The organism is Pseudomonas sp. PS02303 (assembly GCF_029959925.1).
GTDB lineage: Bacteria > Pseudomonadota > Gammaproteobacteria > Pseudomonadales > Pseudomonadaceae > Aquipseudomonas > Aquipseudomonas mandelii.
Map to the genome: position 1 here is coordinate 1 of NZ_JASCOM010000033.1, position 45584 is coordinate 45584.

Annotated in this window: 46 protein-coding genes; 28 read left to right on the forward strand and 18 right to left on the reverse strand. The window is 59.8% G+C overall.

Annotation, left to right across the window (positions count from 1 at the left end; translation table 11 throughout):
• Positions 1-105: 105 nt before the first annotated feature.
• The 3 genes from gatB to gatC are packed head-to-tail and all read right to left on the reverse strand — an operon-like array spanning position 106 to position 3317.
• Complete coding sequence (gatB, locus tag QMX98_RS11060) at positions 106-1551, reverse strand: Asp-tRNA(Asn)/Glu-tRNA(Gln) amidotransferase subunit GatB (protein WP_010463367.1); 1446 nt, start codon at positions 1549-1551, stop codon at positions 106-108.
• Positions 1552-1561: 10 nt separating this feature from the next.
• Positions 1562-3013: an Asp-tRNA(Asn)/Glu-tRNA(Gln) amidotransferase subunit GatA gene (gene gatA / locus QMX98_RS11065; RefSeq protein WP_077747416.1), complete on the reverse strand. Its 1452-nt coding sequence runs from the start codon at positions 3011-3013 to the stop codon at positions 1562-1564.
• Positions 3014-3029: 16 nt separating this feature from the next.
• A complete protein-coding gene (gene gatC, locus QMX98_RS11070) occupies positions 3030-3317 on the reverse strand; it encodes an Asp-tRNA(Asn)/Glu-tRNA(Gln) amidotransferase subunit GatC (RefSeq protein WP_007901429.1) in 288 nt (95 codons plus the stop codon).
• Between the two features lie 210 nt (positions 3318-3527).
• Here gatC and mreB point away from each other — a divergent pair, with 210 nt between their 5' ends.
• The 8 genes from mreB (at position 3528) to tldD (ending at position 14865) form a co-directional block, all read left to right on the forward strand.
• On the forward strand, positions 3528-4565 hold the full coding sequence (gene mreB / locus QMX98_RS11075; protein ID WP_002555108.1) for a rod shape-determining protein MreB: 1038 nt from the start codon (positions 3528-3530) through the stop codon (positions 4563-4565).
• Positions 4566-4705: 140 nt separating this feature from the next.
• The gene (gene mreC, locus QMX98_RS11080; RefSeq protein WP_282410769.1) at positions 4706-5854 is read left to right on the forward strand and encodes a rod shape-determining protein MreC; all 1149 of its coding nucleotides are present in this window, start codon (positions 4706-4708) and stop codon (positions 5852-5854) included.
• Positions 5854-6345: a rod shape-determining protein MreD gene (mreD, locus tag QMX98_RS11085; RefSeq protein WP_010463359.1), complete on the forward strand. Its 492-nt coding sequence runs from the start codon at positions 5854-5856 to the stop codon at positions 6343-6345. Before mreC ends, mreD begins: the two co-directional genes overlap by 1 nt.
• A 43-nt stretch (positions 6346-6388) precedes the next feature.
• Positions 6389-6985 carry a Maf family protein gene (locus QMX98_RS11090; protein ID WP_077747418.1) on the forward strand — a complete coding sequence of 199 codons (597 nt, stop codon included), beginning with the start codon at positions 6389-6391 and terminating at the stop codon, positions 6983-6985.
• Positions 6986-7042: 57 nt separating this feature from the next.
• Positions 7043-8500 carry a ribonuclease G gene (rng, locus tag QMX98_RS11095; protein WP_102595727.1) on the forward strand — a complete coding sequence of 486 codons (1458 nt, stop codon included), beginning with the start codon at positions 7043-7045 and terminating at the stop codon, positions 8498-8500.
• A 75-nt stretch (positions 8501-8575) separates the two neighbouring features.
• Complete coding sequence (locus QMX98_RS11100) at positions 8576-12379, forward strand: YhdP family protein (RefSeq protein WP_282410761.1); 3804 nt, start codon at positions 8576-8578, stop codon at positions 12377-12379.
• 178 nt (positions 12380-12557) lie between these two features.
• The gene (locus QMX98_RS11105) at positions 12558-13418 is read left to right on the forward strand and encodes a carbon-nitrogen hydrolase family protein (RefSeq protein ID WP_154503111.1); all 861 of its coding nucleotides are present in this window, start codon (positions 12558-12560) and stop codon (positions 13416-13418) included.
• Positions 13419-13422: 4 nt separating this feature from the next.
• Complete coding sequence (gene tldD, locus QMX98_RS11110) at positions 13423-14865, forward strand: metalloprotease TldD (RefSeq protein ID WP_010463350.1); 1443 nt, start codon at positions 13423-13425, stop codon at positions 14863-14865.
• A gap of 49 nt (positions 14866-14914) precedes the next feature.
• Here the strand turns inward: tldD and yjgA are convergent, their stop codons facing one another.
• Positions 14915-15439, reverse strand: a complete 525-nt coding sequence (gene yjgA, locus QMX98_RS11115) for a ribosome biogenesis factor YjgA (protein WP_010463348.1) — start codon at positions 15437-15439, stop codon at positions 14915-14917.
• Positions 15440-15547: 108 nt separating this feature from the next.
• Between yjgA and pmbA the strand changes: the two genes are divergently transcribed.
• The 6 genes from pmbA to QMX98_RS11145 all read left to right on the forward strand — a co-directional run bounded on the left by pmbA (position 15548) and on the right by QMX98_RS11145 (position 20906).
• Complete coding sequence (gene pmbA, locus QMX98_RS11120) at positions 15548-16894, forward strand: metalloprotease PmbA (RefSeq protein WP_010463346.1); 1347 nt, start codon at positions 15548-15550, stop codon at positions 16892-16894.
• A 248-nt stretch (positions 16895-17142) separates the two neighbouring features.
• Positions 17143-17556, forward strand: a complete 414-nt coding sequence (locus QMX98_RS11125; RefSeq protein WP_077747419.1) for a FagA protein — start codon at positions 17143-17145, stop codon at positions 17554-17556.
• On the forward strand, positions 17531-18913 hold the full coding sequence (locus QMX98_RS11130) for a class II fumarate hydratase (RefSeq protein WP_077747420.1): 1383 nt from the start codon (positions 17531-17533) through the stop codon (positions 18911-18913). Before QMX98_RS11125 ends, QMX98_RS11130 begins: the two co-directional genes overlap by 26 nt.
• A gap of 27 nt (positions 18914-18940) precedes the next feature.
• Positions 18941-19369 carry a hypothetical protein gene (locus tag QMX98_RS11135; protein ID WP_221108288.1) on the forward strand — a complete coding sequence of 143 codons (429 nt, stop codon included), beginning with the start codon at positions 18941-18943 and terminating at the stop codon, positions 19367-19369.
• Between the two features lies 1 nt (position 19370).
• Positions 19371-19982: a superoxide dismutase gene (locus tag QMX98_RS11140; RefSeq protein WP_282410762.1), complete on the forward strand. Its 612-nt coding sequence runs from the start codon at positions 19371-19373 to the stop codon at positions 19980-19982.
• Positions 19983-20012: 30 nt separating this feature from the next.
• The gene (locus QMX98_RS11145) at positions 20013-20906 is read left to right on the forward strand and encodes a ZIP family metal transporter (protein ID WP_282410763.1); all 894 of its coding nucleotides are present in this window, start codon (positions 20013-20015) and stop codon (positions 20904-20906) included.
• A gap of 8 nt (positions 20907-20914) precedes the next feature.
• Here the strand turns inward: QMX98_RS11145 and QMX98_RS11150 are convergent, their stop codons facing one another.
• The 10 genes from QMX98_RS11150 to QMX98_RS11195 form a co-directional block, all read right to left on the reverse strand.
• A complete protein-coding gene (locus QMX98_RS11150; protein ID WP_221108290.1) occupies positions 20915-21190 on the reverse strand; it encodes an HPr family phosphocarrier protein in 276 nt (91 codons plus the stop codon).
• Between the two features lie 15 nt (positions 21191-21205).
• Positions 21206-22063 (reverse strand): RNase adapter RapZ, encoded by an 858-nt coding sequence (rapZ, locus tag QMX98_RS11155; protein WP_145306962.1) that lies wholly within the window; start codon positions 22061-22063, stop codon positions 21206-21208.
• 2 nt (positions 22064-22065) lie between these two features.
• On the reverse strand, positions 22066-22530 hold the full coding sequence (gene ptsN, locus QMX98_RS11160) for a PTS IIA-like nitrogen regulatory protein PtsN (RefSeq protein WP_056742951.1): 465 nt from the start codon (positions 22528-22530) through the stop codon (positions 22066-22068).
• Between the two features lie 12 nt (positions 22531-22542).
• Entirely contained in the window at positions 22543-22851 is a 309-nt protein-coding gene (gene raiA / locus QMX98_RS11165; protein WP_007941242.1) for a ribosome-associated translation inhibitor RaiA, read from the reverse strand.
• 74 nt (positions 22852-22925) lie between these two features.
• Positions 22926-24419: an RNA polymerase factor sigma-54 gene (locus QMX98_RS11170; protein WP_010463324.1), complete on the reverse strand. Its 1494-nt coding sequence runs from the start codon at positions 24417-24419 to the stop codon at positions 22926-22928.
• Between the two features lie 184 nt (positions 24420-24603).
• Complete coding sequence (gene lptB, locus QMX98_RS11175; protein WP_010463322.1) at positions 24604-25329, reverse strand: LPS export ABC transporter ATP-binding protein; 726 nt, start codon at positions 25327-25329, stop codon at positions 24604-24606.
• Positions 25329-25877 (reverse strand): lipopolysaccharide transport periplasmic protein LptA, encoded by a 549-nt coding sequence (gene lptA / locus QMX98_RS11180; RefSeq protein ID WP_042932376.1) that lies wholly within the window; start codon positions 25875-25877, stop codon positions 25329-25331. Before lptA ends, lptB begins: the two co-directional genes overlap by 1 nt.
• The gene (gene lptC / locus QMX98_RS11185; RefSeq protein WP_010463318.1) at positions 25864-26436 is read right to left on the reverse strand and encodes an LPS export ABC transporter periplasmic protein LptC; all 573 of its coding nucleotides are present in this window, start codon (positions 26434-26436) and stop codon (positions 25864-25866) included. The genes lptA and lptC overlap by 14 nt, the downstream gene beginning before the upstream one ends.
• A 7-nt stretch (positions 26437-26443) precedes the next feature.
• Positions 26444-26968, reverse strand: a complete 525-nt coding sequence (locus QMX98_RS11190) for an HAD family hydrolase (protein WP_007941249.1) — start codon at positions 26966-26968, stop codon at positions 26444-26446.
• Positions 26968-27942, reverse strand: coding sequence for a KpsF/GutQ family sugar-phosphate isomerase (locus QMX98_RS11195; RefSeq protein ID WP_010463314.1), 975 nt, complete (start codon positions 27940-27942; stop codon positions 26968-26970). Before QMX98_RS11195 ends, QMX98_RS11190 begins: the two co-directional genes overlap by 1 nt.
• Positions 27943-28219: 277 nt before the next feature.
• On the opposite strand from QMX98_RS11195, the gene QMX98_RS11200 reads away from it, so the two are divergent.
• From QMX98_RS11200 to hisC, 10 genes are all read left to right on the forward strand, one after another.
• A complete protein-coding gene (locus QMX98_RS11200) occupies positions 28220-29029 on the forward strand; it encodes an ATP-binding cassette domain-containing protein (protein WP_010463312.1) in 810 nt (269 codons plus the stop codon).
• Positions 29029-29826 (forward strand): lipid asymmetry maintenance ABC transporter permease subunit MlaE, encoded by a 798-nt coding sequence (gene mlaE / locus QMX98_RS11205; RefSeq protein WP_010463310.1) that lies wholly within the window; start codon positions 29029-29031, stop codon positions 29824-29826. The genes QMX98_RS11200 and mlaE overlap by 1 nt, the downstream gene beginning before the upstream one ends.
• Positions 29826-30293, forward strand: coding sequence for an outer membrane lipid asymmetry maintenance protein MlaD (mlaD, locus tag QMX98_RS11210; RefSeq protein ID WP_010463308.1), 468 nt, complete (start codon positions 29826-29828; stop codon positions 30291-30293). The genes mlaE and mlaD overlap by 1 nt, the downstream gene beginning before the upstream one ends.
• 11 nt (positions 30294-30304) lie before the next feature.
• Entirely contained in the window at positions 30305-30958 is a 654-nt protein-coding gene (locus QMX98_RS11215) for an ABC transporter substrate-binding protein (protein WP_010463306.1), read from the forward strand.
• Positions 30955-31260, forward strand: coding sequence for an STAS domain-containing protein (locus QMX98_RS11220; protein WP_010463303.1), 306 nt, complete (start codon positions 30955-30957; stop codon positions 31258-31260). The genes QMX98_RS11215 and QMX98_RS11220 overlap by 4 nt, the downstream gene beginning before the upstream one ends.
• A 114-nt stretch (positions 31261-31374) precedes the next feature.
• Positions 31375-31614: a BolA family protein gene (locus QMX98_RS11225; RefSeq protein WP_007912386.1), complete on the forward strand. Its 240-nt coding sequence runs from the start codon at positions 31375-31377 to the stop codon at positions 31612-31614.
• 22 nt (positions 31615-31636) lie between these two features.
• Positions 31637-32902 carry a UDP-N-acetylglucosamine 1-carboxyvinyltransferase gene (gene murA / locus QMX98_RS11230; protein ID WP_010463300.1) on the forward strand — a complete coding sequence of 422 codons (1266 nt, stop codon included), beginning with the start codon at positions 31637-31639 and terminating at the stop codon, positions 32900-32902.
• 128 nt (positions 32903-33030) lie between these two features.
• A complete protein-coding gene (hisG, locus tag QMX98_RS11235) occupies positions 33031-33666 on the forward strand; it encodes an ATP phosphoribosyltransferase (RefSeq protein WP_007901570.1) in 636 nt (211 codons plus the stop codon).
• Between the two features lie 126 nt (positions 33667-33792).
• On the forward strand, positions 33793-35118 hold the full coding sequence (gene hisD, locus QMX98_RS11240; RefSeq protein WP_010463296.1) for a histidinol dehydrogenase: 1326 nt from the start codon (positions 33793-33795) through the stop codon (positions 35116-35118).
• Between the two features lie 2 nt (positions 35119-35120).
• Positions 35121-36173, forward strand: a complete 1053-nt coding sequence (hisC, locus tag QMX98_RS11245; RefSeq protein WP_145306958.1) for a histidinol-phosphate transaminase — start codon at positions 35121-35123, stop codon at positions 36171-36173.
• A gap of 74 nt (positions 36174-36247) precedes the next feature.
• Here hisC and QMX98_RS11250 read toward each other — a convergent pair whose 3' ends face one another.
• The 4 genes from QMX98_RS11250 to algW form a co-directional block, all read right to left on the reverse strand.
• Positions 36248-36637 (reverse strand): hypothetical protein, encoded by a 390-nt coding sequence (locus QMX98_RS11250; protein ID WP_282410764.1) that lies wholly within the window; start codon positions 36635-36637, stop codon positions 36248-36250.
• A gap of 277 nt (positions 36638-36914) precedes the next feature.
• Positions 36915-37643, reverse strand: coding sequence for a DUF4198 domain-containing protein (locus QMX98_RS11255; protein ID WP_282410765.1), 729 nt, complete (start codon positions 37641-37643; stop codon positions 36915-36917).
• 12 nt (positions 37644-37655) lie between these two features.
• On the reverse strand, positions 37656-39761 hold the full coding sequence (locus QMX98_RS11260; protein WP_282410766.1) for a TonB-dependent siderophore receptor: 2106 nt from the start codon (positions 39759-39761) through the stop codon (positions 37656-37658).
• A gap of 86 nt (positions 39762-39847) precedes the next feature.
• The gene (gene algW, locus QMX98_RS11265) at positions 39848-41008 is read right to left on the reverse strand and encodes a Do family serine endopeptidase AlgW (protein ID WP_282410767.1); all 1161 of its coding nucleotides are present in this window, start codon (positions 41006-41008) and stop codon (positions 39848-39850) included.
• Positions 41009-41110: 102 nt separating this feature from the next.
• Here algW and QMX98_RS11270 point away from each other — a divergent pair, with 102 nt between their 5' ends.
• The 4 genes from QMX98_RS11270 (at position 41111) to cysN (ending at position 45432) form a co-directional block, all read left to right on the forward strand.
• Complete coding sequence (locus QMX98_RS11270; protein WP_010463283.1) at positions 41111-41869, forward strand: Nif3-like dinuclear metal center hexameric protein; 759 nt, start codon at positions 41111-41113, stop codon at positions 41867-41869.
• Positions 41870-42116: 247 nt separating this feature from the next.
• On the forward strand, positions 42117-43034 hold the full coding sequence (gene cysD, locus QMX98_RS11275; RefSeq protein ID WP_010463281.1) for a sulfate adenylyltransferase subunit CysD: 918 nt from the start codon (positions 42117-42119) through the stop codon (positions 43032-43034).
• A 104-nt stretch (positions 43035-43138) separates the two neighbouring features.
• A complete protein-coding gene (locus QMX98_RS11280; RefSeq protein ID WP_010463279.1) occupies positions 43139-43480 on the forward strand; it encodes a four helix bundle protein in 342 nt (113 codons plus the stop codon).
• Positions 43481-43533: 53 nt separating this feature from the next.
• Positions 43534-45432 (forward strand): sulfate adenylyltransferase subunit CysN, encoded by a 1899-nt coding sequence (gene cysN, locus QMX98_RS11285; RefSeq protein WP_282410768.1) that lies wholly within the window; start codon positions 43534-43536, stop codon positions 45430-45432.
• Positions 45433-45584 lie beyond the last annotated feature (152 nt).

The window sequence follows — 45584 nt, forward strand, 5'->3', positions numbered from 1 at the left end:
ATGGCGGGCTGTCTGACACATCAATGTTGGATGTGCTGCCGTCATCGCGAGCAGGCTCGCTCCCACAGGGATCGGAGCCAGGCTTTACATCTGGCTCCATGCTCATCAGCCTTCGAGCTTGCTTTTCAGCAGTTCGTTGACCTGTTGCGGGTTGGCCTTGCCTTTGGAGGCTTTCATGGCCTGGCCGACGAAGAAGCCGAACATCTTGCCGCGTTTGGCTTCGTCTGCCGCGCGGTATTGCTCGACCTGCTCGGCGTTGGCCGCGAGCATTTCGTCCAGCACCGCCGAGATCGCGCCGCTGTCGGTCACTTGCTTGAGGCCGCGCTTGTCGATGATCTCGTCCGCGCTGCCTTCGCCGTTGGCCATCGCTTCAAACACCACCTTGGCGATCTTGCCGGAGATGGTGTTGTCCTTGATGCGCAGCAGCATGCCGCCCAGTTGCTCGGCCGAGACCGGCGACTGGTCGATTTCAACGCCTTGCTTGTTCAGCAGGCTGCCCAGTTCAACCATCACCCAGTTGGCCGCCAGCTTGGCGTCGCCGCTGATGCTCACGACTTTCTCGAAGTAATCGGCTTGCTCGCGGCTGGTGGCCAGGACGCTGGCGTCATACACCGACAGGCCGAACTGCGCCTGGAAGCGCTCGCGTTTCTGTGGTGGCAATTCCGGCAGCGTGGCGCGTACTTCGTCGAGGAACGAGTCTTCGATGACCACCGGCAGCAGGTCCGGGTCGGGGAAGTAACGGTAGTCGTTGGCTTCCTCTTTGCTGCGCATCGGACGGGTTTCGTCCTTGTTCGGATCGTACAGGCGGGTCTGCTGGATCACTTTGCCGCCGTCTTCGATCAGCTCGATCTGACGACGCACTTCGCTGTTGATCGCCTTCTCGATGAAGCGGAACGAGTTGACGTTCTTGATCTCGCAGCGCGTGCCGAATTCAACCTGGCCTTTCGGGCGGATCGACACGTTGCAGTCACAACGCAGCGAGCCTTCGGCCATGTTTCCGTCGCAGATGCCCAGGTAACGTACCAGCGCGTGGATGGTCTTGACGTAGGCCACGGCTTCCTTGGCGCTGCGCATGTCCGGCTCGGAGACGATTTCCAGCAGCGGCGTGCCGGCACGGTTCAGGTCGATGCCGGTGGCGCCGTTGAACTCTTCGTGCAGGCTTTTACCGGCGTCTTCTTCCAGGTGCGCACGGGTGACACCGACACGTTTGATCGTGCCGTCTTCCATGGCGATGTCCAGGTGGCCCTTGCCGACGATCGGCAATTCCATCTGGCTGATCTGGTAGCCCTTCGGCAGATCCGGGTAGAAATAGTTTTTACGGGCGAACACGTTGTGCTGGCCGATCTCGGCATCGATCGCCAGGCCGAACATCACGGCCATGCGCACGGCTTCCTGGTTCAGCACCGGCAGTACGCCAGGCATGCCGAGGTCAACGAGGCTGGCCTGGGTGTTCGGCTCGGAACCGAACGTGGTGGAGCTACCGGAAAAGATTTTCGACCGGGTGGTGAGCTGGGTATGAATCTCCAGCCCGATCACGACTTCCCATTGCATGTGTTTCTCCTCAGAAGCCGGTTGGGGTGCGGGTGTGCCAGTCAGTGTTCAATTGATACTGATGGGCAACGTTCAACAGGCGACCTTCCTGGAAATACGGGGCGAGCAATTGCACGCCGACCGGCAGGCCATCGACGAAACCGGCAGGCATGGACAAGCCCGGCAGGCCCGCGAGGTTGGCGGTGATGGTGTAGACGTCTTCCAGGTACGCAGCCACCGGGTCGCTGTTTTTGGCACCGAGCTTCCAGGCCGGGTTCGGCGTGGTTGGGCCGAGAATGATGTCGACCTCATTAAAGGCTGCCATGAAGTCGTTCTTGATCAAGCGACGGATCTTCTGCGCCTTCAAGTAGTAGGCGTCGTAGTAACCGGCCGACAGCGCGTAGGCACCGACCATGATCCGGCGCTGCACTTCCGGGCCGAAACCTTCGCCACGGGAACGCTTGTACAGATCGATCAGGTCTTTCGGGTTCTCGCAGCGATGGCCAAAGCGCACGCCGTCGAAACGCGACAGGTTGGAAGACGCTTCCGCCGGGGCGATCACGTAGTACGCCGGGATCGCGTGCTGCATGTTCGGCAGGCTGATTTCCTTGATCACGGCACCGAGCTTTTCCAGCTCCTTGATGCTGTTGTGGATCAGATCGGCAATGCGCGGGTCGAGGCCGGCGCCAAAGTATTCCTTAGGCACGCCGATGCGCAGGCCTTGCAGCGAGCCGTTGAGGCTGGCGCTGTAATCCGGCACTGGCTCGTCGATGCTGGTGGAATCTTGCGGGTCGAAACCGGCCATGCCTTGCAGCAGGATCGCGCAGTCTTCGGCGGTGCGAGCCAGAGGGCCGCCCTGATCGAGGCTGGACGCGTAGGCAATCATGCCCCAGCGCGAAACACGACCGTACGTCGGTTTCAGGCCGGTCAGGTTGGTCAGTGCGGCAGGCTGGCGGATCGAGCCGCCGGTGTCGGTGCCGGTGGCTGCCGGCAACAGACGAGCGGCAACGGCTGCAGCCGAACCGCCGGACGAACCGCCCGGAACGTATTCCAGGTTCCACGGGTTTTTCACCGGGCCGTAGTAGCTCGACTCGTTGGCCGACCCCATGGCGAACTCGTCCATGTTGGTCTTGCCCAGGGTCACTGCGCCGGCAGCCGCCAGTTTGGCGACGACCGTGGCGTCGTACGGGGCTTTGAAGTTGTCGAGCATCTTCGAGCCACAGCTGGTGCGGATGCCCAGGGTGCAGAACAGGTCTTTGTGGGCGATCGGCGCGCCGAGCAGGGCGCCGCTCTCACCTTTGGCGCGGCGTGCGTCAGCGGCTTTCGCCTGCTGGAGCGCCAGGTCTTCGGTGAGGCTGATGAAGCTGTTGAGCTGCGGATCGAGCTGGGCGATACGCGCCAGCAGGGTTTTGGTCAGCTCTTCGGAAGAAAACTTTTTATCGGCGAGTCCGCGGGCGATCTCGGCCAGAGTCAATTGATGCATTGCAGGCTCTTTCCCTTTAGTCGATGACTTTCGGAACCAGGTACAGGCCGTTTTCGACCGCTGGTGCGATGGACTGGTAGGCCTCGCGATGATTGGTCTCGGTCACGACGTCTGCACGCAGGCGCTGGCTGGCTTCCAGTGGGTGGGCGAGCGGCTCGATACCGTCGGTATTGACCGCCTGCATTTCGTCGACCAGCCCGAGAATGCTGTTCAGGGCTGAAGTAATGTGTGGAAGATCGGCATCATTGAGGCCAAGGCAGGCCAGATGAGCGATTTTTTCCACGTCGGAGCGTTCAAGCGCCATGGGAATCTCCAGTGGAAAACAGAACGGACGGCGTCCGTGTGTTAGATTGTCGGAACACTACCGCATTTCTACGGTCATAAGGCCGCGATTGTGGGGGTTGGTGCACAGAAAAGCGGCCAATTTAACATATTGGCGCCTTGCCCAAAATCCCTGTCGTTGTTAGAGTTTGCCGCACTTTTTTACCCACGCGTTGCCTAGGGTCCCTTTCCCATGTTCAAGAAACTGCGTGGCATGTTTTCCAGCGATCTTTCCATTGACCTGGGCACTGCCAACACCCTTATTTACGTGCGCGAGCGCGGTATCGTCCTGAATGAGCCATCGGTTGTGGCTATTCGGACACACGGTAACCAGAAAAGTGTCGTTGCTGTCGGCACCGAGGCGAAGCGTATGCTTGGCCGTACGCCGGGCAACATTGCTGCCATTCGTCCGATGAAGGACGGCGTGATTGCCGACTTCAGCGTCTGCGAAAAGATGCTGCAATACTTTATCAACAAGGTTCACGAAAACAGCTTCCTGCAGCCAAGCCCGCGTGTGCTGATCTGCGTTCCGTGCAAATCCACCCAGGTTGAGCGTCGTGCCATCCGTGAATCGGCCCTTGGTGCCGGTGCACGTGAAGTATTCCTGATCGAAGAGCCGATGGCTGCCGCGATCGGTGCCGGCCTGCCGGTTGAAGAAGCACGCGGTTCGATGGTCGTCGATATCGGTGGCGGTACCACTGAAATCGCGCTGATCTCCCTGAACGGTGTGGTGTACGCCGAATCCGTTCGTGTTGGCGGCGACCGCTTCGACGAAGCGATTATCACCTATGTGCGTCGCAACTACGGCAGCCTGATCGGCGAATCCACCGCCGAGCGCATCAAGCAGGAAATCGGTACGGCCTACCCGGGCGGCGAAGTGCGTGAAGTCGACGTTCGTGGCCGTAACCTGGCCGAAGGCGTTCCACGTGCCTTCACCCTGAACTCCAACGAAGTGCTGGAAGCTCTGCAAGAGTCCCTGGCCACCATCGTTCAGGCTGTGAAAAGTGCGCTGGAGCAATCGCCTCCGGAACTGGCTTCCGACATCGCCGAGCGTGGCCTGGTACTGACCGGCGGTGGCGCCTTGTTGCGTGACCTCGACAAGTTGCTGGCCCAGGAAACAGGTCTGCCGGTGATCGTTGCCGAAGACCCGCTGACCTGCGTTGCTCGCGGCGGTGGCCGTGCATTGGAAATGATGGATAAACACACCATGGACCTGCTGTCGAGCGAGTGATCTCGCCCGATGCATCTATGCTGTTGAGCGCGCAGGCGGCACTTTGCAGTGCTGCCTGTTTGCGTTTACCTTCTGTCAGTCTGTATCCAGGCCGGTCTGCCGTATGAATAAACAAAACATTTGCCTGGGAGGAGCGGCTTATTAAACCGCTTTTCACCAAAGGGCCTTCACTGGGCGTGCGCTTGTTGGTGCTGGTCGTGCTATCGGTTGCGCTGATGGTGGTCGATGCCCGCTTCACACTGCTCAAGCCAGTGCGTAGCCAAATGTCGCTGGTACTGATGCAGTCTTACTGGATCACGGACCTGCCGCAGCGGTTATGGCAGGGGGTGGCCAGCCAGTTCGGCAGCCGTACCGAGCTCGTCGCCGAAAACGAAAAACTCAAGACCGAAAACCTGCTGTTGCAGGGTCGCATGCAAAAGCTTGCCGCCCTCACCGAGCAGAACGTTCGGCTGCGCGAGTTGCTCAATTCCTCTGCGCTGGTCAACGAGAAGGTCGAAGTGGCCGAGTTGATCGGCATGGACCCCAACCCCTTCACCCATCGCATCATCATCAATAAAGGTGAGCGTGACGGTGTGGTCCTCGGTCAGCCGGTGCTCGATGCCCGCGGCCTGATGGGCCAGGTGGTCGAATTGATGCCTTACACCTCCCGTGTGCTGTTGCTGACCGACACTACCCACAGCATTCCGGTGCAGGTGAACCGCAACGGTCTGCGGGCGATTGCCAGCGGCACCGGCAACCCGGAGCGCCTGGAACTGCGTCACGTCGCGGACACGGCTGATATCAAGGAAGGCGATCTGCTGGTCAGTTCCGGTCTCGGTCAGCGATTCCCTGCGGGTTACCCGGTTGCGACGGTCAAGGAAGTGATCCACGATTCCGGCCAGCCGTTTGCCATCGTGCGTGCCGTGCCGACCGCGGCGTTGAACCGCAGCCGTTACCTGCTGCTGGTGTTCACCGACGGTCGAACAGCCGAAGAGCGCGCCAACGACGCGGCCCAGGCGCAAGAAGCACTGGACCAGCACGGCGGTGGGCCGATCATTCCGGCGACCGTGCCTAAACCTGTGCCGGCGACCGTGGTGGTGCCCGCGCCTGCTGCTACGCCCGCCGCAACACCGGCAGCACCAGCACCGGCAGCACCAGCACCGGCGGCACCCCCGGCCAAACCTGCGGCCGCCAAGCCCCCCGCATCGCAACCTGCCGCAACCAAACCGCCGGCCACTCAACCGGCCGCGGTGAAGCCTGCCACCAAACCGCCTGTCTCCGCGCCGGCTTCCACAGGGGGACGAGAATAATGGTCGGTGCAACCGCATCCCGAAATGACTGGATGATCTGGCTGACGTTTGCCATTGGTATGCTGCTCAGCGTTTCACCGCTGCCGCAATTCATGGAAATCCTCCGTCCGCTCTGGCTGGCCTTGCTGCTGGCCTTCTGGGCGTTGTACTTGCCGCAGAAGGTCGGCATGGTCACCGCGTGGTGCCTGGGCCTGGCCGAAGACGTGCTGTACGGCACGTTGCTGGGCCAGAACGCGTTGATCCTGACCCTGATCACCTTCCTGGTGCTGTCGCTGCAACAGCGCCTGCGCATGTTCCCGATGTGGCAACAGAGCCTGGTGATCCTGGTCATCTTCGGCCTCGCGCAGCTTGTTCAACTATGGCTCAGCGCTTTGACCGGCAATCGACAGCCCACACTGGCGCTGGTCTTGCCAGCACTGGTCAGTGCATTACTCTGGCCGTGGATCAGCTACGGTTTGCGCGGTTTGCGTCGGCGCTACAAGATCAATTAATTCGGTCAGGCATCTGCCAGTACCTCGACAGGGAGATGTCTAGATGAAAGTGCTTTACCTCGCCTCAGGCTCGCCGCGTCGGCGTGAACTGCTCACGCAGATCGGCGTGCCGTTCTCCGCCATCAGCGCGGACATCGATGAAACCCCTTTAACTCAAGAATCCCCGTCGGACTATGTCGAGCGCCTGGCGCGCGGCAAAGCCGAGGCCGGGCGCGGCGCGGTCGTGTCCGACGCCGATTTTTGCGTGCTGGGCGCCGACACCGCCGTGGTGCTCAACGGGAAAATTCTCGGCAAACCGGTGGACGAAGCCGATGCGTGCGCCATGCTTATGATGTTGGCCGGTCAGGAACACGAAGTGTTGACCGCCATTGCGGTGCTCGACGGTGAGCGTTGTGAGTCCCGGGTCGTACGCAGTCTGGTGCGCTTTCGCAACATCGCTCACGATGAAGCGGCGGCCTACTGGGCCAGTGGCGAACCCCGGGACAAGGCCGGTGGCTATGGCATTCAAGGACTGGGCGCGGTGTTTGTCGCCGGGCTCAATGGCAGTTACTCGGCAGTGGTTGGACTGCCGCTGTGCGAAACCGCTGAGCTGCTCGGCCATTTCGGCATACCCTGTTGGCAAACCCTTAACGCGCGCTGAGCGTCGTACTGACAAGATGCGGCCATTATCGTGAACATGCCTGGACGAGACCCTGCCATGAGTGAAGAGATTCTGATCAACATCACGCCGATGGAATCGCGCGTGGCAGTGGTCGAAAACGGTGTCCTGCAAGAGGTCCATGTCGAGCGCACGCAAAAGCGCGGGATCGTCGGCAACATCTATAAAGGCAAGGTCGTGCGGGTATTGCCGGGCATGCAAGCCGCCTTCGTCGATATCGGCCTGGACCGCGCGGCGTTCATTCACGCCTCGGAAATATCCTTGCGCGAAGGCCCGGCGGTGGAGAGCATCAGCTCGCTGGTTCACGAAGGCCAGAGTCTGGTCGTCCAGGTCACCAAGGACCCGATCGGCTCCAAAGGCGCACGCCTGACCACTCAGCTGTCGATTCCGTCGCGTTATCTGGTGTACATGCCGCGCACGGCCCACGTCGGCATTTCGCTGAAGATCGAAGACGAAGCCGAGCGCGAACGCCTCAAGCAAGTCGTCACCGATTGCGTGGCCAAAGAAGGCATCAAGGAGGCGGGCGGTTTTATCCTGCGTACCGCCGCCGAAGGGGCCGGTGCCGATGAAATCCTCATGGACATCCGCTACCTGCGCCGTCTCTGGGATCAGATCAACGAGCAGATCAAAACCATCGGTGCGCCGAGTGTGATCTACGAGGACCTCGGCCTGGCGTTGCGTACGCTGCGAGACCTGGTGAGCCCGAAGATCGAGAAGATCCGCATCGACTCTCGGGAAACCTTTCAGAAAACCACGCAGTTCGTCGCCGAACTGATGCCGGAAATCGCCGATCGTCTTGAGCATTATCCGGGCGAGCGGCCGATTTTCGACCTGTACGGCGTCGAAGACGAAATCCAGAAAGCCCTCGAGCGCAAAGTGCCGCTCAAGTCTGGCGGTTATCTGGTGGTCGACCCGGCCGAAGCCATGAGCACCATCGACGTCAACACCGGGGCGTTCGTCGGCCATCGCAACCTCGAAGAAACCATCTTCAAGACCAACCTCGAAGCCGCGACCGCCATTGCCCGCCAGCTGCGCCTGCGCAATCTGGGCGGGATCATCATCATCGACTTCATCGACATGGAAGACGAAGAGCACCAGCGCCAGGTGCTGCGGACCCTCGAGAAGCAGCTCGAGCGCGATCACGCCAAGACCAACATCATCGGCATTACCGAGTTGGGCCTGGTGCAGATGACGCGCAAGCGCACCCGTGAAAGCCTCGAACAAGTGTTGTGCGAACCGTGCAGCAGCTGTCAGGGCCGCGGCAAGCTCAAGACGCCGGAAACGGTCTGCTATGAAATTTTCCGCGAAATCCTCCGCGAGGCGCGTGCCTATCAAGCGGAAGGCTATCGTGTATTGGCGAACCAGAAAGTCGTCGACCGTTTGCTTGATGAAGAGTCGGGTAATGTCGCTGAGCTTGAAGGATTTATCGGACGCACCATTCGCTTCCAGGTGGAAACCATGTATTCCCAGGAACAATACGACGTGGTGCTGCTCTGAATCGCTGTGTTTCACCCTTACTAGAACGGCTGGCCTCAGCTTTTTGCAGTATTTTTGCCATGGGAGCCAACTGACATGGAACGTCTGACACGCATTTTGGCCGCACTGACCCGCTGGGGTCTTGGCCTGTGCGCGTTGGTCCTGGTGTTGATGGCGTTGTACGTCAGCCTCGGCCGGGAGCTGACGCCTCTGGTGGCCGAATACCGCGCCGACGTCGAAACCAAAGCCAGCGCCGCCTTGGGCATGCCGCTGCAGATCGGCAAGCTGGAAGGTAACTGGAGCGGCTTCGCGCCGATTTTGCTGGCGCACGATGTGACGGTCGGCGAGGGCGCCAACGCCCTGCACCTGGATCAGGTGCGAGCGGTGCCAGACCTTTGGGAAAGCCTGTTGGCTCGCGAAGTGCGCATTGCCCACCTGGAACTCAACGGCCTGAAGATCAGCCTCAAGGAAGGCGCGGACGGTCAGTGGGCGCTGGAAGGGTTGCCCGTGCAACAGGACCAGCCGCTTGATCCGGAGCAACTGCTCAACCGCCTGCAAATGGTCCAGCAGCTATCGGTAATCGACAGTCAGGTGACGTTGCAACCTGTGGACCACTCGCCGCTGACCCTGACCTACGTTGGCCTGAATCTGAAAACCGGCGTCTCCCGCCAGCGCCTCGATGTCCGTCTTAATCTGCCAGATGGTCAACCGGTGGCCATGAGTGTGCACACGCGGATTCGCGCCAGCCAGTGGAAGGACGGCGAGGCCGAGGCCTACCTGAGCCTGCCGCAAAGCGACTGGTCGAAATGGCTGCCCGAGCGCCTGACTCGACAATGGAACTTCTCCGAGTTCAAGGCCGGTGGCGAGCTCTGGGTGAACTGGGGCAAGGGCGCGCTGCAAAGCGGCGCAATTCGTTTGAACGCGCCGCAACTCAAGGGCGCCTTCGGCGAACGCAAGCCGATCCAGATCAACAATTTGGCGCTCAACGGTTATTTTCAGCGCAGCACCGAAGGCATGCTGGTGACCCTTGATTCTCTGGCCATGAACTTCGGCGAGACCCGCTGGGAGTCGCGCTTGCAACTTCGACAAACCGTCGCCACCGACAAGGCTGAAGAACTTTGGCACTTGCAGGCCGACCGCCTCGACCTCACTCCGCTCACGCCACTGATTAACGCCTTGGGGCCGCTGCCCGAAGGCGTTGCCACCGCGGTCGAGCGACTCAAGGTGACCGGTGGGCTGCGCAACGTGCTGATCGATCTGCGTCCCAATGCCACCGATGACAGCAGGTTCAGCTTTGCTGCCAACCTCGATCAGGTCGGCTTCGACGCGTATCACGGCGCTCCGGCAGCACGAAATGTCAGCGGCAGCATTAGCGGTGACCTCGGTCAGGGCGAACTGCGGATGGACAGCAAGGATTTTGTCCTGCACCTGGATCCGATTTTCGCCAAGCCGTGGCAATACATTCAGGCCAACGCCCGGCTGACCTGGAAGCTCGACAAGGAAAGCTTCACCCTGATCGCGCCGTACCTGAAGGTGCTGGGGGAGGAGGGCAAGATTGCCGGTGACTTCCTGATCCGCCTGCATTTCGACCACACCCAGGAAGACTACATGGACCTGCGGGTCGGCCTGGTGGACGGCGACGGTCGCTACACCGCCAAGTACCTGCCGACCATGCTCAGCCCGGCGCTGGACGAATGGTTGCGCACGGCGATTCTCAAAGGCGCGGTGGACCAGGGCTTCTTCCAGTATCAGGGCTCGCTGAACCACGGCGCCGCCGACACCGCGCGCAGCATCAGCCTGTTCTTCAAGGTGCACGATGCCGAACTGGCCTTTCAGCCGGGTTGGCCGCATGTCAGCAAGGTCACCGGTGATGTGTTCGTGGAAGACAGTGGCGTGCGAGTTCTGGCCAGTAAGGGCCAATTGCTCGACACGCAGGTTCGCGACATTTACGTCAATATTCCCCATGCGCCGGAAGGGCAAAGCGTTCACCTGTTCCTCGACGGCGGGTTTTCCGGCGGGTTGGGTGATGGCCTGAAGATTCTCCAGGAAGCGCCAATCGGCACGGCTGAAACCTTTGCCGGATGGGAAGGCGAGGGCGATCTGCAAGGCAAGCTGAAGCTGGATATTCCACTGGTCAAAGGCGAGCAGCCGAAGATTCTTGTCGACTTCAAGACCGCCAAGGCGCGGTTGAAGCTGGCCGAGCCTTCCCTGGAGCTGACGCAGCTCAAGGGTGATTTCCGCTTCGACAGCGCCAAGGGCTTGAGCGGTCAGAACATCACTGCGCGTGCCTTCGATAAACCGGTCACCGCGCAGATTTTTGCCGATGGCAGCGCGGGCAATCTCAAGACTCGTGTGACGGCCTCCGGTCAGGTCGAGGTCAAGAAGCTCACTGACTGGTTGAGCGTCACCCAGCCATTGCCGGTGTCCGGCCTGATCCCGTATCAACTGCAACTGAGCCTGGATGGTCCTGACAGCCAGCTCTCGGTCAATTCCAGCCTCAAAGGCGTGGCGATCGACTTGCCGGCGCCGTTTGGCATGACTGCCGATGCTGGCCGCGACACCACGTTCCGCATGACCCTGCAAGGGCCGGAACGCCGCTACTGGGTCAATTATGGTGCGCTGGCAGACTTCACGTTTGCGGCGCCGCCCGGCAATTTTGCCGACGGTCGTGGCGAGTTGTTCCTGGGCGGCGGCAGTGCCGTGCTGCCCGGTGCCAAAGGGCTGCGAGTGCGCGGCGTGCTGTCGGAACTGGATGTCGGGCCATGGAAGGATCTGGCGGACAAGTACGCTGGCCAGGATCCGGGCGGCAGTGCCAAGCAGTTGCTCAGCAGTGCAGACTTCAAGGTTGGCAAGCTCAGCGGTGTCGGCACGACGCTCGATCAGGCCTCGGTGCAGTTGAACCGCAAACCGGCTGCGTGGGCCTTGCAACTCGACAGTCAGCAGGTCAAGGGCAGCGCGAGCATCCCTGATGCGAAAGGCGCGCCGATTGCGATCAATCTGCAAACCGTGCGGTTGCCGGCACCCGACCCGACGGTCCTCGCCGACGAAAACTCACCGGATCCACTGGCCTCGGTGGATCCGACCAAGATCCCGGCGCTGGACATCACCATCAATCAGCTGTTCCAGGGGAAGGACCTCGTCGGCGCCTGGTATCTGAAAGTCCGTCCGACTGCCAAAGGTATTGCGCTCAATACTCTGGACCTGGGCCTCAAAGGTATTTTGTTGCAGGGCAGTGGCGGCTGGGAGGGCATACCCGGCAGCTCCAGCAGTTGGTACAAAGGACGGATCAGCGGCAAGAATCTCGCTGACGTGCTCAAAGGCTGGGGTTTCGCGCCGAGCGTCACCAGTGAAGAGTTTCACATGGATGTCGACGGTCGCTGGCCGGGTTCACCGGCGTGGCTGGCCACCAAACGTTTCTCCGGCACCCTCGATGCTTCGTTGAATAAAGGCCAGTTCGTTGAGGTCGAAGGCAGCGCCCAGGCCCTGCGGGTGTTTGGCCTGCTCAACTTCAACTCGATCGGTCGTCGTCTGCGCCTGGACTTCTCCGACCTGTTCGGCAAAGGCTTGAGTTATGACCGGGTCAAAGGTCTGCTGGCCGCGACCAACGGGGTTTATGTGACGCAGGAACCGATCCTGCTGACTGGCCCGTCGAGCAACATCGAACTGAACGGTACCCTGAACCTGGTGGCCGATCAGGTTGACGCAAAACTGCTGGTGACTTTGCCGGTGACCAACAACCTGCCGATTGCCGCGTTGATTGTCGGCGCACCGGCCATCGGCGGTGCGCTGTTCCTGATCGACAAGCTGATCGGTGACCGCGTGGCACGTTTCGCCAGCGTCAAATACACCGTCAAAGGCCCATGGAAAGAGCCGAAAATCACCTTCGACAAGCCTTTTTGAAAAGCCACTCTCCAGATCTATGGAGTAGCATGGTCCTCGGTTCTGATGCTACGCCCCTGATCTTTGTAGGCGCGAGGCTTGTCCGCGAATCGACGCACCGCGGTGTGTCAGGCAAGATGCCTTCGCGGGCAAGCCTCGTTCTTACAGGGTTGTGTTGATTCCCGATAAGGAAAAGGCCATGTCTTTTGCGGTGATTCAAATGGTCAGCCAGAGCGACGTGCTGGCCAACCTGGCCCGGGCCCGGCATCTGCTCGAAGAGGCGGCGGCGGGTGGCGCGCAGCTGGCGGTGCTGCCGGAAAACTTCGCCGCCATGGGCCGTCGCGACATTGCTGACATCGGCCGCGCCGAGGCGTTGGGTGAAGGTCCGATCCTGCCGTGGTTGAAACAGACCGCCCGTGACCTCAAGTTATGGATAGTGGCCGGCACGTTGCCGTTGCCGCCGTTGGGCCATCCGACGTCCAAGGCGCATGCCTGTTCGTTGCTGGTCAATGATCAGGGCGAAACGGTGGCGCGCTACGACAAGCTGCACCTGTTCGACGTGGATGTGGCAGACAATCGCGGGCGTTATCGCGAATCCGATGACTATGCTTATGGCAGTGGGGTTGTGGTGGCGGACACGCCCGTCGGCCGGGTCGGCCTGACAGTGTGTTACGACCTGCGTTTCCCGGAGTTGTACAGTGAATTGCGGGCTGCGGGCGCGCAATTGATTACCGCACCGTCGGCATTTACCGCGGTGACCGGCGCAGCACATTGGGAGGTGCTGATTCGCGCGCGGGCCATCGAGACTCAATGTTATGTGCTCGCGGCCGCTCAGGGTGGGACGCATCCGGGACCGCGAGAAACCTGGGGGCACGCTGCAATCGTCGACCCTTGGGGACGCGTGCTGGCACAACAGGATCAAGGCGAGGCCGTGCTGCTGGCCGAACGCGATAGCAGCGAACAGGCGTCCATCAGGACGCGGATGCCGGTGTCCAGTCACCGGCGCTTTTTCTCGCAGGGCGCACAGCGACCTGCCCGGAACGACGAATTTAAGGCGTAAACATATGAGCGAGTTGTTGTCCTCCGTCAGTGAACACCTCCTGGCGCCCGGTGGCGTAACGATCGAGAGCCTGCAAGGTGTGCTCGGCGATCTGGCCGGTCCGGGCATCGATGCGGCGGATCTGTATTTCCAGGGGCAGATTTCCGAGTCCTGGGCGCTGGAAGACGGGATCGTCAAGGAGGGCAGCTTCAACCTCGACCAAGGCGTGGGCGTGCGTGCGCAATCGGGTGAAAAAACCGGTTTCGCCTACAGCAATGCCATCACCCTGGAAGCCCTCGGCGCTGCGGCCCGGGCGGCACGTTCGATCTCTCGCGCCGGGCAGAATGGCACGGTGCAGGCGTTCACCTCGGCGGACGTCACCCAGTTGTACGGGCCGGACAACCCGCTGGAAGTGATGAGCCGCGCGGAAAAAGTCGAACTGCTCAAGCGCATCGACGTCGCGACTCGCGCCCTCGACCCGCGTATCCAGCAAGTCACGGTGAGCATGGCCGGCGTCTGGGAGCGCATTCTTGTCGCTTCGACCGACGGTAGCCTGGCCGCCGATGTGCGGCCGCTGGTGCGCTTCAACGTCAGCGTGATCGTCGAGCAAAACGGTCGCCGCGAGCGCGGTGGTCATGGCGGTGGCGGTCGTACCGATTACCGCTATTTCCTCAGCGATGACCGTGCCATGGGCTACGCCCGTGAAGCGCTGCGTCAGGCGCTGGTCAACCTTGAAGCCATTCCTGCGCCGGCCGGTACGTTGCCGGTGGTGTTGGGTTCGGGCTGGTCCGGCGTGCTGCTGCACGAAGCGGTCGGCCACGGTCTGGAAGGTGATTTCAACCGCAAGGGCAGTTCGGCCTACAGCGGGCGCATGGGCGAGATGGTTGCGTCCAAGTTGTGCACCATCGTCGATGACGGCACGCTGGCCGGTCGTCGTGGCTCCCTGAGCGTCGACGACGAAGGCACCCCGACCGAGTGCACCACATTGATCGAAAACGGCGTGCTCAAGGGTTACATGCAAGACAAGCTCAACGCACGCCTGATGGGCGTGGCCCGCACCGGCAACGGTCGTCGTGAGTCCTATGCGCATCTGCCGATGCCGCGGATGACCAACACCTACATGCTGGCCGGCGAAAGCGACCCGGAAGAAATCATCAAGTCGGTCAAGCGCGGCATCTATTGCGCCAACCTCGGCGGCGGGCAGGTGGACATCACCAGCGGCAAGTTCGTGTTCTCCACCAGCGAGGCGTACCTGATCGAAGACGGCAAAATCACTGCCCCGGTCAAAGGCGCGACGTTGATCGGCAACGGCCCGGAAGCCATGAGCAAGGTGTCGATGGTCGGTAACGATCTGGCGCTGGACAGTGGCGTGGGGACGTGTGGCAAGGATGGGCAGTCGGTGCCGGTGGGTGTCGGCCAGCCAACGCTGAAAATCGATGCGATCACTGTGGGTGGCACAGGATCGTAAAAGGATGGAGCTTCGGGTGAGCCGCTTGGCGACTCACCCGATTCGAGATTTAACGCAGGCCGCGTTGAGTCTCGTCCAGCTCACGGATGTACTTGAAGATTTTACGGCTCGATGCCGGTGGCTTGTTGGTCGCCAGTTCGTGCTGGGCCTGACGGATCAGGGAGCGCAACTGCTGACGATCAGCCTCCGGGTAGTCGAGCACGAACTTCTCCAGGACCGCATCGTCGCCCGCGATCAAGCGATCGCGCCAGCGTTCCAGGCCATGGAAACGTTCGTTGTACTGCCGGGTGGAGGCATCGAGTTGATCGAGCAGCGCCAGAATGGCGTCAGTGTCCTGATCGCGCATCAGTTTGCCGATGAACATAAGGTGCCGTTTACGCGCGATATTCGCGGTGTGCTTGGGCGCATCAGCCAGTGCCCGGCGCATAGCGTCGGTCAACGGCAGTTTTGCCAGCAAGTCAGGCTTGAGCGTTGTAAGGCGCTCGCCGAGGTCAACCAGAGCATGAAGCTCGCGTTTAACCTGGGATTTGCTTTTTTCTCCCGTATCGAGGGAGTCGTCGTAAGAATCAACCATGGTGGCCGTCCGCAAAGAAACGCCGCCATGATAACCAGTCGGGGGCCGCTTGTCCGGCCCGGTCGCTCGAAGGCCCCAGCCGAAAGCAGAATTTGAGTGGAGAACAGCATGAGTGCAGTTGAAAGCGTCGGCCCACAAGCGTTGCCGGCACTGCAAGAACAAGTCGAGCAGATCATCGCTGAAGCCAAGCGTCAGGGGGCCAGTGCCTGTGAAGTGGCCGTGTCCCTGGAGCAGGGCCTGTCCACCTCGGTGCGCCAGCGTGAAGTCGAAACCGTCGAATTCAACCGCGACCAGGGCTTTGGCATCACCTTGTACGTCGGTCAGCGCAAAGGCTCGGCCAGCACCTCGGCCAGTGGTCCTGAGGCGATTCGTGAAACCGTCGCGGCGGCGTTGGCCATCGCCAAGCACACCTCCGAAGACGAAGCTTCCGGCCTGGCAGATGCCGCGCTGATGGCCAGGGATCTGCAGGATTTCGACCTGTTCCATGAATGGGACATCACCCCGGAGCAGGCCATCGAGCAGGCGCTGACCTGCGAAGCCGCGGCATTTGCCGCCGACAGTCGGATCAAGAACGCCGACGGCACGACCCTCAGCACCCATCAAGGCTGTCGCGTTTACGGCAACAGCCACGGTTTTATTGGCGGTTATGCGTCGACCCGGCACAGCCTGAGCTGCGTGATGATCGCCGAGGCTGACGGCCAGATGCAGCGCGATTACTGGTACGACGTGAACCGTCAGGGTAACTTGTTGGCCGACCCGGTGAGCATCGGCCAGCGTGCCGCGCAACGGGCCGCGAGCCGATTGGGCGCGCGTCCGGTGCCGACCTGTGAAGTGCCGGTGCTGTTTTCCGCGGAACTGGCCGGTGGCTTGTTCGGCAGCTTCCTCTCGGCGATTTCCGGCGGCAGCCTGTATCGCAAATCGTCGTTCCTTGAAGGCACGCTGGGTCAGAAACTGTTCCCGGAATGGCTGACCATCGATGAGCGTCCACACTTGATGCGCGCCATGGGCAGTTCGGCGTTCGACGGTGATGGTCTGGCGACTTACGCCAAACCGTTCGTCGAGAAAGGCGAGTTGGTGTCCTACATCCTCGGCACTTACTCCGGGCGCAAGTTGGGCATGCCGAGCACCGCCAACGCGGGTGGCGTGCACAACCTGTTCGTCACCCATGGTGATGAAGACCAAGCCGCCTTGCTGCGCCGCATGGGGCGTGGCTTGCTGGTCACCGAGCTGATGGGCCAGGGCCTGAACATGGTCACCGGCGATTACTCCCGGGGCGCGGCGGGTTACTGGGTCGAGAACGGCGAAATCCAGTTCGCGGTCCAGGAAGTGACCATCGCCGGCAACATGCGCGACATGTTCAAGCAGATCGTTGCCGTCGGTAATGACCTGGAATTGCGCAGTAATATTCGCACCGGTTCGGTGTTGATCGAGCGGATGACCGTCGCGGGCAGCTAATGCTTGCCGCAACACAAAAAGGCGCGCCACCCATTGGGTGGTGCGCCTTTTTTATGCGCCGTTCATCGACCTCCTGGGGGAGTGAGCCTGCTCGCGATAGCGGAGTGTCAGACGACACAGATATTGAATATTCGGTCGCCTTCGCGAGCAGGCTCGCTCCCACAATGGATTTAGGTGTGTGCTCTCGGGGTTGTTTTGGTTCTCATTATCATCTAATAATAAATCTCATTACCGAATGAGCCCGGATCATGAGTTCTGCCTTGCACGAGCAGCCTTACCTCGAAAGCTGGCGCTGGATGAGTCGCCAGATCCGTTGCGCGATGGACCCCGACGAGCCGCGCCTGATCGAACATTACCTGGCTGAAGGCCGGTATCTGGCGTGTTGCACGGCCACTTCTCCCTGGACCATCGCCGAGACGTCCTTCCGTTTGTTGCTCGACACCGCCGCCGATGTCGCGCTGCCGTGGCACTGGCGGACTTACTGCCTCGACCAAGCCTGGCGCCCGCTGCGCGAACTCGAACGCCTCTCTCTGTGCAAATGCCGCCTCAAACGCTGGCAAAGCTACACCTGGCAATTGGCGATCTGCGAGTTACAGCCCTCGATTCCCCTAAACGAACTGGTGCAAGGATTTTCTGATGACAGACCCTCAGACTCGTATTGAGCGTGACAGCATGGGCGAGCTTCAAGTCCCGGTGGACGCCCTCTATGGCGCACAGACGCAACGTGCGGTGGATAACTTCCCGATCAGCGGCAAGCCGATGCCGGTGCAGTTCATCCGGTCGCTGATTCTGGCCAAAGCCGCCGCTGCCCGTGCCAACGTCGAGCTCAAGCAAATCAGCGAATCCCAGGGCAAAGCCATCGTCGATGCGTCGCTGGGGCTGCTTCAGGGCGACTTCATGCAGCACTTCCCGGTGGACATCTTCCAGACCGGTTCCGGCACCAGTTCCAACATGAACGCCAACGAAGTGATTGCCACCCTGGCCAGCCGCCTGCTCGGCGAGCCGGTGAACCCTAATGATCATGTGAACTGCGGTCAAAGCAGCAACGACATTATCCCGACCACCATCCATGTCAGCGCTGCACTTGCCTTGCATGAGCAGCTGCTGCCGGCGCTGGTGGGTCTGGTGCAGGTCATCGAGCGAAAGGCTGAAGAGGTTCATCACCACGTCAAAACCGGTCGCACGCACTTGATGGACGCCATGCCGGTGCGCATGAGTCAGGTCCTGAATGGCTGGGCGCAGCAGCTCAAGGCCAACATCGGTCACTTGCAGGACTTGCTGCCGAGCCTGCAATCCCTGGCTCAGGGCGGTACGGCGGTCGGCACCGGGATCAATGCACATCCGCAATTCGCAGCGCGTTTCAGCCAACAGTTGAGCGAGCTGACCCACGTTCAGTTCACGCCGGGCAAGGATCTGTTTGCGCTGATCGGCTCCCAGGACACCGCGGTGGCGGTCTCCGGCCAGCTTAAAGCGACAGCGGTTTCGCTGATGAAAATCGCCAACGACCTGCGCTGGATGAACTCCGGCCCGCTGGCCGGCCTAGGCGAAATCGAACTTGAAGCCTTGCAGCCGGGCTCTTCGATCATGCCCGGCAAGGTCAACCCGGTGATCCCGGAAGCCACTGCCATGGTCGCCGCCCAAGTGATCGGCAATGACACAGTCATCACCATCGCCGGTCAGTCGGGCAATTTCGAGCTGAACGTGATGCTGCCGATCATCGCCCAGAACCTGCTGAGCAGCATCGAATTGCTGGCCAACTCCAGTCATCTGCTGGGTGAGAAGGCCATCGCCAGCTTCAAGGTCAACGAATCTCGAATCAAAGAGGCGCTGTCGCGCAACCCGATTCTGGTGACCGCACTCAACCCGATCATTGGTTACCAAAAAGCCGCTGAAATCGCCAAGAAGGCCTATCAACAGGGGCGTCCGGTGATCGATGTCGCCCTGGAGCACACCGACCTGACGCGCAGCCAACTGGAAGAATTACTCAACCCAGAGAAGCTCACCGCAGGCGGCGTGTAATCACCGCTACCGCTTTGGAGGCCCACCATGGAGCACTGGAAACGCACGATCGAAAGGGCCAATCGCCATTTCATGCTGGGCGAATTGGTCGATGCCCGCGAGGCTTACTTGCAGGCACTTGCCCTGGCCCAGGTGTTGTTCGAGCGCTGGGCGGATGCCGACGAAGCGGTGGCGGCCTGCGTGATTTCCCATCACAACCTGGCGGATCTGCATTTGCGTCTGAACCAGCCGGAGGAGAGCGCCGAATATTTGTGCGCGATCCATCAGCGGTTGCTGCAAACCCTGCAGGACCCGCGCCTGCCCCCGGCACTGCGTGAAGCCGCACAGCGCCAAAGCAGCAAAACCTATGTCGAGCTGCTGAATTTCATCAGCGACCACGGCGAATATCCGCGCACCCACCGTTTGCTGCACACCGATACCGTATCGCCTGCGCCTCTACACCATGGAGTCCATTGAAATGGCTTTTACCTTGCCTGCCCTGCCTTACGCTTACGATGCCCTGGAACCGCATATCGATGCGCAGACCATGGAGATCCATTACACCAAGCACCACCAGACCTACATCAATAATCTCAACGCCGCGGTCGAAGGCACCGAATTTGCCGAGTGGTCGGTGGAAAAACTGGTCGCCAGCGTCCGGCAGCTGCCGGAAAAACTCCGCGCGGCGGTGATCAATCAGGGCGGCGGCCACGCCAACCATTCGCTGTTCTGGGAAGTGATGGCGCCTCACGGTGGCGGCAAACCCGAAGGTGCGCTGGCCAAGGCGATTGATGAGCAACTGGGTGGCCTGGACAGTTTCAAGGATGCCTTCACCAAAGCTGCGCTGACCCGCTTTGGCAGTGGCTGGGCCTGGCTCAGCGTCACGCCGCAAAAGACCCTGATAGTGGAAAGTAGCGGCAACCAGGACAGCCCGTTGATGAATGGCAATACGCCGATCCTTGGCCTGGATGTGTGGGAGCACGCTTACTACCTGCAATATCAGAACCGTCGTCCGGATTACATCAATGCGTTCTACAACGTGATCAATTGGCCTGAAGTCGCTACGCGTTATCAGGCTGCGCTGGTTTAAGTCCTCTATAAAAACAATCCAAGGCTGACTATGGGCACTGAAATACTGGCGTTTGGCAGCGGACGAATGTTTCGTTACGCGTTGGGATCGCTGTTGCTGCTGGCGGGCATGTCGTTGTTGGTCGCGCACGGGCTGGCGTGGCTCGATCTCGAACCCAAGCTGCTGCGTGCACTGCAGGGCGGGGCGATTTGTGCCCTGGGCACTGCGTTGGGCGCGGTTCCGGTGCTGGTGATTCGCCGCATGCCGCAGGCGGTCAGCGATACGTTGCTCGGTTTTGGTGCCGGAGTGATGCTCGCGGCGACGGCGTTTTCGCTGATCGTTCCGGGGATCTCGGCTGCTGAAAGCCTGGGGCTGACACCCTGGGCGGCCAGTGGCCTTATCAGCTTCGGCATCATGCTTGGCGCGTTCGGGCTGTTTCTGGTGGACCGTAAAGTGTCGGGCGCCTCGCCGGAAATGCTCGTTGGAGCCCTGGAGCGCCCGGTCATCCCGCCACGGATCTGGTTGTTTGTATTTGCCATCATTGCCCATAACATCCCCGAAGGCATGGCAGTCGGGGTTTCGGCCGGTGGAGGGATGCCGGATGCTGACAGCCTGGCCATGGGCATTGCGTTGCAGGATGTGCCGGAAGGGTTGGTGATCGCGCTGGTACTGGCAGGGGCGGGGATGTCGCGGGTCAAAGCTTTCCTGATCGGTGCGGCATCAGGTCTGGTGGAACCGGTCTTTGCGCTGTTGTGCGCCTGGCTGGTGAGCCTGGCCGAATTGCTGTTGCCGTTAGGGTTGGCGTTGGCGGCGGGGGCGATGTTGCTGGTGGTCACCCATGAAGTGATTCCCGAGTCGCGGCGCAATGGTCACGACAAGCTGGCGAGTCTTGGGTTGTTGATCGGGTTTTGTTTGATGATGGTGATGGATACGGCGCTCGCTTAGGCGAATGTTCAACCGCCTTCGTCGAAGTAGTTATCGATCAGTGCGACCAGCGCATCCATCGCTTCCTGTTCCTGCTCGCCTTCAGTGCTCAGGTGGATTTTGGTGCCCTTGCCGGCCGCAAGCATCATCATGGCCATGATGCTTTTGCCATCGACCGCGGATTCTGGCGTACGTCCTACTCTGATGGTGCAACCCGGGAACTGACCCGCAACGCCAACGAATTTTGCCGAAGCGCGGGCATGAAGGCCCAGCTTGTTGATGATTTCAATTTCCCGAGCAGGCATCGCGATGTGAATCCTTTAGCTGAGGTCGCGGTGGCGAACCTGGACGTTCTTCAGGGATTGTTGCAGGACCTGGCCCAGACGTTCGGTCAGGTAGACGGAGCGGTGATGCCCGCCGGTGCAGCCAATGGCAATGGTGACATAAGCGCGGTTGCTGGCGGCAAAGCGCGGCAACCACTTGAGCAGGTAGGTGGAGATGTCCTGGAACATCTCTTCGACGTCCGGTTGTGCCGCCAGGTATTCGGCCACCGGTTGATCAAGCCCTGATTGGTCGCGCAATTCCGGCTTCCAGTAAGGGTTGGGCAGGCAGCGCACGTCGAACACCAGGTCTGCATCAACCGGCATGCCCCGCTTGAACCCGAAAGACTCCACCAGGAACGCCGTGCCGCTATCTGGCTGGTTCAGCAGACGCAGCTTGATGGTATCGCGCAGCTGATACAGGTTCAGGTTGGTGGTGTTCACCTTGAGGTCCGCCAGATCGGCGATCGGACCCAGCAAACTGGTTTCGTCCTGAATCGCCTCCGCCAACGAACGGTGGGCAGTACTCAGCGGGTGGCGGCGGCGGGTTTCCGAGAAGCGTTTGAGCAACGTTTCTTCGTCGGCGTCCAGGTACAGCACATCACACTTGATATGCCGGCTGCGGACTTCTTCAAGCAATTCCGGAAACCGCGACAGGTGACTCGGCAGGTTGCGAGCATCAATGGATACCGCGACCAGCGGTTGTGCCAGCTCGGTATGAATCAGCGCGCGCTCGGCCAGTTCCGGCAGCAATCCGGCGGGCAGGTTGTCGATGCAGTAGTAGCCGTTGTCCTCGAGAACATCGAGTGCGGTACTTTTACCTGAGCCGGATCGGCCACTGACGATGATCAAGCGCATGGTTAATGACCGTTTTGCTCGTCCAGGACAACCTGATACAAGGCTTCATTGCTCGGGGCGCTGCGCAGTTTTTCGCGCACTTCCTTGCGGTCGAGCATGCTGGCTATCTGGCGCAGTAACTCCAGGTGCGCATCGGTAGCGGCTTCCGGGACCAGCAGAACGAACAGCAGGTCGACCGGGGCGCCGTCGATGGCGTCGAAATCAATGGGTGCATCAAGGTGCATCAGGGCGCTGATGGGCGAGGTGCAGCCCTTCAGGCGGCAGTGGGGAATGGCGATGCCGTTGCCAAAACCGGTTGAGCCGAGTTTTTCACGGGCAATCAGAGCCTCGAAGACATCTTGCATCTCCAGATCCGGCACTTCTTTGTGGATAAGGTTGGCAATTTGTTCGAGGGCTTTCTTTTTACTGCCGCCCGGCACGTTCACGAGGGAACGGCCGGGGGTCAGGATGCTTTCAAGTCGGATCATGGGTTGGGAGTGTTAACGACCGGTCGCGCCCTGGAGGAGGCTTTGGGTCTTTTCCTTATGCTTTTTGAGTTGTTTATCCAGCTTGTCGGTCAGTGCGTCGATCGCCGCGTACATATCGGTATGCTCCGCGTTTGCGACCACTTCATTGCCGGGAATATGCAGCGTGGCTTCGATTTTCTGCTTGAGCTTTTCGACCGTCATCGTGACCTGCACGTTGGTGATCTTGTCGAAATGCCTCTCTAATCGTTCGAGTTTTTCGCCGATGTAGGTGCGAAGAGGTTCGGTCACTTCCAGTTGGTGTCCACTGATGTTGACTTGCATACAGCTTCTCCTTCGTTGCCAGTGCATAAAGCGGCAGGCAGAAATGCCTGCCACTGGAACGCTGTGGCGTGGCTCTACATCAACCGCTTGCGTTCGCTCGAAGGCGCGATCCCGAGGGATTCGCGGTACTTGGCGACGGTGCGGCGAGCCACCTGAATGCCTTGTGCCTCCAGTAAACCAGCGATCTTGCTGTCACTCAACGGCTTTTTCTGATTTTCCGCGGCAACCAGTTTTTTGATGATCGCGCGGATCGCTGTGGACGAGCATTCACCGCCTTCGGAGGTGCTGACGTGGCTGGAGAAAAAGTATTTCAGTTCATATATGCCCCGAGGGGTATGCATGAATTTTTGTGTGGTGACCCGTGAAATCGTCGACTCGTGCATCCCCACCGCTTCGGCGATGTCATGCAGGACCAGCGGCTTCATCGCTTCGTCGCCGTATTCAAGAAAGCCGCGCTGATGCTCGACGATCTGAGTGGCTACTTTCATCAGGGTTTCGTTGCGGCTTTGCAGGCTCTTGATGAACCAGCGGGCCTCTTGCAACTGATTGCGCATGAAGGTGTTGTCGGCGCTGGTGTCGGCGCGGCGCACAAAACCGGCGTATTGGGCGTTGACCCGCAGCCGTGGCACTGATTCCTGGTTCAGCTCGACCAGCCAGCGCTCATTGTCCTTGCGCACGATCACGTCAGGGACAACATATTCGGCTTCACTGGACTCGATCTGCGAGCCCGGGCGCGGGTTGAGGCTCTGCACCAGTTCGATGACCTGGCGCAGTTCATCTTCCTTGAGCTTCATGCGACGCATCAGCTGGCTGTAATCGCGGCTGCCGAGCAGGTCGATGTAGTCGGTGACCAGGCGTTTCGCTTCGGCCAGCCAAGGCGTCTTGGCTGGCAGTTGGCGCAATTGCAGCAGCAGGCATTCGCCCAGGTTGCGGGCGCCAATGCCGGCCGGTTCGAATTGCTGGATGCGGTGCAGGACGGCTTCGATTTCGTCCAGTTCGATGTCCAGCTCCGGATCGAAGGCCTCGAGAATTTCCTCGAGGGTTTCGTCCAGGTAGCCCTGATTGTTGATGCAGTCGATCAGGGTCACGGCGATCAGACGATCGGTGTCGGACATCGGTGCCAGGTTCAGTTGCCACAACAAATGGCTTTGCAGGCTTTCACCGGCCGATGTGCGGGTGGTGAAATCCCACTCGTCGTCATCGTTGCTCGGCAAGCTGCTGGCACTGGTCTGGTAGACGTCTTCCCACGCGGTATCAACGGGCAGCTCGTTGGGAATGCGCTCGTTCCAGTCGCCTTCCTCGAGGTTATCCACCGTCGGGGCGGTTTCCTGGTAGGAGGGTTCCGAAATGTCGGCGTTGGGGAGCTGTTCGGCTTTGTCGGCCAAGGGGTCGGCGTTATCGAAGTCGTCGCCTTCTTCCTGGCGTTCGAGCATCGGATTGGACTCCAGGGCCTCCTGGATTTCCTGTTGCAGGTCCAGGGTCGACAATTGGAGCAGGCGGATGGCCTGTTGCAGCTGCGGTGTCATCGTCAGCTGCTGGCCCATTCTCAAGACTAGCGATGGTTTCATGGCAGGGGCTTAACACCTTATTCGCCGGCGCACATGCGCCATCCACTACAGGGCGCCGGAGCGCCAAACATAAGCAAATTATATGCCCGAAACTGCAGCGTTTGCCTAGAGCGCTGTAACAATAAAAAAGTATTGATTTTTTATCGAGACGAGCGCTCGGACAATCAGCCAGACACCTTACTGCTTAAAGGCGGAATTCATGGCCCAGATACACTTCCTTGACCAGTTCGTTGGCCAGGATGGTGGCGGAGTCACCTTCGGCGATCAGTTGACCATCGTTGACGATGTAGGCGGTTTCGCAGATATCCAGGGTTTCACGGACGTTGTGGTCAGTGATCAGCACGCCAATGCCTTTGGCCTTGAGGTGGTAGATGATCTGCTTGATGTCGCCCACCGAAATAGGGTCCACACCGGCGAATGGTTCGTCGAGGAGGATGAATTTCGGGTTGGTGGCCAGTGCCCGGGCGATTTCCACCCGACGACGTTCACCACCGGACAGGCTCATGCCTAGGTTGTCGCGGATGTGGCTGATGTGGAATTCCTGCAGCAGGCTTTCCAGTTCCTTGCGACGCTCGGCCTTGTCGAGTTCCTTGCGGGTCTCGAGGATGGCCATGATGTTATCGGCGACCGAGAGTTTGCGGAAGATCGACGCTTCTTGCGGAAGATAGCCGATACCGGCCTTCGCACGACCGTGCATTGGCTGGTGGCTGACGTCCAGGTCGTCGATCAGCACGCGACCCTGATCGGCCTGCACCAGGCCGACGATCATGTAGAAACAGGTGGTCTTGCCGGCGCCGTTAGGGCCTAGCAGGCCGACGATTTGACCGCTGTCGATGGACAGGCTGACGTCACGCACGACCTGGCGGCTCTTGTAGCTCTTGGCCAGATGCTGAGCTTTCAGAGTTGCCATTAAGGAGCCTTTTTCGCGTCGTTTTTCGGCTTGGGCTGGATCACCATGTCGATGCGCGGACGCGACTCGGTAACCTTGCTACCCGTAGCACGCCCGGCGCTCGCAAGCTTTTTCTGGGTGTCGTAGACGATTTTTTCGCCCTGGGTGACGTTGTTGTCCTTGTCGACAACTTTTGCCTTGTCGATCAGCACGACGCGGTTTTGCGAGGCGTGGTACTGGATGGTCACGCCCCAGCCCTGAACAGGCTTGGTGTCGCCGGCCGTCTGCATCTGCTCGAAGTAGGCGAGGTTGCCCACCGAGGTCACCACGTCGATGTCGCCAGCCGGGGTACGGGTGATGGTCACGGTATTACCGGTGACCTTCATCGAGCCCTGAGTGATGATCACGTCACCTTTATAGGTGGCAACGCCATTCTTGTCGTCCAGTTGGGCGTCGTCGGCCTGAATGCGGATAGGCTGCTCTTGATCGTTCGGCAGAGCCCAGGCGCTCACGCTTCCCAGTGCTGCGCCCAGACTGAGCAAAATAGGGAGAGTTTTAACGAGCCTCATACTGTCCTCTTACGTTCGATAGCAGGTGTATCCTGCTTTCTTTCAAATACGCTTTCATTCCGTTGCCTGTCGATACACCGCCAGCGCCGTCGATTCTAACGGGTTGATCGGTCTGCGCATATTGCTGCTGCGGGAACACCGTCATTCGGGTGGTGGTAATCAGGGTTCGGCGGTTTTTCTCGTCGAAACGGGTGATGCGCACCGAGTCGATCAGCTCGACCTGAGTGCCGTCCGGGTTGACTTCGCCGCGCTCACTCTGGACGTGCCACGGAAACTGCGTACCGCGAAACATGTTCAGGTCAGGGTTGGTCAGCAACGTCACCTCGCTCGCTTTCAGGTGTTCGACCTTGTCGGACGTCATTTCGTATTGCAGTTTGCCGTCCGGCAGGTACTGAACGCTGTGGGCGTTGAGGGCGTAATAGTCGATTGCGCTTTCATCGACCGTGACCACCGGCTTGTCGAGGAAGCGTTCCGGGCTGATGTTCCAGTAGCCGACCGCGGCGAACAGCGCCGCGATGCAGCCGAACACCAGGATGTTACGAATCTTTTTGCTCAGCATAATGGGCTCACAGGTACGCGGCGTTGGCCGCATCGAGGCGGCCCTGGGCGCGCAGGATCAATTCACAGAATTCGCGAGCGGCACCCTCGCCACCACGGGCCAGGGTGATGCCATGGGCGTGTTCACGCACGAAGCTGGCAGCGTTTGCTACGGCCATGCCCAGACCCACGCGGCGAATCACCGGCAGGTCCGGCAAGTCGTCGCCCAGGTAGGCGACCTGTTCATAGCTTAGGTTGAGTTGGGCAAGAAGTTCGTCGAGCACCACCAGTTTGTCTTCACGACCCTGGTAAAGGTGTGGAATGCCGAGGTTCTTCGCCCGCCGTTCGACCACCGGGGTCTTGCGGCCGCTGATGATAGCGGTCTGCACGCCGGCTGCCATCAACATCTTGATGCCTTGACCGTCGAGGGTGTTGAACGTCTTGAATTCGCTGCCGTCTTCGAGAAAGTACAGGCGCCCGTCGGTCAGCACGCCGTCAACGTCGAATACCGCGAGTTTGATCTGTTTGCCGCGTTGCAGCAGGTCCGTGCTCATTACATTACTCCCGCACGCAGCAAGTCGTGCATGTTCAAGGCGCCGACCGGGCGGTCTTCGCTGTCGACCACGACCAGTGCGTTGATCTTGTGGTCTTCCATGATTTTCAGGGCTTCGGCGGCGAGCATCTCGGCGCGAGCAGTCTTGCCGTGCGCGGTCATGACCTGATCGATGGTGGCGCTGTGGATGTCGATGCTGCGGTCCAGTGTGCGGCGCAAGTCACCGTCGGTGAAGATCCCGGCCAGTTTGCCATCGGCTTCCAGGATCACGGTCATGCCCAGGCCCTTGCGGGTCATTTCCATCAGCGCATCCTTGAGCAGCGTACCGCGCTGAACCTGCGGCAGCTCCTGGCCGGCGTGCATGACGTTTTCGACTTTCAGCAGCAGGCGTCGACCCAGCGCGCCGCCTGGATGGGAAAAGGCGAAGTCTTCAGCGGTAAAGCCCCGGGCTTCCAGCAGCGCAACGGCCAGGGCATCGCCCATGACCAGCGCGGCGGTGGTCGACGAGGTCGGTGCCAGGTTCAGCGGGCAGGCTTCGTGCTCTACGTGAACGTTGAGGTTGACCTCGGCGGCCTTGGCCAGCGGCGAGTCCGGGTTGCCGGTCACGCTGATCAATTTGATGCCCAGACGCTTGATCAGGGGCAGCAGGGTGACGATTTCATTGGTGGAGCCGGAGTTCGACAGCGCGAGAATGATGTCGTCGCGGGTGATCATGCCCATGTCGCCGTGGCTGGCTTCGGCCGGGTGCACGAAAAAGGCCGTGGTGCCGGTGCTGGCCAGGGTGGCGGCGATCTTGTTGCCGATGTGCCCCGATTTGCCCATGCCGACCACGACCACGCGGCCTTTGCTGTCCAGAATCATCTCGCAAGCGCGTACAAAATCTGCGTCGATATGGGGCAGCAAGCCTTGTACGGCTTCCAGTTCGAGGCGGATGGTGCGTTGTGCAGATTGAATCAGGTCGCTGGATTGGCTCATGTCAGAAATCGTATAGCCTGATGAAAAGGCGGCGATTATAGCGGTAATGATCAAAACCCTCACGCAAGTTCGTCACGCTTTGTCATTCCCTGTTACTGAATCCCTTCTGAACAAGGCTTTTTGCCTGTCAAGTTGCTGAACATGGGCCGGCGTGGGCCTTGGGCGCTTGGCCTTTGCAGTGATATAGTTCGCCGCCAGTTCGGCCTGCCCGTGGAGGTATGTGCTTTCGTCAGAAAGACAGGCGTCCGAGTGTGAGGCTGCATCGCAAGGAGTTTAGATGAGTGCCGATAACGCCTACGCGGTCGAGCTGAAGGGACTGTCCTTCAAGCGCGGTGCGCGCAGCATTTTCAATAACGTCGATATCCGTATCCCGCGCGGCAAGGTCACCGGCATCATGGGGCCTTCCGGGTGTGGCAAGACCACGCTGTTGCGGTTGATGGGCGCGCAGTTGCGGCCCACCAAGGGCGAAGTCTGGGTCAATGGCCAGAACCTGCCAAAGCTGTCGCGCAGCGATCTGTTCGATGCGCGCAAGCATATGGGTGTGCTGTTCCAGAGCGGCGCGCTGTTTACCGACCTCGACGTGTTCGAGAACGTCGCCTTTCCGCTGCGCGTTCATACCGAGCTGCCGGAAGAAATGATCCGTGACATCGTCCTGCTCAAATTGCAGGCCGTGGGGTTGCGTGGTGCCATCGAGCTGATGCCCGACGAACTGTCCGGTGGCATGAAGCGCCGTGTCGCGCTGGCGCGGGCGATTGCCCTCGATCCGCAGATCCTCATGTATGACGAACCCTTTGTCGGCCAGGACCCTATCGCCATGGGCGTGTTGGTGCGCCTGATCCGCTTGCTCAACGATGCGTTGGGCATCACCAGTATCGTGGTCTCCCATGATCTGGCCGAGACCGCCAGCATCGCCGACTACATCTATGTGGTGGGCGACGGCCAGGTGTTGGGGCAGGGCACTCCCGAGGAGCTGATGAACTCGCAGGAACCGCGGATTCGTCAATTCATGACCGGCGATCCCGACGGTCCGGTCGCATACCACTTTCCAGCGACGGATTACCGCGCAGATCTTCTGGGGAAGCGTTGATGCGCAAGATTTCACTATTGGAACGCGTGCGTCGGTTCGGCCATGCCGGCATCGATGTGCTGGCGGTGTTCGGCCGTTCGGCGATTTTCCTGTTTCATGCCTTGCTCGGTCGCGGTGGTATCGGCGGCGGCTTTGGCCTGCTGATCAAGCAACTGCATTCGGTGGGCGTGATGTCCCTGGTGATCATTGTGGTCTCCGGGGTGTTCATCGGCATGGTGCTGGCGCTGCAAGGCTTCAACATCCTGTCCAGCTACGGTTCGGAGCAGGCGGTGGGGCAGATGGTTGCGCTGACGCTGTTGCGCGAACTCGGCCCCGTGGTCACGGCACTGCTGTTCGCCGGGCGTGCAGGTTCGGCGCTGACCGCCGAAATCGGCAACATGAAGTCCACCGAACAGTTGTCCAGTCTGGAAATGATTGGCGTCGACCCGCTCAAATACATCATTGCCCCGCGCCTGTGGGCCGGCTTCATTTCCCTGCCAGTGCTGGCGATGATTTTCAGCGTGGTGGGTATCTGGGGCGGTTCGTGGGTGGCTGTCGACTGGCTGGGTGTCTATGAAGGTTCCTACTGGTCCAACATGCAGAACAGCGTGACGTTCACCGATGATGTGCTCAACGGCATCATCAAGAGCATCGTCTTTGCCTTCGTCGTGACCTGGATCGCCGTATTCCAAGGCTATGACTGCGAGCCCACTTCCGAGGGGATCAGTCGTGCCACTACCAAGACCGTGGTGTACGCCTCTTTGGCTGTGCTCGGCCTGGACTTTATTTTGACCGCCTTGATGTTTGGAGATTTCTGATGCAAAACCGCACCCTGGAAATCGGTGTCGGCCTTTTCTTGCTGGCTGGCATCCTGGCTTTGCTGTTGCTAGCGTTGCGGGTCAGTGGCCTGTCCCCAAGTGCCACCACCGATACTTATAAACTTTATGCATATTTCGACAATATCGCCGGTTTGACGGTCAGAGCTAAAGTGACCATGGCCGGTGTGACCATCGGCAAGGTCACGGCGATCGATCTGGACCGCGACAGTTTCACCGGTCGAGTGACGATGCAGCTGGAAAAGCGCGTAGATAACCTGCCGACCGACTCCACTGCATCTATCCTGACCGCTGGCCTGTTGGGCGAGAAGTACATCGGCATCAGCGTGGGCGGCGAAGAAGGCTTGCTCAAGGATGGTGGAACCATCCACGACACCCAGTCGTCGCTGGTGCTCGAGGACCTGATCGGTAAATTCCTGCTCAATACCGTTAGCAAAGACGCCAAATGAGGAGCTTTTGAATGATCTCTACCTTGCGACGTGGCCTGTTGGTATTACTCGCGGCCCTGCCGTTGATGGCTAACGCCGTGGCAGCGCCCTCAGCGCACGAAATCGTGCAGGACACCACGACTCGGTTGCTTGCAGACCTGTCGGCCAACAAAGAGAAGTACAAGCAGGACCCACAAGACTTTTACACGGCGCTGAACACCATCGTCGGGCCGGTCGTGGATGCCGAGGGCATTTCCAAAAGCATCATGACGGTCAAATACTCGCGCAAAGCAACGCCGGCGCAGATGAAGACCTTTGAAGAAAACTTCAAGAGAGGTCTGTTCCAGTTCTATGGCAACGCCTTGCTCGAGTACAACAATCAGGGCATCACCGTCGACCCTGCCAAGGATGAGTCCGGAGACCGTACCAGCGTTGCCATGACGGTCAAAGGCTCCAACGGCTCGATCTATCCTGTGTCTTACACTCTCGAGAAAATCAACGGCGAGTGGAAACTGCGCAACGTGATCATCAACGGCATCAATATCGGCAAGCTGTTCCGCGATCAGTTCGCCGATGCGATGCAGCGCAATGGCAATGACCTGGACAAGACCATCAACGGTTGGGCCGGGGAAGTCGCCAAGGCCAAGGATAAAACCGCAGACGCCTCCGAGAAGTCTGCCCAATGAGTGTGTCGGCCATTCGCATGAGCGAAACCGGCGAGCTGCGACTGAGCGGCATGCTGGATTACCGCACCGGCCCTGGTCTGCGCAAGCAGGGGCAGGCGTTGATCAAGTCCAGCAAGGCCGCCGAACTGGTGGTTGATTGTTCGGCAGTGTTGAAGTCCAGCAGCGTAGGCTTGTCCCTGCTGCTGTGCTTCATGCGCGATGCAGAGGCGGCCGGCAAGGCGCTGAGCATCCGCGGAATGCCAGAAGACATGCGTGAAATCGCTCAGGTCAGCGAATTGACCGAGCTGTTGGCGCATCCCTAACCAGCATCTATAAAGAAGCCCCCCGTCAGAGTCCTGCTTCGCGGGGTTCGCAGGCGCGGGGCTTTTTTGTATGATGTCCGACCCGCGCGCACAGGGCGCCGATTGAGGTTGAGCATGCAGGCCGTAGAAGTGAAGAGCTTCCTTGAAGGAAAGCTGCCCGGAACGTTGGTAGAAGTTGAGGGCGAAGGCTGCAATTTCCAGCTGAACGTGATTAGCGATGAACTGGCGGCGTTAAGCCCGGTGAAGCGTCAGCAGCAGATCTATGCCCATTTGAACCCATGGATCACCGATGGCAGCATCCATGCGGTCACTATGAAATTTTTCAGCAGCGCGGCCTGGGCCGAGCGCACCTGAGCCCAAGGGCGTCGAGATTCTTATGGATAAATTGATTATTACTGGCGGCGTTCGTCTTGATGGCGAAATCCGCATCTCCGGGGCGAAGAACTCTGCCCTGCCGATCCTGGCTGCAACCCTGCTGTGCGATGGCCCGGTAACGGTTGCCAACCTGCCGCACCTGCACGACATCACCACCATGATCGAGCTGTTCGGCCGCATGGGCATTGAGCCGGTGATCGACGAGAAGCTCAGCGTCGAAATCGACCCGCGCACCATCAAGACCCTGATCGCACCGTATGAGCTGGTGAAAACCATGCGCGCATCGATCCTGGTGCTGGGCCCGATGGTTGCCCGTTTCGGTGAAGCCGAAGTCGCCCTGCCTGGCGGTTGCGCCATTGGTTCGCGTCCGGTTGACCTGCACATCCGTGGTCTCGAAGCCATGGGCGCGGTCATCGACGTCGAAGGCGGCTACATCAAGGCCAAGGCGCCAGAAGGCGGCTTGCGCGGTGCGCACTTCTTCTTCGACACCGTCAGCGTGACCGGTACCGAAAACATCATGATGGCCGCCGCCCTGGCCAAGGGCCGCAGCGTGTTGCAGAACGCCGCTCGCGAACCTGAAGTCATCGACCTGGCGAACTTCCTGATTGCCATGGGTGCCAAGATCACTGGCGCCGGCACCGACACCATCACCATCGATGGCGTTGAGCGTCTGCACCCGACCACCTACAAAGTGATGCCTGACCGTATTGAAACCGGCACCTACCTGGTGGCGGCAGCCGTCACCGGCGGTCGCGTGAAGGTCAAGGACACTGATCCGACCATCCTCGAAGCGGTTCTTGAGAAACTCAAGGAATCGGGCGCGGAAATCACCTGCGGCGAAGACTGGATCGAGCTGAACATGCACGGCAAGCGGCCAAAAGCCGTCAACGTGCGGACCGCTCCGTACCCGGCGTTCCCGACCGACATGCAGGCGCAGTTCATCTCCCTCAACGCCATTGCCGAAGGCACGGGCGCCGTGATCGAGACGATCTTCGAAAACCGCTTCATGCACGTTTACGAGCTGCACCGCATGGGCGCCAAGATCCAGGTCGAAGGCAACACGGCCATCGTCACCGGTACCGAAAAGCTGAAAGGCGCGCCAGTGATGGCCACCGACCTGCGTGCTTCGGCCAGCCTGGTAATCTCGGCACTGATCGCCGAAGGCGACACCCTGATCGACCGCATCTACCACATCGACCGTGGTTACGAGTGCATCGAAGAGAAACTGCAGATGCTCGGCGCCAAGATTCGCCGCGTACCGGGCTAGTTTCTGCTGCATGGGCGCAGGGACGCGCCCGTTGAATTTGTTTCAAGTCGAGCCAGTTTCTGGCTCGATGTGTGTCCGGCGCCGTTTGCGACCGGGCATCAGTAGCCTGATAAGGACTGACGTTTCCCATGTTGACCATCGCACTGTCCAAGGGCCGCATCCTTGACGACACCCTGCCGCTTCTGGCTGAAGCGGGCATCGTGCCGACCGAGAATCCGGACAAGAGCCGCAAGTTGATCATCCCCACGACCCAGGCCGACGTGCGCCTGCTGATCGTGCGCGCCACCGATGTGCCGACCTACGTCGAGCATGGTGCCGCGGACCTGGGCGTCGCCGGTAAAGATGTGCTGATGGAATATGGTGGCCAGGGTCTGTACGAACCGCTGGACTTGCGAATTGCCCTCTGCAAGCTGATGACCGCCGGCCGTGTCGGTGATGTCGAACCCAAGGGCCGCCTGCGGGTAGCGACCAAGTTCGTCAACGTTGCCAAGCGTTACTACGCCGAGCAGGGCCGTCAGGTCGACATCATCAAGCTCTACGGCTCGATGGAGCTGGCGCCGCTGATCGGTCTGGCGGACAAGATTATCGACGTGGTCGACACCGGTAACACCTTGCGTGCCAATGGCCTGGAACCCCAGGATTTCATCGCTGACATCAGCTCCCGGCTGATCGTCAACAAAGCGTCGATGAAAATGCAGCACGCCCGTATCCAGGCGTTGATCGACACCCTGCGCAAGGCAGTGGAGTCTCGACACCGCGGCTGATTCACCTGCGCGACGTTAAGTCGCGCCCGTCTATCCGCCTCATAGCCAGAATTCTCAGGTGCCCAAGCGGAAACGACTGCTAAGTTAGGGCGCCTGAGTTTTTGCCATTCCTATGAGGCTCTCGCTATGACCGCACCGACTGCAATTCGCCGACTCAATGCTGCTGACCCGGATTTCGCGCATCATCTGGATCATCTGCTGAGCTGGGAAAGTGTGTCTGACGACTCGGTCAATCAGCGAGTGCTGGACATCATCAAGGCCGTGCGCGAGCGTGGCGACGCAGCGCTGGTGGACTTCACCCGGCAGTTCGACGGCCTGGACGTTGCGTCCATGGCGGATCTGATCCTGCCGCGCGAACGCCTGGAACTGGCCCTGACCCGCATCACCGTGCCTCAGCGTGAAGCGCTGGAAAAAGCCGCGGCCCGCGTGCGCAGCTACCACGAAAAACAGAAACAGGATTCCTGGACCTACACCGAAGCTGATGGCACGGTGCTGGGCCAGAAGGTCACGCCACTGGATCGCGCCGGTCTGTACGTCCCGGGCGGCAAGGCGTCGTACCCATCCTCCGTGTTGATGAATGCAATTCCGGCCAAGGTCGCCGGCGTGACCGAAGTGGTCATGGTGGTGCCGACACCGCGCGGTGAACTCAACGAACTGGTGCTGGCGGCGGCGTGCATTGCCGGTGTTGACCGCGTTTTCACCATTGGCGGCGCGCAAGCGGTTGCCGCATTGGCTTACGGTACCGAAAGCGTGCCGAAGGTCGACAAGGTGGTTGGCCCGGGCAATATCTATGTCGCCACCGCCAAGCGCCATGTGTTCGGCCAGGTCGGCATCGACATGATCGCCGGTCCGTCGGAAATCCTCGTGGTGTGCGATGGCCATACCGATCCGGACTGGATCGCCATGGACCTGTTCTCCCAGGCCGAGCACGACGAAGACGCCCAGGCGATTCTGGTCAGCCCGGACGCAGAGTTCCTCGACAAGGTCGCGGCCAGCATCGCCAAACTGCTGCCGACCATGGAGCGCGCCCAGATCATCGAAACCTCGATCAATGGCCGTGGAGCGTTGATCAAGGTTCGCGACATGGAGCAGGCCATCGAAGTGGCCAACCGCATTGCGCCGGAACACCTGGAGTTGTCGGTCGCCGATCCGCAAGCCTGGCTGCCGCTGATCCGTCACGCCGGCGCGATCTTCATGGGCCGTCACACCTCCGAAGCCCTGGGCGATTACTGCGCAGGCCCGAACCACGTGTTGCCGACGTCCGGCACCGCGCGGTTCTCTTCGCCGCTGGGTGTGTACGACTTCCAGAAACGCTCGTCGATCATCTTCTGCTCCGAGCAGGGTGCGTCCGAACTGGGCAAGACCGCTTCCGTGCTGGCCCGCGGCGAGTCGCTGACTGCCCACGCCCGTAGCGCCGAATACCGCATTGTTGATGAGCAAAAGGGGAACTGAACATGAGTAAATTCTGGAGCCCGTTCGTCAAGGATCTGGTGCCTTACGTGCCGGGCGAGCAGCCGAAACTGGCGAAACTGGTGAAGCTCAACACCAACGAAAATCCTTACGGCCCATCGCCAAAAGCGCTGGCGGCGATGCAGACCGAACTCAACGACAACCTGCGCCTTTACCCGGACCCGAACAGCGATCTGCTGAAAAGCGCCGTGGCTACGTATTACGGCGTGCAGACCAACCAGGTGTTCCTCGGCAACGGTTCCGATGAAGTCCTGGCGCACATCTTCCACGGCTTGCTGCAACACGACAAAGCGGTGCTGTTCCCGGACATCAGCTACAGCTTCTATCCGGTCTACTGCGGGTTGTATGGCATCCAGTTCGACGCGGTGCCGCTGGACGAGCAGTTCCAGATCAACCCGGCGGACTACGCCCGGCCAAACGGCGGGATCATCTTCCCTAACCCGAACGCACCGACCGGTTGCCTGCTGGCACTGGACGCGGTTGAGCAAATCCTCAAGGCCAGCCCGGATTCGGTGGTTGTGGTGGATGAGGCCTACATCGACTTCGGTGGCGAGACGGCGATCAGCCTGGTGGACCGTTATCCGAACCTGCTGGTGACTCAGACCTTGTCCAAATCCCGCTCGCTGGCCGGCCTGCGGGTGGGCCTGGCGGTGGGGCATCCAGATTTGATCGAGGCGCTGGAGCGGATCAAGAACAGCTTCAACTCCTATCCGCTGGATCGCCTGGCAAATGTCGGGGCGGCGGCGGCGTTCGAGGATCGCGAGTACTTCGACAAGACGTGCCGGTTGGTCATCGAGCATCGTGAGTGGGTGGTTGCGCAACTTGAAGCGAAGGGCTTTGAAGTGCTGCCGTCGGCGGCGAACTTCATTTTTGCCCGTCATCCAAAGCACGACGCGGCCGGGCTGGCGGCGAAATTGCGCGAGCAAGGCGTGATCGTCCGGCACTTCAAGCAAGAGAGGATTGCCCAGTTCCTGCGGATTTCCATCGGCACGCCGGAACAGAATCAGGCACTGATTGATGGTTTGGGGAATTTGTAAGACGTCGGTCGGTAATGGGTGCACTGATCGGGCTCGGTATAGTGAGCACCGATCAATGCGTTTGAGGTGAAGGATCAGCCTTGAATGTCAAACTCGCCCGTAATCGTCCGGGGCGATGGATCATCTATGCTGCATTCAAATTCACCTTTGGCGTTTTTCATGTTCTCGGTGAATGTCACTGTTATCCAACCGGTTTTAACCTGGTGTTTGTTCTCACCATCATGGAAGGTCCACTCCATATAATTATCGGTGAAATCTTCTGGGTATTGTTTTGTTACTCGCTGATCGTCGCCGATTCCAGGCGGAAATCCGATATAAATTGTACCTTTGTCTTTTTCCCCGCTGATATATCCGCCAGGAGTTACTCCGGTAAACTTGTGAAGCGTAACGTTGGTTGCAACAAAGTTGGTAACAATCCTTGCAGTAAAAGTACCTGAGTCCTTCTTGGATTTTTGTGTGGCCATGAATAAAGCTCCCTTCGGTCAAATTAAGAGTGGAAGACAAAAGCGTCATTCCTCCTGCGGTATTAACGTTAACGACGGGAGCTTTCGAAAGGTACTGTCATAAATGACAGTTCATTAGCTTTATTTGGAATAAGTTTCTGTTCTTGAATATCAAATACTTCAGGTGGCAGGAAGATAGTTCTGGCCGCGAAGAACCCTGACGCGATTTAGCTGTTACGCCACGCCATCGTTCTCCACGGGCAAGTCGGACCGCCGCACCGTGCGCCCCTACAGAGGGTTACTCGTGATGCGGTTCGCCCAGAAACGTCAGCGAACTGAACACCCCCCGCGTCGCCACATCCGGATTGTCCTTCAGCACGATCTCCATCTGCGCCGAAATCACGTTCAACCCTTCATTACGCACCACCACCTGCGCACGCCCGTCCTTATCTGTCTCGGTACTCAACGTATTCGGCGCACTTCGATAGTCGCCAATCAACTTCACCCCCGCCGCCGGCTTCCCATCCAATAACACCTGCACGGGCAGCAACTTGCCCGGTCCGACCGTCAGAGGATCAACCTCCGGCAGAATCAGCAGTTTCATCTGATCAAGCTTGGGTAATTTCGCCCCAGGCTGATAAATCGCCAGGCTGTATTTGAACGTTTGTGTCGACTCGACGGCCCCCGGCACTTTGCTGCGTCCTTCGTTGATCCATTTTTTATCCGCCGTTTGCGACCACATGCCGTTGTCCAGCGCCACCGCCATCACGGCAGGCGGCTTCAGCGGTTGCAGACGTGCGTGATCGGCCAGGCGCTGGACGGTCACCGGGATCATTTTGCCGTTGACGTCATAAGCCCAGGCGCCGCTGATTTTTTGTGCCTTGAAGGCGTTGTCTTCGGCGCCGTGGCCGTAAATCACTTCGATGTTGCCGCGACGCTGTTCGGTCCAGAGACCATGGGCCGAGACCTGGCCGGTAAACAACAGGCCGAGCAGCAGGCTGAGCAGTGCGGGTTTGAGGTTTTGCATTGAAACTTCCTTTTACAGATTGAGTGTGAGGCTGACGGTGAAATTGCGCGGCTCACCGGGGTTGACCCAGTAATTGCTGTAGGAGCGCTCGTAGTATTTCTCGTCGAAAAGGTTGTTCAGGTTCAGGCCGACAGTGACGTTTTTGCTGGCCTTGTAATGGGCCAGAAGGTCGACGGTGTGGTAGGACGGCAGCTCGAAATCGCTGCCGGATTCGCCTGAACGATCGCCGACGTAAGTGAACGCCGCGCCGACGTCGGAGCCTCGTAAATGGCCATCCTGAAATTCATAAACGCCCAGCAGGCTGCCGCTGCGCTTGGCGACGCCGAGGATTCGGCTGCCGGTGGGAATTACCTTGTCGCCCTCGGTGACCTCGGCGTCGATGTAGGCGAAGGCACCGATCACCCGCACGGCGTCGGTCACTTGCCCGGTGACTTGCAGGTCGAATCCCTGGCTGCGGGCCTTGCCCATGGCGCGGCTGGTGTCCGTGCCCGGGTCAAGTGCAAGGACGTTTTCCTTTTCAATATGGAAGGCGGCGAGGGTGGTGCTCAAGCGGTCGTCGAACAGCTCGCTCTTGATCCCGACTTCGTAACCGACGCCTTCTTCCGGGTCGAAGGATTGGCCGCCAGCGTCCAGGCCGTTGTTCGGCTTGAACGAGGTGGAGGCGTTGGCGAACAGCCCGACTTCGGGTGTCAGCTGATAAAGCAGGCCGGCCCGCTGGGTCAGTGCGTCGTGGCTTTGGCGGCTGGTGGCACCGCGGCTGTGATCGTCGATGCTTTGCTCGAAATGTTCGAAGCGTGCACCGAGCATGCCGCGCAGTTTGTCGGTGAAGACAATCTGGTCCTGCAGGTTCAGCGCCCGGCTTTCGACGTGTTCAAAAAGGTCGGTGCCGGAGCGCTTGCCGTTGGGTTTCGGCTGACCGTAGACGGGTTGATAAATGTCGATAGCGTAGGGGCCGCCGGCAATGGTCGTGACCCGTTCGTTCTTGCGGAAGTTTTCATACTCGCTGCCAATCAGCAGTTCGTGCTGCCAACTGCCGAGGTCGAACAGACCGCGCAATTCGAGTTGGGTGATGCTGTCGTGCCAGTTTGTGTCGCGCTCGCGATAGCGCCGATTCACAGTGTGGCCGTCGGCATTCAGCGGGCGACTTTCGGAAGCGTAGCCCCAGAGTTTGCCTTCCTTGTAATGGCTGGCCAGGCGCACCTTCCAGTTGTCATTGAGATGGTGTTCGAGGGCTGCTTGCAGCAGGTTGTTGTGGTTGTCGATGTTGCCGTCATTGGGTTCGCCAAGGAACGTCGAACGGGACACGCCACTCCATTTGTTGTTCGGCGCGACGATGCCGCGATCGAACGTGGAGCTGTGACGGACGAATTCGCTCTCCACCAAGAGGCTGGTGTCCGGGTTCAGTTGCCAACTGAAGGAGGGCGCGACAAACACTCGCTGGCTGTCGACGTGATCGCGGAAGCTGTGGTTGTCCTCGACGGCCAGGTTGATTCGCGACAGCACGTTGGCTTCGTCATCCAGCGGCGTGTTGACGTCGAGGGCGGTGCGATAGCGGTCCCAGCTGCCGGCGCTGGTTTGCAGGGTGGTGAATGCTTCGGGCTGGGGTTTCTTGGTGACGATGTTCACCGTGCCGCCCGGATCGCCGCGCCCGTAGAGACTGGCGGCGGGTCCTTTGAGCACTTCGATGCGCTCGATGTTAGCGACGTCCGGGGTGCTCGGATAACCCCGGTTGGCGCTGAAGCCGTCCTTGTAGAATTCCGAGGTGGTAAAGCCGCGCACGCTGTATTCGTAAAGTGTCAGGCCACCGAAGTTGTTCTGCTTCGACACACCGCCAGCAAAATCCAGGGCGCGCTCGACACTGGTGCTGCCCAGGTCATTGAGCACACTGACGGGAATCACGCTGATGGATTGCGGGATGTCGCGGATCGCGGTATCGGTTTTGGTCGCGCTGGCAGACCGCGTGGCACGGTAGCCCTGGACCGGGCCGGTGGGCGATTCGTAGTCGGAGGTGACGCTGATGGCGTCCAGTTCGAGGGTGCCGGGCTCTTCGGCGAAGACCGGATCCACCAGCAGGCCGAGGGCAAGACCTGCCACGGAAGCCATTGTGCGAGACGACATGTTATGTTGTTCCAATAGTGATATTGAAACAATATAACATGCCTAATGAGAATGTCTGCTGTTAGCCAGAGATCCTCTGGCCAGGGTCAGTTTTCTTCTTTCTCTTTAACCGGCGCCGGCGGCGGACGCAGGCCGATCTCAGCCGTGAGCTTGAGCTCTTTGCCGTTGCGCATCACCTGAATGGTGACCCTGTCGGTCGGTTTGATTCGCGCGACCTGATTCATCGAACGCCGACCATCACCGGCCGGTTCGCCGTCGATGCTGAGGATCACGTCACCCAATTGCAGGCCAGCCTTCTGCGCCGGACCGTCACGGAAAATCCCTGCGACCACAATGCCCGGGCGCCCCGACAGACCAAACGACTCCGCCAGTTCCTGACTCAACGGTTGCACTTCGATGCCGAGCCAGCCGCGAATCACCTGCCCGTGTTCGATGATCGACTTCATCACTTCCATGGCCAGTTTGACCGGGATCGCAAAACCGATGCCTTGCGAGCCGCCGGACTTGGAGAAGATCGCCGTGTTGATGCCGGTCAGGTTGCCGTTGGCATCCACCAGTGCACCGCCGGAGTTGCCGGGGTTGATCGCAGCGTCGGTCTGGATGAAATCTTCGTAGTTGTTCAGGCCCAATTGGTTACGGCCAGTGGCGCTGATGATGCCCATGGTCACGGTCTGACCGACGCCGAACGGGTTGCCGATGGCCAGGGCGACGTCACCGATGCGGATGTTGTCGGAGCGACCGACGGTGATCGACGGCAGGTTTTTCAGGTCAATTTTCAGCACCGCGAGGTCGGTTTCCGGGTCGCTGCCGATGACGCGGGCCAGGGTTTCGCGACCATCCTTGAGCGCGACCACGATCTGGTCGGCGCCGCTGGTGACATGGTTATTGGTCAGCAAATAACCTTCCGGACTCATGATCACCCCGGAACCCAGGCTCGACTCCATGCGCTTCTGTTTGGGCGAGTTGTCGCCGAAGAAGCGCCGGAACTGCGGGTCTTCAAACAAGGGATGGTTCGGTTTGTTGATGACTTTGGTGGTGTACAGGTTCACCACCGACGGCGCGGCGATGGTGACCGCGTCGGCATAGGACACCGGACCTTGCTGCGTCGTGGTGGTTTGCGGGGCTTGCTGCAGGTTGACGTCGAGGCTCGGAAGCCCGACCCACTGCGGGTAACGCTGGATGATCAACAGAGCGATAAGCACGCCGGCCAACAGCGGCCAGCCGGAAAAACGCAGCGCCTTGAGCATTAAGCACGTCCTGAGAGGTTGCAGGCGGCATGAGACCGCCCATAATGTCGCGCATTATACGAGGCGCAGCTCGCCTCTGAACGGGATATTTAGGAGTCTTTTATGGCCGTCGCCTTGAGCACCCTGGTCGAAGAAGCCGACCGTTACCTAAACAGTGCCAGGATTGCCGATTACTGCCCCAACGGCTTGCAGGTCGAAGGTCGGCCGCAGGTGATGCGCATCGTAAGCGGCGTCACGGCAAGCCAGGCGTTGCTGGACGCCGCAGTCGAAGCTCAGGCCGATCTGGTGCTGGTGCATCACGGCTATTTCTGGAAAGGCGAGAATCCGTGCATCACCGGTATGAAGCAGCGTAGGTTGAAAACCCTGCTCAAGCACGACATCAGCCTGCTGTCCTATCACTTGCCGCTGGACCTGCACCCGGACGTCGGTAACAACGTGCAGCTGGCGCGTCAGCTCGACATCACGGTCGAAGGCCCGCTGGATCCGGACAATCTCAAGGTTGTCGGCCTCGTTGGCTCGTTGAGCGAACCGATGACGCCCCGTGATTTCGCTCGCCGAGTGCAGGAAGTCATGGGCCGCGAGCCGTTGCTGGTCGAAGGCAGCGAGATGATCCGCCGGGTCGGCTGGTGCACCGGTGGCGGCCAGGGTTACATCGATCAGGCCGTGCTGGCTGGCGTCGACTTGTACATCAGCGGTGAGGCGTCCGAGCAGACCTTCCACAGCGCCCGGGAAAACGACATCAGCTTCATCGCCGCCGGCCATCACGCCACCGAGCGCTATGGCGTGCAGGCGCTGGGTGATTACCTGGCCCGGCGGTTTGCCCTTGAGCACATCTTCATCGATTGTCCGAATCCGATCTGATTACCACCAAAAATCAAATGTGGGAGTCTGCTGGCGATCGCTGCATCACATGCGACATTGATGTGACAGATACACCGCAATCGCGAGCAAGCTCGCTACCACTGGGTCTTTGGTGCCCAAACGAGGGGGTATATTCATATACCCTTTCGATCTAGCTCGCGTCCTGATTAGAAGAGGACGCTGTGCTAGGATTCCTCGCTCGAACACGGCCCGCTGGCCGTCCATAAGATCGTTTTCGTGAGTAGCCATGGTCGACAAACTGACGCATCTGAAACAGCTGGAGGCCGAAAGCATCCACATCATCCGCGAGGTCGCCGCCGAGTTCGATAACCCGGTGATGCTGTACTCCGTCGGTAAAGACTCCGCCGTGATGCTGCACCTTGCGCGCAAGGCATTCTTCCCGGGCAAACTGCCGTTCCCGGTGATGCACGTCGACACCCGGTGGAAGTTCAAGGAGATGTACGCGTTCCGCGACCGCATGGTCGAAGAACTCGGCCTTGACCTGCTGGTACACGTGAATCCCGATGGCGTCGCGCAGGGCATCAACCCGCTGACCCACGGCAGTGCCAAGCACACCGACATCATGAAAACCGAAGGCTTGAAACAAGCTCTCGACAAGTACGGCTTCGACGCCGCTTTCGGTGGCGCTCGCCGCGACGAAGAGAAGTCCCGTGCCAAAGAGCGCGTGTACTCCTTCCGTGACACCAAGCATCGCTGGGACCCGAAAAACCAGCGCCCGGAACTGTGGAACGTCTACAACGGCAACGTTAACAAGGGCGAATCCATTCGTGTGTTCCCGTTGTCGAACTGGACAGAACTGGACATCTGGCAGTACATCTACCTCGAAGGCATCCCGATCGTGCCGCTGTATTTCGCCGCTGAACGCGACGTCATCGAGATGAATGGCACCTGGATCATGATCGACGACGAACGCCTGCTCAATCACCTGAGCGACGAAGACAAGGCGCGCATCGTCAAGAAGAAAGTCCGTTTCCGCACGCTGGGTGACTACCCGCTGACCGGTGCGGTCGAGTCCGAGGCCACCAGCCTGACCGACATCATTCAGGAAATGCTCCTGACGCGAACTTCCGAACGCCAGGGCCGGGTCATCGATCACGATGGCGCAGGCTCGATGGAAGAAAAGAAACGTCAGGGGTACTTTTAAGCTTCGAGTTACAAGCGGCAAGCTGCAAGTTAAGGGCGGTATGCGTAATTTCGTAGTTTGGTGCTTGTGGCCGGTTGCTGCGAGCCGTTATCGGATGACTCGCAATGGATTTCGAGAAGCTGATTGTCTGGCAGAGAAGTAAGTGTTTGGCGGTAAGGATCTACAGGGAGTTTGCGAGATGTGGGGATTTTGGCTTCAAGGATCAAATTACCCGCTCCGCACTATCGGTGCCTTCCAATATTGCTGAAGGGATGGAGCGTTGTGGTGCCAAGGAAAAAGTACATTTTCTTTGGGTGGCAAAAGCCTCGTGTGGTGAGTTGCGCACTCAGATCCTCATCGGCCGTGATATTGCCTACATTACTGATCCTCTGGCTGACGATTGGATTAAAGAAACCCGCGAGCTTTCAAGAATGCTATGCGGCTTGATCAACAAAATTTCTGAGTAGCTGTACGCCGACAAGCTTGCCGCTTGAAGCTTACAGCTTGGAGCTCGAATGCAATGAGTCACGCATCTGATTTGATCAGCGAGGACATCCTCGCCTACCTGGGCCAGCACGAACGCAAGGAAATGCTGCGCTTTCTGACCTGTGGCAACGTCGACGACGGCAAGAGCACCCTGATCGGGCGCCTGCTGCACGACTCCAAGATGATCTACGAAGATCACCTGGAAGCCATCACCCGCGACTCGAAAAAAGTCGGCACCACCGGCGAAGACATCGACCTGGCGTTGCTGGTCGACGGCCTGCAGGCCGAGCGTGAGCAGGGCATCACCATCGATGTCGCCTACCGCTATTTCTCCACCGCCAAGCGCAAATTCATCATCGCCGACACCCCCGGCCATGAGCAGTACACCCGCAACATGGCCACCGGTGCGTCCACCTGTGACCTGGCGATCATCCTGGTCGACGCCCGCTACGGCGTGCAGACCCAGACCCGCCGCCACAGCTTCATCGCCTCGTTGCTCGGCATCAAGCACATCGTGGTCGCCATCAACAAGATGGACCTCAACGGCTTCGACGAAACCGTGTTCGAGTCGATCAAGGCCGATTACCTGAAGTTCGCCGAAGGCATCGCGTTCAAGCCGACCACCATGGCCTTCGTGCCGATGTCGGCATTGAAAGGCGACAACGTGGTGAACAAGTCCGAGCGCTCGCCGTGGTACACCGGCCAGTCGCTGATGGAGATTCTCGAGACCGTCGAGATCGCCAACGACCGCAACTACACCGACCTGCGTTTCCCGGTGCAGTACGTCAACCGTCCGAACCTGAACTTCCGTGGTTTCGCCGGCACTCTGGCCAGCGGCGTCGTGCACAAGGGCGACGAAGTCGTTGTGCTGCCGTCGGGTAAGAGCAGCCGCGTGAAATCCATCGTCACTTTCGAAGGTGAGCTGGAACACGCAGGTCCTGGTCAAGCGGTGACGCTGACCATGGAAGACGAGATCGACATCTCTCGCGGCGACTTGCTGGTGCACGCCGACAACCAGCCGCAAGTGACCGACGCTTTCGACGCCATGCTGGTGTGGATGGCCGAAGAGCCGATGCTGCCGGGCAAGAAATACGACATCAAGCGCGCCACGAGTTACGTGCCGGGTTCGATCACCAGCATCGTCAATCGTGTTGACGTGAACACCCTGGAAGAAGGTCCTGCCAGCTCGTTGAACCTGAACGAGATCGGTCGGGTCAAGGTCAGCCTCGACGCAGCCATCGCACTGGACGGTTACGCCAGCAACCGCACCACCGGTTCGTTCATCGTCATCGATCGCTTGACCAACGGCACCGTTGCCGCCGGCATGATCATCGCCCAGCCGTTGGCGCATGGCAGCAGCACGCACCACGGCAAACTGGCGCACGTGGCCACCGAAGAACGCGCCCAGCGTTTCGGTCAGCAACCGGCCACCGTGTTGTTCAGCGGCTTGTCGGGCGCGGGCAAAAGCACCTTGGCTTACGCGGTTGAACGCAAACTGTTCGACTTGGGTCGTGCGGTGTTTGTCCTTGATGGTCAGAACCTGCGTCACGACCTGAACAAAGGTCTGCCACACGATCGCGCCGGGCGTACCGAAAACTGGCGTCGTGCCGCGCACGTTGCGCGTCAGTTCAACGAAGCCGGTCTGTTGACCCTGGCGGCCTTCGTGGCGCCGAGTGCTGAAGGTCGTGAGCAGGCTCGGGAACTGATCGGCAAGGAGCGTCTGCTGACGGTCTACGTCCAGGCCTCGCCGACGGTCTGCGCCGAGCGTGATCCGCAAGGCTTGTACGCGGCGGCGGGGGATAACATCCCGGGCGATTCCTTCCCGTATGACGTGCCGCTGGACGCCGACCTCATCGTCGACACCCAGTCGCTGTCGCTGGAAGAAAGCGTCAAGCAAGTGCTGGATCTGCTGCGTAAGCGTGGCGCGATCTAAGCGTTAGCCGTTAATAAAAAACCCGCCAATGAGTGATCATCGGCGGGTTTTTTTGTTTCTTTTCGGACGCCTTCGCGGCAAGCCTCGCTCCTACGGGTTTGTGTCGCGTCATAGGTTGCGATCACCCCAAATCCGTAGGAGCGAGGCTTGCC

Bases quoted from the DNA above. Each gene is read 5' to 3' on its own strand.
- gatB (WP_010463367.1), bottom strand. From the start codon at position 1,551: ATGCAATGGGAAGTCGTGATCGGGCTGGAGATTCATACCCAGCTCACC.
- gatA (WP_077747416.1), bottom strand. From the start codon at position 3,013: ATGCATCAATTGACTCTGGCCGAGATCGCCCGCGGACTCGCCGATAAA.
- gatC (WP_007901429.1), bottom strand. From the start codon at position 3,317: ATGGCGCTTGAACGCTCCGACGTGGAAAAAATCGCTCATCTGGCCTGC.
- mreB (WP_002555108.1), top strand. From the start codon at position 3,528: ATGTTCAAGAAACTGCGTGGCATGTTTTCCAGCGATCTTTCCATTGAC.
- mreD (WP_010463359.1), top strand. From the start codon at position 5,854: ATGGTCGGTGCAACCGCATCCCGAAATGACTGGATGATCTGGCTGACG.
- QMX98_RS11090 (WP_077747418.1), top strand. From the start codon at position 6,389: ATGAAAGTGCTTTACCTCGCCTCAGGCTCGCCGCGTCGGCGTGAACTG.
- rng (WP_102595727.1), top strand. From the start codon at position 7,043: ATGAGTGAAGAGATTCTGATCAACATCACGCCGATGGAATCGCGCGTG.
- QMX98_RS11100 (WP_282410761.1), top strand. From the start codon at position 8,576: ATGGAACGTCTGACACGCATTTTGGCCGCACTGACCCGCTGGGGTCTT.
- QMX98_RS11105 (WP_154503111.1), top strand. From the start codon at position 12,558: ATGTCTTTTGCGGTGATTCAAATGGTCAGCCAGAGCGACGTGCTGGCC.
- tldD (WP_010463350.1), top strand. From the start codon at position 13,423: ATGAGCGAGTTGTTGTCCTCCGTCAGTGAACACCTCCTGGCGCCCGGT.
- yjgA (WP_010463348.1), bottom strand. From the start codon at position 15,439: ATGGTTGATTCTTACGACGACTCCCTCGATACGGGAGAAAAAAGCAAA.
- pmbA (WP_010463346.1), top strand. From the start codon at position 15,548: ATGAGTGCAGTTGAAAGCGTCGGCCCACAAGCGTTGCCGGCACTGCAA.
- QMX98_RS11125 (WP_077747419.1), top strand. From the start codon at position 17,143: ATGAGTTCTGCCTTGCACGAGCAGCCTTACCTCGAAAGCTGGCGCTGG.
- QMX98_RS11130 (WP_077747420.1), top strand. From the start codon at position 17,531: ATGACAGACCCTCAGACTCGTATTGAGCGTGACAGCATGGGCGAGCTT.
- QMX98_RS11135 (WP_221108288.1), top strand. From the start codon at position 18,941: ATGGAGCACTGGAAACGCACGATCGAAAGGGCCAATCGCCATTTCATG.
- QMX98_RS11140 (WP_282410762.1), top strand. From the start codon at position 19,371: ATGGCTTTTACCTTGCCTGCCCTGCCTTACGCTTACGATGCCCTGGAA.
- QMX98_RS11145 (WP_282410763.1), top strand. From the start codon at position 20,013: ATGGGCACTGAAATACTGGCGTTTGGCAGCGGACGAATGTTTCGTTAC.
- QMX98_RS11150 (WP_221108290.1), bottom strand. From the start codon at position 21,190: ATGCCTGCTCGGGAAATTGAAATCATCAACAAGCTGGGCCTTCATGCC.
- rapZ (WP_145306962.1), bottom strand. From the start codon at position 22,063: ATGCGCTTGATCATCGTCAGTGGCCGATCCGGCTCAGGTAAAAGTACC.
- ptsN (WP_056742951.1), bottom strand. From the start codon at position 22,530: ATGATCCGACTTGAAAGCATCCTGACCCCCGGCCGTTCCCTCGTGAAC.
- raiA (WP_007941242.1), bottom strand. From the start codon at position 22,851: ATGCAAGTCAACATCAGTGGACACCAACTGGAAGTGACCGAACCTCTT.
- QMX98_RS11170 (WP_010463324.1), bottom strand. From the start codon at position 24,419: ATGAAACCATCGCTAGTCTTGAGAATGGGCCAGCAGCTGACGATGACA.
- lptB (WP_010463322.1), bottom strand. From the start codon at position 25,329: ATGGCAACTCTGAAAGCTCAGCATCTGGCCAAGAGCTACAAGAGCCGC.
- lptA (WP_042932376.1), bottom strand. From the start codon at position 25,877: ATGAGGCTCGTTAAAACTCTCCCTATTTTGCTCAGTCTGGGCGCAGCA.
- lptC (WP_010463318.1), bottom strand. From the start codon at position 26,436: ATGCTGAGCAAAAAGATTCGTAACATCCTGGTGTTCGGCTGCATCGCG.
- QMX98_RS11190 (WP_007941249.1), bottom strand. From the start codon at position 26,968: ATGAGCACGGACCTGCTGCAACGCGGCAAACAGATCAAACTCGCGGTA.
- QMX98_RS11195 (WP_010463314.1), bottom strand. From the start codon at position 27,942: ATGAGCCAATCCAGCGACCTGATTCAATCTGCACAACGCACCATCCGC.
- QMX98_RS11200 (WP_010463312.1), top strand. From the start codon at position 28,220: ATGAGTGCCGATAACGCCTACGCGGTCGAGCTGAAGGGACTGTCCTTC.
- mlaE (WP_010463310.1), top strand. From the start codon at position 29,029: ATGCGCAAGATTTCACTATTGGAACGCGTGCGTCGGTTCGGCCATGCC.
- mlaD (WP_010463308.1), top strand. From the start codon at position 29,826: ATGCAAAACCGCACCCTGGAAATCGGTGTCGGCCTTTTCTTGCTGGCT.
- QMX98_RS11215 (WP_010463306.1), top strand. From the start codon at position 30,305: ATGATCTCTACCTTGCGACGTGGCCTGTTGGTATTACTCGCGGCCCTG.
- QMX98_RS11220 (WP_010463303.1), top strand. From the start codon at position 30,955: ATGAGTGTGTCGGCCATTCGCATGAGCGAAACCGGCGAGCTGCGACTG.
- QMX98_RS11225 (WP_007912386.1), top strand. From the start codon at position 31,375: ATGCAGGCCGTAGAAGTGAAGAGCTTCCTTGAAGGAAAGCTGCCCGGA.
- murA (WP_010463300.1), top strand. From the start codon at position 31,637: ATGGATAAATTGATTATTACTGGCGGCGTTCGTCTTGATGGCGAAATC.
- hisG (WP_007901570.1), top strand. From the start codon at position 33,031: ATGTTGACCATCGCACTGTCCAAGGGCCGCATCCTTGACGACACCCTG.
- hisD (WP_010463296.1), top strand. From the start codon at position 33,793: ATGACCGCACCGACTGCAATTCGCCGACTCAATGCTGCTGACCCGGAT.
- hisC (WP_145306958.1), top strand. From the start codon at position 35,121: ATGAGTAAATTCTGGAGCCCGTTCGTCAAGGATCTGGTGCCTTACGTG.
- QMX98_RS11250 (WP_282410764.1), bottom strand. From the start codon at position 36,637: ATGGCCACACAAAAATCCAAGAAGGACTCAGGTACTTTTACTGCAAGG.
- QMX98_RS11255 (WP_282410765.1), bottom strand. From the start codon at position 37,643: ATGCAAAACCTCAAACCCGCACTGCTCAGCCTGCTGCTCGGCCTGTTG.
- QMX98_RS11260 (WP_282410766.1), bottom strand. From the start codon at position 39,761: ATGTCGTCTCGCACAATGGCTTCCGTGGCAGGTCTTGCCCTCGGCCTG.
- algW (WP_282410767.1), bottom strand. From the start codon at position 41,008: ATGCTCAAGGCGCTGCGTTTTTCCGGCTGGCCGCTGTTGGCCGGCGTG.
- QMX98_RS11270 (WP_010463283.1), top strand. From the start codon at position 41,111: ATGGCCGTCGCCTTGAGCACCCTGGTCGAAGAAGCCGACCGTTACCTA.
- cysD (WP_010463281.1), top strand. From the start codon at position 42,117: ATGGTCGACAAACTGACGCATCTGAAACAGCTGGAGGCCGAAAGCATC.
- QMX98_RS11280 (WP_010463279.1), top strand. From the start codon at position 43,139: ATGGATTTCGAGAAGCTGATTGTCTGGCAGAGAAGTAAGTGTTTGGCG.
- cysN (WP_282410768.1), top strand. From the start codon at position 43,534: ATGAGTCACGCATCTGATTTGATCAGCGAGGACATCCTCGCCTACCTG.